At 50.2% G+C, this 57,671-nt stretch carries 48 protein-coding genes, 1 tRNA gene and 1 pseudogene (1 of these 50 running past the window's edge); 25 read left to right on the top strand and 25 right to left on the bottom strand.

Annotated elements, in window-relative coordinates; all coding sequences use genetic code 11:
* Nucleotides 1-835, top strand: the 3' portion of a protein-coding gene (locus AC1S52_RS15740) for a 3D domain-containing protein (RefSeq protein WP_482029973.1). It extends 125 nt beyond the left edge of the window; only the last 835 of its 960 coding nucleotides appear in the window; the start codon falls outside the window, past its left edge; its stop codon occupies nt 833-835.
* A 264-nt stretch (nt 836-1,099) separates the two neighbouring features.
* Here AC1S52_RS15740 and AC1S52_RS15735 read toward each other — a convergent pair whose 3' ends face one another.
* Entirely contained in the window at nt 1,100-1,465 is a 366-nt protein-coding gene (locus tag AC1S52_RS15735) for a single-stranded DNA-binding protein (protein WP_482029972.1), read from the bottom strand.
* 638 nt (nt 1,466-2,103) lie between these two features.
* Between AC1S52_RS15735 and AC1S52_RS15730 the strand changes: the two genes are divergently transcribed.
* From AC1S52_RS15730 to mreD, 3 genes are all read left to right on the top strand, one after another.
* Nucleotides 2,104-3,105: a rod shape-determining protein gene (locus AC1S52_RS15730; protein ID WP_482029971.1), complete on the top strand. Its 1,002-nt coding sequence runs from the start codon at nt 2,104-2,106 to the stop codon at nt 3,103-3,105.
* Nucleotides 3,106-3,225: 120 nt separating this feature from the next.
* Nucleotides 3,226-4,017, top strand: a complete 792-nt coding sequence (mreC, locus tag AC1S52_RS15725; RefSeq protein WP_482029970.1) for a rod shape-determining protein MreC — start codon at nt 3,226-3,228, stop codon at nt 4,015-4,017.
* Nucleotides 4,014-4,577, top strand: a complete 564-nt coding sequence (mreD, locus tag AC1S52_RS15720) for a rod shape-determining protein MreD (protein WP_482029969.1) — start codon at nt 4,014-4,016, stop codon at nt 4,575-4,577. Before mreC ends, mreD begins: the two co-directional genes overlap by 4 nt.
* 7 nt (nt 4,578-4,584) lie before the next feature.
* Here the strand turns inward: mreD and AC1S52_RS15715 are convergent, their stop codons facing one another.
* Complete coding sequence (locus AC1S52_RS15715; protein WP_482029968.1) at nt 4,585-5,364, bottom strand: HAD-IIB family hydrolase; 780 nt, start codon at nt 5,362-5,364, stop codon at nt 4,585-4,587.
* An 8-nt stretch (nt 5,365-5,372) separates the two neighbouring features.
* Nucleotides 5,373-5,855: a hypothetical protein gene (locus AC1S52_RS15710; RefSeq protein ID WP_482029967.1), complete on the bottom strand. Its 483-nt coding sequence runs from the start codon at nt 5,853-5,855 to the stop codon at nt 5,373-5,375.
* A gap of 240 nt (nt 5,856-6,095) precedes the next feature.
* On the opposite strand from AC1S52_RS15710, the gene AC1S52_RS15705 reads away from it, so the two are divergent.
* On the top strand, nt 6,096-7,403 hold the full coding sequence (locus tag AC1S52_RS15705; protein ID WP_482029966.1) for a toprim domain-containing protein: 1,308 nt from the start codon (nt 6,096-6,098) through the stop codon (nt 7,401-7,403).
* A 62-nt stretch (nt 7,404-7,465) separates the two neighbouring features.
* Here the strand turns inward: AC1S52_RS15705 and AC1S52_RS15700 are convergent, their stop codons facing one another.
* The gene (locus AC1S52_RS15700) at nt 7,466-8,110 is read right to left on the bottom strand and encodes an MBL fold metallo-hydrolase (protein WP_482029965.1); all 645 of its coding nucleotides are present in this window, start codon (nt 8,108-8,110) and stop codon (nt 7,466-7,468) included.
* Between the two features lie 525 nt (nt 8,111-8,635).
* Between AC1S52_RS15700 and AC1S52_RS15695 the strand changes: the two genes are divergently transcribed.
* From AC1S52_RS15695 to AC1S52_RS15675, 5 genes are all read left to right on the top strand, one after another.
* Nucleotides 8,636-10,147: a site-2 protease family protein gene (locus AC1S52_RS15695; RefSeq protein ID WP_482029964.1), complete on the top strand. Its 1,512-nt coding sequence runs from the start codon at nt 8,636-8,638 to the stop codon at nt 10,145-10,147.
* A 125-nt stretch (nt 10,148-10,272) separates the two neighbouring features.
* The gene (locus AC1S52_RS15690) at nt 10,273-10,710 is read left to right on the top strand and encodes a hypothetical protein (protein ID WP_482029963.1); all 438 of its coding nucleotides are present in this window, start codon (nt 10,273-10,275) and stop codon (nt 10,708-10,710) included.
* 157 nt (nt 10,711-10,867) lie between these two features.
* Nucleotides 10,868-10,984 (top strand): photosystem II reaction center protein I, encoded by a 117-nt coding sequence (locus tag AC1S52_RS15685; RefSeq protein ID WP_482029962.1) that lies wholly within the window; start codon nt 10,868-10,870, stop codon nt 10,982-10,984.
* A gap of 117 nt (nt 10,985-11,101) precedes the next feature.
* Complete coding sequence (locus AC1S52_RS15680; protein ID WP_482029961.1) at nt 11,102-13,708, top strand: DUF3769 domain-containing protein; 2,607 nt, start codon at nt 11,102-11,104, stop codon at nt 13,706-13,708.
* A gap of 168 nt (nt 13,709-13,876) precedes the next feature.
* Nucleotides 13,877-14,965: a hypothetical protein gene (locus AC1S52_RS15675; RefSeq protein WP_482029960.1), complete on the top strand. Its 1,089-nt coding sequence runs from the start codon at nt 13,877-13,879 to the stop codon at nt 14,963-14,965.
* Between the two features lie 56 nt (nt 14,966-15,021).
* Here the strand turns inward: AC1S52_RS15675 and AC1S52_RS15670 are convergent, their stop codons facing one another.
* The gene (locus tag AC1S52_RS15670; protein WP_482029959.1) at nt 15,022-15,579 is read right to left on the bottom strand and encodes a phycobiliprotein lyase; all 558 of its coding nucleotides are present in this window, start codon (nt 15,577-15,579) and stop codon (nt 15,022-15,024) included.
* Nucleotides 15,580-15,611: 32 nt separating this feature from the next.
* On the bottom strand, nt 15,612-18,914 hold the full coding sequence (locus tag AC1S52_RS15665; RefSeq protein ID WP_482029958.1) for a PAS domain-containing hybrid sensor histidine kinase/response regulator: 3,303 nt from the start codon (nt 18,912-18,914) through the stop codon (nt 15,612-15,614).
* A 280-nt stretch (nt 18,915-19,194) separates the two neighbouring features.
* Between AC1S52_RS15665 and fabG the strand changes: the two genes are divergently transcribed.
* Nucleotides 19,195-19,959 carry a 3-oxoacyl-[acyl-carrier-protein] reductase gene (gene fabG / locus AC1S52_RS15660; RefSeq protein WP_482029957.1) on the top strand — a complete coding sequence of 255 codons (765 nt, stop codon included), beginning with the start codon at nt 19,195-19,197 and terminating at the stop codon, nt 19,957-19,959.
* A gap of 218 nt (nt 19,960-20,177) precedes the next feature.
* On the opposite strand, the gene AC1S52_RS15655 is transcribed toward fabG, so the two are convergent.
* The gene (locus AC1S52_RS15655; protein WP_482029956.1) at nt 20,178-21,596 is read right to left on the bottom strand and encodes a DEAD/DEAH box helicase; all 1,419 of its coding nucleotides are present in this window, start codon (nt 21,594-21,596) and stop codon (nt 20,178-20,180) included.
* A gap of 93 nt (nt 21,597-21,689) precedes the next feature.
* Nucleotides 21,690-23,045, bottom strand: coding sequence for a 30S ribosomal protein S12 methylthiotransferase RimO (gene rimO / locus AC1S52_RS15650; RefSeq protein ID WP_482029955.1), 1,356 nt, complete (start codon nt 23,043-23,045; stop codon nt 21,690-21,692).
* A 531-nt stretch (nt 23,046-23,576) separates the two neighbouring features.
* Between rimO and AC1S52_RS15645 the strand changes: the two genes are divergently transcribed.
* Together AC1S52_RS15645 and AC1S52_RS15640 are read left to right on the top strand one after the other, a co-directional pair.
* Nucleotides 23,577-24,137, top strand: coding sequence for a KGK domain-containing protein (locus tag AC1S52_RS15645; protein WP_482029954.1), 561 nt, complete (start codon nt 23,577-23,579; stop codon nt 24,135-24,137).
* Nucleotides 24,117-24,188: transfer RNA gene (locus AC1S52_RS15640), tRNA-Lys, on the top strand. Before AC1S52_RS15645 ends, AC1S52_RS15640 begins: the two co-directional genes overlap by 21 nt.
* Before the next feature lie 190 nt (nt 24,189-24,378).
* On the opposite strand, the gene AC1S52_RS15635 is transcribed toward AC1S52_RS15640, so the two are convergent.
* Nucleotides 24,379-25,329: a type IV pilin-like G/H family protein gene (locus tag AC1S52_RS15635; protein ID WP_482029953.1), complete on the bottom strand. Its 951-nt coding sequence runs from the start codon at nt 25,327-25,329 to the stop codon at nt 24,379-24,381.
* An 82-nt stretch (nt 25,330-25,411) separates the two neighbouring features.
* Between AC1S52_RS15635 and AC1S52_RS15630 the strand changes: the two genes are divergently transcribed.
* Nucleotides 25,412-26,338 (top strand): carbohydrate ABC transporter permease, encoded by a 927-nt coding sequence (locus AC1S52_RS15630; RefSeq protein ID WP_482029952.1) that lies wholly within the window; start codon nt 25,412-25,414, stop codon nt 26,336-26,338.
* 435 nt (nt 26,339-26,773) lie between these two features.
* On the top strand, nt 26,774-27,010 hold the full coding sequence (locus tag AC1S52_RS15625; protein WP_482029951.1) for a hypothetical protein: 237 nt from the start codon (nt 26,774-26,776) through the stop codon (nt 27,008-27,010).
* A 160-nt stretch (nt 27,011-27,170) separates the two neighbouring features.
* Here AC1S52_RS15625 and AC1S52_RS15620 read toward each other — a convergent pair whose 3' ends face one another.
* A complete protein-coding gene (locus tag AC1S52_RS15620) occupies nt 27,171-27,275 on the bottom strand; it encodes an IS1/IS1595 family N-terminal zinc-binding domain-containing protein (protein WP_482029950.1) in 105 nt (34 codons plus the stop codon).
* Between the two features lie 52 nt (nt 27,276-27,327).
* Here AC1S52_RS15620 and AC1S52_RS15615 point away from each other — a divergent pair.
* Nucleotides 27,328-27,612, top strand: a pseudogene (locus tag AC1S52_RS15615) (ISAzo13-like element transposase-related protein); the annotation flags it as partial.
* Between the two features lie 159 nt (nt 27,613-27,771).
* Here AC1S52_RS15615 and AC1S52_RS15610 read toward each other — a convergent pair.
* Nucleotides 27,772-28,962 (bottom strand): glycosyltransferase family 4 protein, encoded by a 1,191-nt coding sequence (locus tag AC1S52_RS15610; RefSeq protein WP_482029949.1) that lies wholly within the window; start codon nt 28,960-28,962, stop codon nt 27,772-27,774.
* Between the two features lie 188 nt (nt 28,963-29,150).
* On the opposite strand from AC1S52_RS15610, the gene AC1S52_RS15605 reads away from it, so the two are divergent.
* The 3 genes from AC1S52_RS15605 (at nt 29,151) to AC1S52_RS15595 (ending at nt 33,893) form a co-directional block, all read left to right on the top strand.
* Nucleotides 29,151-30,254 carry a universal stress protein gene (locus AC1S52_RS15605; RefSeq protein ID WP_482029948.1) on the top strand — a complete coding sequence of 368 codons (1,104 nt, stop codon included), beginning with the start codon at nt 29,151-29,153 and terminating at the stop codon, nt 30,252-30,254.
* A gap of 105 nt (nt 30,255-30,359) precedes the next feature.
* Nucleotides 30,360-31,718 carry a histidine kinase gene (locus AC1S52_RS15600; protein ID WP_482029947.1) on the top strand — a complete coding sequence of 453 codons (1,359 nt, stop codon included), beginning with the start codon at nt 30,360-30,362 and terminating at the stop codon, nt 31,716-31,718.
* 282 nt (nt 31,719-32,000) lie between these two features.
* Nucleotides 32,001-33,893 carry an iron uptake porin gene (locus AC1S52_RS15595; protein ID WP_482029946.1) on the top strand — a complete coding sequence of 631 codons (1,893 nt, stop codon included), beginning with the start codon at nt 32,001-32,003 and terminating at the stop codon, nt 33,891-33,893.
* 51 nt (nt 33,894-33,944) lie between these two features.
* Here AC1S52_RS15595 and AC1S52_RS15590 read toward each other — a convergent pair whose 3' ends face one another.
* Nucleotides 33,945-35,129 (bottom strand): NAD(P)/FAD-dependent oxidoreductase, encoded by a 1,185-nt coding sequence (locus AC1S52_RS15590; protein ID WP_482029945.1) that lies wholly within the window; start codon nt 35,127-35,129, stop codon nt 33,945-33,947.
* Between the two features lie 20 nt (nt 35,130-35,149).
* Here AC1S52_RS15590 and AC1S52_RS15585 point away from each other — a divergent pair, with 20 nt between their 5' ends.
* From AC1S52_RS15585 to AC1S52_RS15575, 3 genes are all read left to right on the top strand, one after another.
* Nucleotides 35,150-35,329, top strand: a complete 180-nt coding sequence (locus AC1S52_RS15585; protein ID WP_482029944.1) for a hypothetical protein — start codon at nt 35,150-35,152, stop codon at nt 35,327-35,329.
* A 186-nt stretch (nt 35,330-35,515) separates the two neighbouring features.
* On the top strand, nt 35,516-36,037 hold the full coding sequence (locus AC1S52_RS15580; RefSeq protein ID WP_482029943.1) for a tetratricopeptide repeat protein: 522 nt from the start codon (nt 35,516-35,518) through the stop codon (nt 36,035-36,037).
* A 393-nt stretch (nt 36,038-36,430) separates the two neighbouring features.
* Nucleotides 36,431-36,991 carry a sugar O-acetyltransferase gene (locus tag AC1S52_RS15575; RefSeq protein ID WP_482029942.1) on the top strand — a complete coding sequence of 187 codons (561 nt, stop codon included), beginning with the start codon at nt 36,431-36,433 and terminating at the stop codon, nt 36,989-36,991.
* A gap of 104 nt (nt 36,992-37,095) precedes the next feature.
* Here AC1S52_RS15575 and AC1S52_RS15570 read toward each other — a convergent pair whose 3' ends face one another.
* Both AC1S52_RS15570 and AC1S52_RS15565 read right to left on the bottom strand, forming a co-directional pair.
* Nucleotides 37,096-37,812, bottom strand: coding sequence for an HAD family hydrolase (locus AC1S52_RS15570; protein ID WP_482029941.1), 717 nt, complete (start codon nt 37,810-37,812; stop codon nt 37,096-37,098).
* A gap of 113 nt (nt 37,813-37,925) precedes the next feature.
* Nucleotides 37,926-38,798, bottom strand: coding sequence for a class I SAM-dependent methyltransferase (locus AC1S52_RS15565; RefSeq protein ID WP_482029940.1), 873 nt, complete (start codon nt 38,796-38,798; stop codon nt 37,926-37,928).
* 116 nt (nt 38,799-38,914) lie between these two features.
* Here AC1S52_RS15565 and AC1S52_RS15560 point away from each other — a divergent pair, with 116 nt between their 5' ends.
* On the top strand, nt 38,915-39,319 hold the full coding sequence (locus tag AC1S52_RS15560; protein WP_482029939.1) for a hypothetical protein: 405 nt from the start codon (nt 38,915-38,917) through the stop codon (nt 39,317-39,319).
* Between the two features lie 188 nt (nt 39,320-39,507).
* Here AC1S52_RS15560 and AC1S52_RS15555 read toward each other — a convergent pair whose 3' ends face one another.
* The 6 genes from AC1S52_RS15555 to AC1S52_RS15530 all read right to left on the bottom strand — a co-directional run bounded on the left by AC1S52_RS15555 (nt 39,508) and on the right by AC1S52_RS15530 (nt 45,488).
* Entirely contained in the window at nt 39,508-39,957 is a 450-nt protein-coding gene (locus AC1S52_RS15555) for an SRPBCC family protein (RefSeq protein ID WP_482029938.1), read from the bottom strand.
* Nucleotides 39,958-40,251: 294 nt separating this feature from the next.
* Nucleotides 40,252-41,439, bottom strand: coding sequence for a glycine C-acetyltransferase (kbl, locus tag AC1S52_RS15550; RefSeq protein WP_482029937.1), 1,188 nt, complete (start codon nt 41,437-41,439; stop codon nt 40,252-40,254).
* 151 nt (nt 41,440-41,590) lie between these two features.
* On the bottom strand, nt 41,591-42,550 hold the full coding sequence (locus tag AC1S52_RS15545; protein WP_482029936.1) for an NAD-dependent epimerase/dehydratase family protein: 960 nt from the start codon (nt 42,548-42,550) through the stop codon (nt 41,591-41,593).
* 11 nt (nt 42,551-42,561) lie between these two features.
* On the bottom strand, nt 42,562-43,830 hold the full coding sequence (locus tag AC1S52_RS15540) for a cysteine desulfurase-like protein (protein ID WP_482029935.1): 1,269 nt from the start codon (nt 43,828-43,830) through the stop codon (nt 42,562-42,564).
* 41 nt (nt 43,831-43,871) lie between these two features.
* Complete coding sequence (locus AC1S52_RS15535) at nt 43,872-44,582, bottom strand: 2OG-Fe dioxygenase family protein (RefSeq protein ID WP_482029934.1); 711 nt, start codon at nt 44,580-44,582, stop codon at nt 43,872-43,874.
* Between the two features lie 753 nt (nt 44,583-45,335).
* On the bottom strand, nt 45,336-45,488 hold the full coding sequence (locus AC1S52_RS15530; protein ID WP_482029933.1) for a hypothetical protein: 153 nt from the start codon (nt 45,486-45,488) through the stop codon (nt 45,336-45,338).
* A 140-nt stretch (nt 45,489-45,628) separates the two neighbouring features.
* Between AC1S52_RS15530 and AC1S52_RS15525 the strand changes: the two genes are divergently transcribed.
* Nucleotides 45,629-48,367 (top strand): GAF domain-containing sensor histidine kinase, encoded by a 2,739-nt coding sequence (locus AC1S52_RS15525; protein WP_482029932.1) that lies wholly within the window; start codon nt 45,629-45,631, stop codon nt 48,365-48,367.
* A 2-nt stretch (nt 48,368-48,369) separates the two neighbouring features.
* On the opposite strand, the gene AC1S52_RS15520 is transcribed toward AC1S52_RS15525, so the two are convergent.
* A complete protein-coding gene (locus AC1S52_RS15520; RefSeq protein WP_482029931.1) occupies nt 48,370-51,225 on the bottom strand; it encodes a molybdopterin-dependent oxidoreductase in 2,856 nt (951 codons plus the stop codon).
* A 64-nt stretch (nt 51,226-51,289) separates the two neighbouring features.
* Complete coding sequence (locus tag AC1S52_RS15515) at nt 51,290-52,102, bottom strand: FAD binding domain-containing protein (RefSeq protein ID WP_482029930.1); 813 nt, start codon at nt 52,100-52,102, stop codon at nt 51,290-51,292.
* Between the two features lie 363 nt (nt 52,103-52,465).
* On the opposite strand from AC1S52_RS15515, the gene AC1S52_RS15510 reads away from it, so the two are divergent.
* Nucleotides 52,466-54,022 (top strand): AAA family ATPase, encoded by a 1,557-nt coding sequence (locus tag AC1S52_RS15510; protein ID WP_482029929.1) that lies wholly within the window; start codon nt 52,466-52,468, stop codon nt 54,020-54,022.
* On the opposite strand, the gene AC1S52_RS15505 is transcribed toward AC1S52_RS15510, so the two are convergent.
* The 3 genes from AC1S52_RS15505 to AC1S52_RS15495 form a co-directional block, all read right to left on the bottom strand.
* On the bottom strand, nt 54,019-54,678 hold the full coding sequence (locus AC1S52_RS15505; RefSeq protein WP_482029928.1) for an HAD-IA family hydrolase: 660 nt from the start codon (nt 54,676-54,678) through the stop codon (nt 54,019-54,021). The two genes, AC1S52_RS15510 and AC1S52_RS15505, sit on opposite strands and share 4 nt — an antisense overlap.
* Before the next feature lie 122 nt (nt 54,679-54,800).
* Nucleotides 54,801-55,646 (bottom strand): pentapeptide repeat-containing protein, encoded by an 846-nt coding sequence (locus tag AC1S52_RS15500; protein WP_482029927.1) that lies wholly within the window; start codon nt 55,644-55,646, stop codon nt 54,801-54,803.
* Nucleotides 55,647-56,161: 515 nt separating this feature from the next.
* A complete protein-coding gene (locus tag AC1S52_RS15495) occupies nt 56,162-57,367 on the bottom strand; it encodes an NAD(P)/FAD-dependent oxidoreductase (protein ID WP_482029926.1) in 1,206 nt (401 codons plus the stop codon).
* Between the last annotated feature and the right edge of the window lie 304 nt (nt 57,368-57,671).

The following is a 57,671-nucleotide window of genomic DNA, read 5'->3' as shown; positions in this document are numbered from 1 at the left end:
CCAGCAGCTATCCCCCCTACCCCTGACTCCTGACCCTATCCCCCCTACCCCACTCCCCTCCCTAACCACCAACCGCCAACCACTAACAACGCTTCCCCCTCCATTGATGTCCAAGACCGTCTGGCAGCAAGCCAAAAAGTCTGCTGTGCGGTGGCGAGGAAACTGGCTCCAAATTGATGCCACCCCTACCCAGGCAAGCCCCCTCACCCTATGGGCAACCTTTTATTATGTCCACCAGGCACAAAGCATTCCCAATGGGCAACCTCTTCTAGACCCAACCGGCAATTTCCTTGGTCCTAGCCTCTCCTACCGGGACTGGTGTTATGCCGCCTTGCAGGGCACTGTCATGGTCAGTGACCAGCGAGGGCAAGCCAGCACTTACAATTTTGCAGGGCGTGGTCCCAACCCCCAGGTGGACTGCTCAAGGTTCTTTTCCAGCCTGTCTGGAGATGTGATCGCCAAAGTTAATCGAGTCCGTTTTACCCTTGCGATCGCTCCCTACGGTTACGGCACCGATGGCTTTAATCTGGTTCCCTACCGCACAGTCGCCGTTGACCGCAGTCAAATCCCCCTTGGCTCAGTTCTTTACATCCCCCAGGCACGGGGAAAAACAGTCACCCTGCCCTCTGGTCAGCGGGTGGTTCATGATGGCTACTTTTTTGCTGCCGATGTGGGCAGCGCTATCAAGGGGAGCCATATCGATGTGTTTATTGGCATTGATAATCGCACTCCCTTTCCCTTCATCACCAGCCGTTCCAGCGGAACATTCCAGGCATTTCTGGTGCAGGATGCTGAAATTGCCCAGGCACTCTGGGCACTGCACAGAAGCCGCTGAACATTAAAGCCGTCCTCCTGCCCTCGTTCTCTATCCCCTAAGGAATGAGAATTAAATAAGTTCGGAATTGGGTAGGGGTGGGTTTTGTCGTCAAATCCATCACGCCAGACAAATTGGACTGCTAAACCCGCCCATACAGTTTACGGGGTTATTAAATCCAGGATTCTAAGGCGATTTCGAGGAAAGAACCTACCCATCCTACGTTGGCTATCCCCTGTTCCTATCCCCTACCACCTGTCCCCTAAGTTTCCACCACCGGCTTAACTAAAACTCATCATCATAACCCCCACTACTGCCCATCTCCGCCTCACTGTCCCGTTTGGATCCTAATAGATCCAAGCGCTCAACTCGAATCACAGGTTTGGAGCGATCGCTACCCGTGCTGCGATCTTTCCAGTATTCAAACTTTAGTGAACCGCTCACCCCGATCAGGCTTCCCTTCCGCACGTAGTTTGCGGCAACCTCAGCCTGTTTGCCCCACAACTCCAGATTGAACCAGTCTGGTTGGTCATTGCGAGATCTGCGGTTGACTGCCAAGGTTAAACTGCACTTCACACTCCCAGACTCAAAATACTTCACATCGGGTTCGCCACCAACCCGCCCTACCAGCGTTACAGAGTTGAGACTCATAATTTTTTCCAGTACAGCTAGATATCCTGAATAAAGTGAACCTAATTCTATAGCGGTTCTCAATTGTAAGGAATATGGATGTGGAGGGGAGAGAGGTTGCTCGGCTTCACAAAAGGATTTCTTCAATTATACAAAGGGTGCTTCTTCCCCCAGTCTGTTAACCCTGACCCTAAACCCCTTGTCTATAGGGATAATGGATGAGGAAATTTGGATCTTGCATCCTCATTTAGGTTAAAAATGCAACCTTTACGATCACTTTACCATAAGTTTTTTTAGGGGTATGAGGGCAAAAGTATGGCTGTATCTCTATAAAAAGGTTTAGATTGTGAGTTCTAATTGAATTTGCTGATCCTAAAACTGTCCGGATTTTGTGATACAGTCTGGCTTTAATGGTTAGAATTACCTATTAGACTTTTGCCAACGCTAAATAAACTTCCTCCTAGACTCAGTTCAACTAGCATGGACTGCCCATCAGGTAATCCTTTTTTAGGGGATTATGCCTCTGAGTAGACTCATGATCAAAAACGTAATAGAATCCAACTTTGATTGCATCAGCGTGTATTAGGTGGTTAGGTCATTCGTTCTTAGAGGCGTAGAGAATAGTGAATTTCTTCAAGCGGTTTTCCCTTTCACGGGACATGGGTATCGACCTTGGTACAGCAAATACCCTGGTTTATGTATCAGGGAAAGGAATTGTTCTCCAAGAACCTTCAGTTGTAGCGATTGACCAGGATACAAAAATTCCCCTGGCAGTTGGGGAAGATGCAAAAAGAATGCTGGGACGGACTCCTGGCAACGTGGTTGCTTTGCGCCCGCTCCGAGATGGGGTGATTGCCGATTTTGATACGGCAGAACTGATGCTCAAGCATTTTATTGCGCGAGTCCATGAGGGTAGAACCCTGGTTTCACCCCGAATTGTGATTGGTATCCCCAGCGGTGTCACTGGCGTAGAACGTCGTGCTGTAGAAGATGCGGCAAAAGAAGCAGGTGCCCGCGAAGTTTATCTGATTGATGAACCCGTAGCAGCCGCGATCGGGGCGGGGTTGCCAGTCGCTGAACCCACCGGCAACATGATTGTTGACATTGGTGGCGGCACTACTGAAGTTGCTGTTTTGAGTTTGCAGGGAACGGTGTTAAGTGAGTCGGTTCGGGTCGCAGGAGACGAGTTGAGCGAGTCTATCTCCCAGTACATGAAAAAGGTTCATAACCTGGTGATTGGCGATCGCACCGCTGAAGAAATTAAAATTACCATCGGCTCTGCCTATCCCGTTGGCGATGATGCCATTATGGAAGTCCGGGGTCTGCACATGCTCTCTGGCTTGCCCCGCACGGTGACCGCAAAAGCGCCAGAAATTAGAGAAAGCATGTCAGAGCCTCTAGCTGTGATTGTCGATGCAGTTAAGCGCACTCTGGAACGCACTCCCCCTGAACTGGCAGCCGACATTATTGATCGCGGCATTATGCTGGCTGGTGGTGGTGCTTTGTTGAAGGGAATTGATACGTTAATTAGCCACGAAACTGGAATTGTTGTCCATGTCGCTGCCGATCCACTTAGTTGCGTCGTGCTGGGTACAGGGCGGGTTCTGGAAAACTTCCAGCAATTACAGCGGGTTTTCAGCACCCGTTCACGCAACTATTAGACCCAAACTGGCATAGCCAACTAACTTCCTGATCATTGAAACATCCTTTTGGTTGAAAGCCGGTTTGCTTTCTAAACCCTTGATTGAACTGAGTCTGACTAATCTCACAAATTTCCTGTAATGTTTACAGTCCGTCGCTGGTGGGAACGGCATCAAGTCCAAATTATTCTGGCAAGCCTTGCCATTGGTGCTGCTGTGCTCGTGCGCCAAACCGAGGCAAGGTTGTTGTTTGAGGCGTATCAGTTTATGACTCGGCCCTTTCAGCAAGCTCCCGCTCAAAAGGTGGTGCTGGAAAATGCCCAGATCCAGGAGTTGCAACAGCGTCTAACCGAGCTTGAAAGCCAGAATCAGCGCTTACAGGAGCTTTTAGGCTATGTTTCCCAGAAGCAGCAATCTCCAGGGATTTCTTCTCCGGTGGTGGGGCGCAGTGCCAGCCATTGGTGGCAACAGGTCATTTTAGGGCGTGGCAGTGAAGATGGAATTAAAGATGGTTATGTTGTCATGGCTCCTGGGGGAGTGGTGGGACGGGTGACCAGTGTAACCTCCCATAGCAGTCGAGTTTTGTTACTGAGTGACCCTTCTAGTCGAGTGGGTGTGACTATTAGCCGTAGTCGATTTATGGGCTATATCCGGGGGCAGTATACAAACCGGGCGGTGATGGTCTTTTTTGATAAAGTTCCCGATGTACGGCGGGGCGATGTGGTAACCACCTCCGCTTTGAGTCAGCTCTTTCCAGCCGGGTTGCCTATCGGACGAGTAGAATCGGTAGATCTGAATAAAAGTCCTGCACCAGAAGCGATTATCGAGTTTTCTGCTCCCGTAAGTTTTTTAGAGTGGGCAGTGGTTTATCCCCATATTCCCCGACCCCAGACCACCGCCCCTTCTAAGCCGCAGCTAGATCCTGAGCTATGAAGAGTGAATCTCTCAGTCGAAGCTGGCAAGATCATCCTTTTTCCCGGCTTTTGGTTAACTGTGCAGTTACCGTTGGGTCGCTGCTTTTTTGTTTACTTATTTTGCCAACCCGCTTGCCAGGAATGGAACTGGCTGGGATTGGACCCAACTGGCTCCTGATCTGGGTGATTGCCTGGAGTATTAAACGCACGATGTTTCAGGGAGCAATGGCAGGGTTAGTGCTGGGACTAATTCAGGATGGGATGACAGCCCCTTCTCCTACCCATATCTTCAGTTTGATGCTGGTTGGGGTTTTGACTGCCCGTTTACAAAAGGAACGGTACCTCCAAGAGGACTTTATCTCAGTGGCACTGATTGCCTTTGGCATGGCAGTGCTGGCAGAAACGGTGATGGCACTTCAGTACACCTTTGAGGGCGATCGCTCCCTGGTGGAGATCTGGAGTTATCACCAACTGATTGCCCTGAGTTCAGCCATTCTCAGCAGTCTTTGGGCACCCGTCCTCTACTTTCCCCTCAAACGCTGGTGGGAGTATATGAGTGAATTAGATTCCCAATCTTAAGTTCGGGTCACACCGATCTTGCAAGCAGTGCTTGAGTCAGTTCCCAGAATCCCTCTGCTTCGGCATAGGTGGTGACATAGGCAGGTTGATGGATGAGCTGGGTTGCATAGTCCTTCACATTTGCCACGCCAACGGATAGGGGAAATTGACTGGCATTAAACAGGCTGACATCATTCGGGCTATCGCCAACGGTCAAAACCTGCTCTGGGGTGATGGATGGAAAATACTGACGCAACACTTGTAGCAGCCCGATCGCCTTTTCCTGGTGAATCAGCTTAATGTGGCACTGAACCGTGCTGTAGGTGAATCCCCATCCCCAGTCCTGACAGAGTTTGCCCATGTGTTGAATGTCTGACTGAGCAAGCCCTGCGATATCAAAGGTCCAGTCTGTCATGCGGAATGCGTTATCAGCCGTTTCCCGAATTTGGGGAAATTTACTTTGCAGACGCTGAAAAATATTTGCAAGCTCCTGGCGGTGCTGGGCTAAATCTGTAATTGGAGGCAGTAACGTTATCGATTCGGGATCGCCTGCAAAAAACACGCCGCCATTTTCAGCGATCGCCCCCCAAACCGGCAGATAGTTCACTACGGCGCTCACCCAACCCGCTGATCGCCCGGTCACAATCAGCACCGGAATGTTTGCTTGATTCAGCTTCTCTAAGGCTTGCAGCAAGATGGAAGTAAACTTCCCAGCCAGGGTTAAGGTTCCATCCAGATCCGTTGCAATCAGTTGGACGGACTGAAAATGATTGGCAGTCAATGCCTGCGAAAGAGGATTAAAAGGCATGGGTAGGCTCATCTTCTTCCTTGCCATTCATCAATTAGCTCGTCCACGGTCATTCCCAGGATGCGAGCTAGGGGAGCTAGTTGGGTGTTTTCAATCTCTACGCCGGAGTAAATATTTTTCAGATCTTCACGGGATAAGCGGAAGGTATCGCAGAACTTAGCAAATTCCTCATTGGTCAGATCGAGTTCTTTTTGGCGCTCCTTCAACAGGAGGGCGATCGCTCCCGTTCCACTTTTGGGACGGGCTGCTCGTGCAATGTACTGCTGCATCAGCTCGTTGATGCTAGACGTGCTGCCGCCTGATCGGGCAACCAGGTCATAACAAGCCAGGTGCAGTGCTTTACGAAGTTTCTCGTCTTCATTCAGGGTTTCAACTATCTGGCTGGCAAAGTCTGACTTACAAAACCCAACCACCTCACCTTCGTAAGAGATTGCGACAAAGCACTCGTTGGAATTAGATTTCCATGGCAGAAGCTGATCAATCCTTGCCATTCTGTATCTCCCAATAGTTGGCGTTGAACTGACATCTAGAAAGGCTGAAGTCTGAAAGGTTCAAGTATAAAGGTTTCACCGGGAAGGATAAAGTAGGAAGAATAAAGTATGAAGCTGAAGTATACAGCCTTTTTCAATCCTGACCACGCACGACTCTCCTTACCCCATCCGGCAGAAACGATAGAGGCAACCACCCCTGATTGCTCATCTATTTACCTAAACCCCTAATCCCTCTCCTTCATGAAATGCATCCAATGCGGAACAGACAACACTTTACAAGATCGAACCAGCAACACTGGTCGCTGTAAGAACTGTCAGCATCCCTTTGTGTTTGAGCCGACCAGCATGGGGACAACGAAAATTACAGACCCCATGTTTGCTAAGGCGATCGCCGATCTCTCTGCCAATGACACCCTCTTCTTTACTTACAAACAGCTCCTCTACTTCCTGGACAATCGCTTTAGAACCAGAGGAACCGCTCCCCTGGGTTTGCTGCTCTTTCTGTTTGTTTTTTTTAATATTTGGGCACCTGGTTTGATTGGGGGTCTTTTGTCTGTAGCGGTCGGGAGATCAATATGGCCCTTTCTGCTGGTATCGATTGTAGTGAATGTCATTTTTATCCTGGCTCTTTACCGTGCCAGCGAATCCCCTAAAGGCAACTATCGGAGCCGCAAACGGTCTGCTAGAAATTTACAGATTATAGGCGGAATCCTGTTTGTGGCTGGACTTATCAGCCTGGTAATTTTTGATTTATTCCTTCCCTTTGTCGCGGCGGTCACTTTGGGCATAGGCGCAATTTATTTAGGCATCCTGCAACGGTTAAACCAATCTGAGATTGGTCAAACACTTGTGATTCAGCAAGACTTTCCAGGTTGGGTAACTAAATGGCAGCAAGTGAATGGTGCAGTCGAAAAAATGCTTCCGCCGCCACGGGAAGAACAGGCTCCGGCTGTAATCAACTCCGATGTGACCGCCTACAGTTTCGATCGCCTGGTCGTCTGCGATAGGTCTACCGTTGCGCAACTGCTGATCGCCAACAATTTTCACTTTGAAAACAACTGCGCCATTCTCAGTATTACTGGCTATCCCCAAAGCATCTTCCATACAGCGATGGAAATGCTGCGGCGGAACCCCGATCTCAAGGTTTACGCCCTGCACGACTGTTCCCCCAGCGGAATGGGGCTGGTACATCGTCTGCGATCGAGTCCTCAATGGTTTCCAGATAGCAGCATCACCATTATTGATATTGGGCTGTCTCCCCGTCAGGTTTTGGCTGCTCCAGGAATGTTTATTCAAACCTCAACAGACTCCGCTACCGCCGCCCGACAGATGCCAACCGAAGCTCGCTATTCCTTATCTGGCAGTGAAATCATCTGGTTAGAAGCGGGAAATTTCGTGGAGTTGGAATCCTTTACCCCCAAACGACTGATCCATATTTTGAACCGGGGTATAGCTGGAAGCCGTGAGTTAGGCAGCGACACGGATATGGGGGGACTATTTCTGGTCGGGGAATCTGGAGGATATTACACAACTGAAAGCTTTGGCTAGAACCCTGTCTGCCTCTGCCCCCAACCGCCTCACCCTGGGGGAACGTCAAAGGCGAACACCCCTCACCCCTGGGTCAAACACTGGTAAGCGTCCTCCACCGCATACTTACCCCGCAAAAATCCGATATTCGCCCCCGGGCAGATCCAATTTAAAGTTTCCGGGGTGAATTGATTGACCAACCGCTGTACACCCAGGAGTTGCCTGCGCCAGTGAAACGTTTTTGGCGTTTTGATAGGACCCGTCTCCCCTTGAGGATTAGGCAGCAGATGCCGACCCGAAAATAACACCCCCCCAAAGCGATCGCAGTAGAGACAGGATGATCCAGGAGAGTGCCCCGGAGTCCAAAGGGTTCGCAAGTGAGGAGTTAGGTCAAACTCTTGCTCAAACCGGGTTACAGAAACGTCTGGCAACAGATATGCCTCTTGCTCCTGGATTAGCACTTCACAGCCAAAGGCTTGCTGAATCTCACGCACCTTGCCAATCCCACCCCGATGGCTCAAAAACAGCCAGCGAACCCCACCCTGCTCTTGCAAAAACGCCCGATTTGTTTCATCCCATGCCGGACAGTCAACCAGGACATTAACCTCGTCTAAAATAAGGTAAGCAGTTCCACCAAGAGTATCGCGGTTTGGCGGAAAAGCAAGGATTTTGTGGGGAGCGGTGCCTTCCTGGTGATGAAGGACGATGCGAGGGAGTTTATGGGACATTTGAGGTTGCCCCATAACCTGCTTGTTGTCAGTAGTCGAATGCGGATTAGAGGCTGAATCTGGATGCACTGGATGGTATGCGATTAGGTTAGGGCTTTCTAGGATACCTGGCTTAAAGCCGATCTGGAAAACATTACGGCGAAAGCACTGGCTCAAAGACTATGGGTTCAGATTGACTTACAGTGGAACGGTTTGAAAAGTCTTAATGAATCAACGCTCCCAATTTTGTCTTCTGGCTTATAAACTAGTGGTTCGTCAGGCTTGAATTTATGAGGCTGGAATAAGTAAGGGGTTATTCTTTGAGGTTTTCCAACCGATAAAATAATTCTTTACAGATCCCTGGGTGAGTTCTGGATCCTACTTAAATCAGAGGAGCGGCTTGAATATTAATGGGATAGCTGCTTGGATGGCGCAATCAGGAGAGCATTTCATGAGTTTTGGAGTAGCATACAACTTCTGCTCTGGATTAAGACCATACTAGCCTGACAGGCAGCCCCTCCTTGGAGATTAAATGAGAATAGGCGCATGAACTTGATTTTGCTGTTCCTGCTGGGAATCATTACCTACTTTATTGTGCAGCGCGTTTCGAGTGTGACTCGCACACCTACCTGGCTATTGTGGTTGGTGGTGATGATGCCTGCCTTTATCTGGAACGGCTGGGCATTGGTCAACCGTAATGAGAAGCCACCGCCAGAGTTGTTCATTATTCCGTTTATTGTCTGTCTCATGCTCTACTGGTTTCTGATCCAGTGGGGCAGGATTTCAACCCCTCCGGCAGTGAACTCATCGGCAGCTCAGGAAGAAGGGCAAGCACCAAGAACCCTGACAGAATCTGCCCCTGACATCTCTACTCCCCGTCCGATTAACAAAGCAGAAGAAAACAGCCTGCAAAATTGTTTTCCCTGGGCAGTTTATTATTTGCAAAATATTGAGCTACGTCCCCAGGCAGTCATTTGTCGCGGGCAATTGCGGAGTAAGCCAGAGGTTGCTTACCAGACTATTCGGGAAAATATTGAAGATAAATTTGGCGATCGCTTCCACGTCGTCTTTCAAGAAGGAACCAACGATAAGCCCTTTTTTGTGCTGGTGCCTAACCCCCAATCGCGCAGTGTTGCCACCGCTAATCCAACCCAGGCTAAACCGTTTGAACCCGTGACCCGTCCTGTGCTGGCGATCGGTCTGCTGGTTGCCACCTTCTTTACGACTGCTTTTGCCTGGGCAGAACTGGCAGATAAACCCGTTCGGTTCAACCTGGAAGCACTGACAATGGGATTGCCCTATGCCATGGCAATCATGGCAATTCTAGGGATCCACGAATTGGGGCATTATCTGACGGCACGACGCTACCGGATCCAGGCAACCCTCCCCTACTTCATCCCGGTCATTCCCATGTCGCTGTTCCCGTTTGGAACATTTGGCGCATTCATCCAGATCCGATCGCCCATCCCCAATCGCAAAGCATTATTTGATATCGGGATTGCAGGTCCTCTCTGTGGGTTCATCATTGCCCTGCCTTTACTGCTCTGGGGATTGGCTCATTCTGACCTGGTGCCCCTGCCTGCCAAACCCAATATGTTCAACTTCCAGGCGTTTGATCCCAGCTTCTCGATTTTGTTGGCGCTGTTAAGCAAGCTGGCAATGGGTAGCAACCTCACCGCAGAAACAGCCGTCAGGCTCCATCCCGTTGCAGTGGCGGGTTGCCTAGGCATGGTGGTCACAGCATTTAACCTGATGCCCGTGGGTCAACTGGATGGGGGGCATATTATCCACGCCATGTTTGGGCAGCGATCGGGGGCAGCGATCGGTCAAATTGCCCGCGTCTTGCTGCTCGTGCTTTCCTTTGCCCAACCGCAACTACCGTATTTGATGGTGTGGGCAATCATTCTCTTCCTGGTGCCAGCTACCGACGAACCCGCCCTGAACGATGTCACCGAACTGGATAACCGTCGAGACCTGTGGGGCATCTTAACAATGGCATTACTGCTATTGATCATCCTGCCTGTGCCCACGTTCCTCGGTCAGTGGCTCAATATTTAGGAATCAGAATTCAATTTAGAGTGGGCATCGGTAGAGGTAAATCAGGAGTCTGGATGTGATCAAAATCGCAGGGTAGACCCATTTCTCTGATTAGAATTTAGATACACTTTTCTATCAGAAATTCTATGAAGGGTTCCACACTGGTTCTAGCAGTCATTGGGTCGGGTATCGGCATTCTGCTTCTGCTGGTTGGCATGATGATGAATTCCAGATCTGCAACCAGTTCAACGGCTGCCAGGGTGGCAACTCAAACTGGCTTTGTTAAAGCCCCTTTGCCGGAAGGAGCCGTCGCCAATCAAGTGCTGATTGTGGGACCGAACTGTAACCGCCCCCAGGGAGTCCGTACCAGGGCACTGGCGAGTGGTCTAGCAAAGCTAAACATTCCCTATCAACAGACTAGTTCCGTGGCGATGTCTTCGGATGATGGGCTGGGAAATATTTTTCAACTTAATCAATTAATGGCGGGCGATGCCCCGATTGTTTTTGTGAATAGAAAAGGGAAGGCAAATCCATCATTGGATGAAGTCTTGACTGAATATCGGCTGGCAACTACATTTCAGTAATCCTGTGCGGAACAAACGGGTCAGCCCTAAAGTCGATTGTCTCAACGCCAGAGATCAAAAACGGAACAGCATTTCTGTATGATTAGGAGAGTCATAGGAGAGTACTTAGTCCTCCCGCTAGATGCCCTAACTTTTTGATACATCTGGAGATTTCAGTATGGTCACCCTCAAAATTGTCGTTTATCTTGTCATCACTTTCTTTGTGTCATTGTTTGTGTTTGGTTTTCTGTCAAACGATCCCTCCAGAAATCCTAAGCGGAGGGATCTGGAATAGACCGAAGCGGCTAAAATCTTGTGATGCTGAAACGGGAGGCAGCAGCAATCTGCTGCCTCTTATCTCGTTGGGCAGCATTTTCCGCAGGTTGTCTGTTTTGTCTTATTTCGCTGTGATATGCCCTATCTGGTTTCGCCACCTGAACCCCCTCCAACCGTTGTTACTCCTTCCGCTGAGGATATCAGCCCTACCAGATCCTCCCTATCGCTGCCTTCAGAATCGACGTCTGCTCAATCTCTAGCTTCCCCATCCCTGGAAACAGGCGCTCTGCCTTCCCTGACAACGTCTGCCCCGCTTGTTCAACCGCTATCTCCTCTGTTAAAGGATGATTTTGTGAAGCGGGGAGGGGTGTCGCGGGCAGATCTTCTGAAGACGGCCGCAGATACAGAGGATTGGGGAAGTGTTGCGCAACCCGTTGCGGCTGAGCAGTTTCCCAGTCCGATATCCTCCAATCTGAAATCTACTCTCAAGTTTGATCCCAAAACTAGAATTCCCCGGCTGGCGGGCACAAAATCAAATCCTCAGGCAGGATCCGGATCAGGGCAGGAATTTTATTCCCTATCGGGTCTGACAACCCAGGCAGCGGCTTCGGCTAATCGTGAGGCTGAACTGATGGACGGTTTGAGCCAGTCGATTAAGGTGGACAAACTAGCAAAAGACCTGAGTCCATCCGATCTCACAATTCGGACTAATCAGATGAGGTTGGATCTGCGATCGCAGCAGGTTGAACCCGCCGATCCATTCGTCTTACCAGTCCCCAGTCGCGATCGCCGTCCTGTTTCTGAAGATACGGGTCCAGTCTTTTCCTTTCCCCAAACCGTTCCCGGTATTCGCAGAACAGAACCAACTCCGACGGAAGCTCCACCGGCTGGGGCTGGAAAACCGAGGGTCGTTGAACTGACGGCAGACCGTCAGGAATACGATGAGCAGCGTCAGATTTTTACCGCTGAAGGCAACGTGACCATGCGGTATGAGGGTGGTTTATTGGACGCGGATCGAGTCCAGGTAAACTTGAACAACCGAATTGCAGTGGCGGAAGGGAACGTTGCCCTGAACCAGGGAGGACAGGTTTTGCGCGGGCAGCGGATGGAATATAACTTTGTCCAGGGAGTGGGCAACATCCGCAACGCCAGGGGTGAAATTAGCCTTGCCACCCTAGATACCAATTTTGCGGCTACACCCAGTGATGTAGGTGCATCGGAACTCCTGCGTCCGGTGAGCGATCGCGTTACCCAGGCACAACCTCTGCAAGCCAGAGGTGCCGGAGGGGTATCGATTGGGGTTGGCGTTGGGCGAGACGTTGGGCGGGTACCAGGTGCCCTGGCGCGGGGTGGAGAGGTTAGACGGCTGCGGTTTGAAGCAGAACAAATTGACTTCACTCCAGAAGGTTGGGTTGCCCAGAATATCCAGATCACCAACGACCCCTTTTCACCCCCCCAGCTAATCTTGAAGGCAGAGCGGGCAACCCTGACCCGACTCTCACCCCTACAGGATGAGGTGCGGGCAAGCCGTCCCCGGCTGGTGTTTGACCAGCGAGTTTCAATTCCCCTTCCCTTCACACGCACAATTCTTGACCGCAGCGAACGGCAGCCACCTCTGGCAGAGTTTGGGTTTGATCAGGAAGACCGGGGGGGGTTGTTTATCCAGCGACCGTTTGAAATAATTGCGACTCCTAGTTTTCGGTTTTCGGTCACGCCCCAAATTTACCTCCAGCGGATGGTGTTTGAGACTGATGGTCCGCTGGATCTGGATAATTTTGGGGTGACGACCCGCTTCAGCTACCAGGTAACTCCCACCACATCGCTGCGGGGGATTGCTTCCGTCACCAGTCTGGATCCCGATAAATTTAGCGACGAACTGCGAGCTAGCATTCGGGCACGGCAACTGATTGGGACTCATACCCTGGCACTGGAATACAGCTATCGCGATCGCCTATTTAATGGTTCCCTTGGCTTCCAAACGGTTCAAAGTAGTCTGGGGATTTTGTTACTCTCTCCCCGCATTGTTCTGGGGAATACAGGAATTATCATGTCCTACCAGGCAGGATTCCAGTACATCAATGCGGATACAGATCGCCTCGAACTGCTTGAACCCGTGCGGACAAATAACCGGGTGAATCTGGGTCGGTTTCAGGGAAGTGTTTCCCTCAGTCGTGGCTTTACGCTCTGGCAGGGAAGCCCCCTACCTGCCACCCCCGAAGAAGGGTTAAAAAACTCGCCAACACCCATTGTTCCTTACATCAGCGTAGGAGTTGGGGTTACAGGTGTTTCTGGAGTTTACACGAATGGAGACAGCCAAAATAATTTGATTGGCAGTGTCGGGCTATATGGACAGTTTGGTCACTTTTCAAGACCGTTTTTTGACTACACAGCCTTTAACGTCACTTATTATCAGGTGGTTGGGCAGGGACAGTCACCCTTCTTGTTTGACCGCATTGTGGATAATCAAATTTTGAGTGTGGGTATCACTCAACAAATTTATGGTCCGATTCGGTTCACGGTTCAAACCTCAATTAACCTCGATACGAGAACCGAAATCAGTACTGATTTCATCCTGGAGTACAGCCGTCGCGCCTACGGGGTTATTCTTCGCTATAACCCAATCCTGGAGATTGGCTCTCTAAGTCTCCGAATTAGCGACTTTAACTGGTCTGGAGGCACTGAACCCTTTGCCGGGACTGATATTACCCCGGTAGAAGGCGGGATCCGGCGCACTCGCGATTAAGGCTGGGAGATGGGAGTGGGGAATGGATGGAAGATCGTAGATGTTTGCGTCCGCCTCACTATAAACAGATGCAACATCGTCAATCGCTGGAGAGGGATTGGACTAAACTTGGGGTTAGATCGGTACCAGTGACCGATTGCATATGGTTGAGTGCAGGAAGCTTGCTTAATGGCAGAACTGGTGAAGGGTTCTACTGAGCTATCGGATCAGGCGGCGGCGGTTTACGCGGCTAATTTACTGCGTCACTATAGCTTTGAGTTAGAGAATCATACCGTCGATCAGTTGCTGGCTTACTGGTTAGAAACCTATTCCATTAATTGGGTGCGGTTGGCAATGGTGGAAGCCCTTTATCAGGGTCGTTATAAAGCCATTTCGGTGGAGCAAATTCTGGCACTCTGGCTGCGAAGAGGGGAACCGATTTACCACTTCAACCATGAATTTGAGCGTCTGGTATGTGACAAGTTTCCTCGTAACTTGTTGATTGCAGAGGATGAGCCGTTATCTTCTCCCCTGGATCCGGGGCTACTCTACCGGCGGGTTCCCTTCCAGCCAGAATTGCAGGAACCTTCTCCGCTGCCTCAGCCGCTGGCAGATCCTCAACCTGGTTTGTCCTCTGATGGAGGAGAGCATTTCCCTGCGGTACAGTCAGTGCAGCCGAAGCCAGTTTCCAAATTGGAGCAGGTGTCTCTGCCTCAGTTTGGTTCCAGCGATCGCCCTCCACCGGCATCCTCGACACCTCAGCCAGAGCCTATAAAGCCACCTGGAGTGATGCCCGCGTCCCAGTCTGTCCAATCAAGCAACGGGGAAACCATTGGGGAAAGCAATCAAATTTCGCTAGAGGACTCCTCCTTAGAGGAGAGTCCGGCAACCAATGGCGCGATCGCGTTCCCCCTTGAGCCGCCTGATCAAGCGGAGCAACCCAATGTTGCCAGTTCTGCTGCCACGGCTATTCAAGCGGATCAGCTAACTGCTTCAACGCCTCCAGCACCTATTGCAGACACCATCGTAGAAACCCAGAGGGGCACTGAACCAGCATCAAAACCTAACTGTTTAACCGAGACTGATTTTTTGCTTCCCTGTCCAGGGCTATCTGACCAAGCTATTAAGCCCAAGCTGAAGTTAGAGTTAGCGGCATTTTATCAGCCCAACTGGTCTGTGAGTTCTGCCAAACCCCCGATTCATCAGTTCATCCCTATTTCAGAGACTTCTGACTTCCATAGCAAGCTCAAGTCAGTGGCTAAACCTCATCCAAGTTGAGAACTGGAGATTTTTCCAGAAAAACCTACGGGTTTCTAAGTGGGTGAGGTTTAATTCTAAGCACCATCCTTTGCAGGGGCGGGTGAAGTAGCAGGTTTGGTGACACCCATGCGAATTTCTGAGCAAAACGAAGCCGTACTAAAGCCATCGGCTTGTTTTAAGAGACTGGTGCGTAAGCGTAAGTTAGGTCCAGCAAACCACAGGCGCTCTTCCAGTAACCGATGTTCATTTTCAGTGATGAGGGTGAGGGCATCGTCTTCACCGATAATGTAGCGTCCCGGAACAGGTGGCTGGTTAGTTCCATCTACCTGATGTAAAAGTTTGCCTTCGTTGTGAGTATTGGGGTTGGCGATCGCCACCAGGATCGTAGAACCCGATTGTTTGTCCTTCCCGTTGAGTTCACCATTCCAACGAATGCGGATACTACACAACACCTGAGTCGGCTCAACATTGTGTTGTTCGCAGAGTTTAGCTACTCCGGGGTCAACGGTAGGTAAGGTTTCGACCTGGAGGTCGGACTTGCCGCTCTCTGACTGGTGCGTTGACAGCAGGTGGCTGGTGCGATGGGAAAACCATTTACCACAACTGAGTTCAAAAAACTCCACAATATCCATCGTTTGAAGCGATCCTCTTGATCAATGCCTTATCAATTGTAAGTTGATAGGTTAGCGATCGCGTTCACCAATTCTTTTGGCTCTACTGGTTTTGAAATATGCAATTGAAATCCGGCAGCGACTGCTTGCTGCTGATTCAGCTCACCTGCATAGGCGGTGAGGGCAATAGCGGGTATGGTTTTTCCTGGACTCTCTGGCAGCGATCGTACCTGGCGCATAAAGGCATAGCCATCCATCACCGGCATCCCAATATCGCTCAACAACACGTCTGGTGGTGTCTGGGAGAGGATAGTCAACGCTTCATCTGCCGAACTAGCGGATTTCACCACTGCTCCAGCCTGCTCCAGTACAAAAGCAACCAAATCGCGGGAATCCGTTTCGTCATCCACGACTAAAATGCTCAGTCCAGCCAGGGGCAGGGAATGGGTGAGCAAGGATGAGGTTTCCCGATCGGCATCCTGCCTCTGCTCATTGGCTACCAAAAGGGGCAGTTTGACGATGAATCGAGCGCCCTGTCCCTCTCCGGGGCTTTCGACTTTGACCGTTCCCCCATGTAACTCCACGACTTGACGAACGATTGACAGTCCCAACCCCAGTCCACCAAATTTCCGCGTGATGCTGCCATCCGCTTGCCGAAAGGAGTCAAATACGTAGGGGAGAAAATCGGGGTTGATGCCCTCTCCGGTATCGCTTACTGTCATTTGGGCATAGCTGCTAATTTGGGCATAGCTAATTTGGGCATGAGAGGGAAGCGCTGCCAGGAAAGCAGGGGTTTCAGCAACGGCTTTACTCCGCCCTACCAGATCTCCGTGTCCCACTTCTAACCTGACTTCTACCCGTCCGCCCACAGGCGTAAACTTGACGGCATTGGAAAGTAAATTCCACACCACTTGTTGTAAACGGTTGGCATCGCCAAGCACGGGAGGCAGCTCAGGTGCAAAGTGGGTTTCAACCCGGATTGACTTTGCCTCAGCCGCTAATCGCACCGTTTCAATCGCAGCTTGAATAGTAGGTTCCAGTTTTACAGGGGCAATGTTGAGCGTGAGTTTACCCTGTAAAATTCGAGACACATCGAGCAAATCCTCAACCAACTGTGCCTGTAATTTGGCATTGCGTTCAATCGTTTCGAGTGCCTGAACAGTCATCGCTGGCTCAATCAAACGTTGGTGGTGCTTTGATTCAGAACCATAGGCTTCCCTAAGTAACCTTGCCCAACCCAGGATAGGGTTGAGGGGAGAACGGAGTTCATGGGAGAGGACTGCCAAAAACTCATCTTTGACCCGATTTGCCCGCTCAGCTTCTGCTCTTGCTATCTGTTCTGCTTCGTAGAGTTGGGCACGGGCGATCGCCTGAGCGCACTGCTGAGTTAGTGCCAGAATGAAGTCGCGATCGTCCTGATGCAACTGTTTGAATTGTTTGAACGATAGAGATAGTCCGCCTACTGCCCTGCCTTCAGTCATCAAAGGCAGAGAAATCCATGCCTCAAACTCAAGGTTCTGGTAAGTCTCGCTTAAATGGGGATAACTGGCAATGCGATCCGCCAACGGGGCTGCCCAGATCGGTACTCCGGTTCGTATTGCGTCTGCTAAGGGTAAAGGGGCATGAATCGAAAATTGCTTAGGAGATTCATTAAAAGCAGATCCGTAACCCACAACCCTAACAATTTCTAGTTCTGTTTGATCTCGGTTGACCAGTGCCACCAATGCGGCATCAGCCTCTAAAGCGGCTAGGCTCTGCTCCACAATGACCTCCGCCACCTGAGGTGGGGTGAGGGACTCGGAGAGGGCAGCGGTGACTGCCTGAAGCCGCGTGGTGCGATCGGCTGCTCGTTCCGCTGCCTGTCTTGCTATACGTTCGCAGGCTAAAAGATGTTCTCGCTCTGCTTCAATTCGCTTTTTGTCGGTGATGTTGAGTACGGTGCCAATAAACCGGATGGCTTTTCCCTCGGCGTTGAAGAATGCCTTGCCTCTAGCCGCAACCCAGCGCTCCACGCCATCTTCCAGCCCAATGGTACGGTACTCAATGTCGTACTCGCCGCCTTTAGCACGATTTAGCGCCTGTTGTATGATCTGATGGGTGCGATCGCGATCTTCCGGGTGCAGTCCTGCCAGAAAGACGTTGTAATTTACCTCTGCCGCAGACGATAGCCCAAACATCGCCTTACAACACTCATCCCACTTGAGTACCCCGGTGATTGGGTTAAAGTCCCAGGTTCCCAGGTCGGCTGATTCCAGGGCAATCCGCAATCGATCCTCGCTCTGACGTAATGCAGCTTCTGTTTGCTGCCGTTCAGTGACATCCAGAAATGCTCCAATGACACCCCGCACTGCCCCAGCATCATCCCGCAGTGGCACAGCCTTGCCATAGATTGAACGCACGTCATCGGCGCTAAAAACAAATTCAAACTCTGCCTCCACTGCCTCTCCCGTACTACCTGCCCGCTGCATCGGCAACTGATCGACAGGGATGGGTTGCCCATTTTTTTGGATATTAAACGGGAAGGGATAGATCTGATTCGCTGGAGTCGCCGTGATGGGTGCATTCTGAGGTAACCGTGTCATTTCATAAGCCGCTCGATTAGCCGTCACGATCTGGCAGTGGGGGTCGTGGGCGATCCAGACAGCCGCTGGCACCGTTTCCATAAAGGTTTCCAGTTCTTCCGCCCGCGCTTTGGCGATCGCTTCACTCTGGCGCAGTGCAACTTCTGCTGCCTTGCGCTCTGTAATATCCGCATTAAAACCAACCATCCGTAGGGGATTGCCGTTGTCGTCGTAAAAAACCTCTGCCCTGGCATGAAGCCAGTGGATGCTGCCATCCCGCCAAACTGCCCGCCAGTCTGTAAAAAATGCCCCTGTTGTCAGGGCATTCAAGACATCGGCTTCCGCCTGGGCACGATCATCTGGATGTACCCATTTCACCCAATCTTCGTAGGTACCGCCAAATTCACCCGGTTCCAGCCCATACAAAGCTTCTAACTCTTTTGACCAGATATTGACATTCGTTTGAATGTTCCACTCAAAGCTGCCAATCTTAGCTGCGGTCTGGGCAACATCCAACCAGTCTTGTTTCTGGCGGAGTGCCTCCTCTGCCTGTTTGCGCTGGGCAATACTATCTTGCAATGCAGCTTCTGCTTGCTTCAGATCCCTAATCAGCCCAGGCACCGCCTTTGCGACAACCTGCAACTCCTCCTCTTTCTGACGCAGACTTTCCAGCCGCGTATCTGCCTGAACCGGCGGCTGTACCTGGCGCTTGAATTTTTCTAACTCCTGAACTCGCTGTTGCAGTGAGGTCAACTCAGCAAGCAGTTCCTCTTTGGTTTTGTCCACGATTTCCATGAATGAATCGGCTGGAGTCAATAAAAACCCGACCCAAAACAATTCGCTTTAAACAGCTAAGTTCTTTGACAAAAGCTGGCTGAAGGGGGCTGTAGCACCTCAAAAAAAACTGGGACAGCTCTTTAAAGGGAATAGGGTATCCGTCTAATTGTAGGATATCTAATTGATTATCCGGGGAGCGGAACAGAGCAGGAGATACCCATCTCCCTACCTTCCCATTTCCCCTTCTGATTTATGATGATTGAGCGATATGTGCTGTAAATGTTGAGGAGTATAGGTTATGGAAGCGTTGCCGGAAAGTCTCCAGCGGTTGCGGGGAAAGGTGGCGATCGTCACCGGGGCTTCACGGGGAATCGGTCGCGCGACTGCCCTGGCATTGGCAGCAGAAGGAGCCAATCTGGTGATTAACTACGCTAGTTCTCAGGCATCGGCTGAGAAGGTGGTGGCAGAGGTGCAGTCAATGGGAGGGGAAGCGATCGCCCTGTCTGCGGACGTTTCCAAAGCCGACCAGGTAGATGCTCTGATCAGCGGCACGATGGAGAAGTGGGGACGAATTGATGTCCTGGTCAATAATGCAGGCATTACCCGTGACACCCTGCTGCTACGGATGAAGCCGGAGGATTGGCAGGCAGTGATTGACCTGAATCTGACGGGGGTTTTTCTCTGTACCCGCGCTGTCAGCAAGATTATGCTGAAGCAACGAGCCGGACGGATTATAAATATTACATCGGTAGCTGGGCAGATAGGCAACCCCGGACAGGCAAATTACAGTGCTGCCAAAGCAGGTGTGATTGGCTTTACCAAAACCGTTGCTAAAGAGCTGGCAAGTCGCAGCATCACAGTCAATGCCGTTGCTCCCGGTTTTATTGCAACGGATATGACGGATAGCCTCAAAGCTGAGGAAATTTTGAAATTTATCCCACTAAGTCGCTACGGACAGCCGGAAGAGGTTGCAGGGATGATCCGCTTTCTTGTGGCTGATCCAGCGGCTGGCTACATTACCGGACAGACGTTTAATGTGGATGGCGGAATGGTCATGGCTTAATGGTTTCCAAGTTGGCAGGCAAAATTACACATAGGATGGATTGGGTGTAGATGTAAGGGATCAAACCTTTGCTGGAGCTGGGTTTCATACTTCAACCCAACCTACGCCATCTTTAAATGGCACCTTCCTATCTAATTACATACACAAAACTGCTATTGCAAAACAATAGGGTGGGCATTGCCCACCCTACCTTATCTAACCGAATCTCTAGCAGATTCCTAGCGATCGCGGGTTGGAGAAACTCGCCCTTTAGATTCGGCTGGTTTTACCCGCTTGATCGGCTTGGGCTTGGGTGCGTCCATAGGAGGTGCATCCTCGGAATGGTCATGGTTAGAGCGCATCCAGGCAGGACGGGTCTGGTCATATGCCATTTGCAGAGCCGCTGCCGCGATCGCGTGAGGCTCATACTCCTCTGCCAACTGAGCCACAATTGGCAGGAAGGATGCCATCCGTTCGCCGGTCAGCGCTTCCCGCACCTGTGTTTGAAGCTTCTCTAGCTGACGGGCTTCGATTTGAGCGCGAGTTGGAATTGAGGCAATCTCTAACCGTTGCCGGACGTGATACTCAATATCCCGCAGTTTTCGCCGATCCAGCGAATGAACGATTGAGATCGCCGTTCCTTCTTTACCAGCACGACCTGTCCGCCCAATCCGGTGAACATAGTTTTCTACACTATCGGGTAGGTCATAGTTAATCACATGGGTCAGGTCATCGACGTGAATCCCACGCGCTGCAATATCCGTCGCAACTACCCAACGCACCTGACGTTGACGGAAACGAAGTAACAACCGCTCCCGTTGGGTCTGGCTCAGATCCCCGTGGTACTCATCCACACTATGTCCGGCAGCTTGAAGCTGGCTCGTTAACTCCGCCGCTGCCTTACGGGTACGGACGAAGATCAACGCAGACTCAGGATCTTCCAATTCCAGGATGGGTAGCAGGGCGCGGGATTTCGTCCAACCGCGAGGCACCATATAGGCAACCTGATTGATCCGGGTAGGAGCTGCTTTTGGCTGTTCAATGGTGATGGTAATGGGCGATCGCAAAAACTTGGTTACTAGCTTGCGAATGGACGGATCCATCGTGGCTGAGAAGAAAGCAGTTTGACGCTCAATCGGCACCTGATTCAGGATCTTCTCCACATCCTGAATAAAACCCATATTGAGCATTTCATCAGCTTCGTCCAGCACCAACCAGTTGAGATTGTTCAACTTCAGGTCACCGCGACCGAGTAGGTCTAGGACTCGACCAGGTGTGCCGACAACAATCTGGGCACCGCGCTGGAGGCGGGATACCTGGGTTTCAATTGCCTGTCCTCCATAAATCGTGACGACTCGCAGCCGTCGGTCATCGACAAAGGTGCGAATCGCCTGACAGACCTGAAGCGCCAGTTCACGGGTAGGGGTCAAAATAAGAGCCTGGACAACCGGCGTTTTGGCATCAATCCGCTCCAGGATTGGTAAAGAGAATGCGGCTGTTTTGCCAGTGCCTGTCTGTGCCTGACCCACCACATCCCGTCCAGAAAGTAAGTGAGGGATTGCCTGCGACTGGATCTCAGTCGGGTTGGTGAAGCCAATGGACTCCAGATGACGAGCACAATGTTCGGAAAGTCCGAGGCTATGAAACGAAAGGGTCATTGAATCTCCTGTTTTAGGTCGATTTGTACAAAAAAAGCCAGGGGCTTTTGAAAAGCTTGGGCAGCAATCGTCGAAAAGCAATTGCTTAAACCATTACGGAACACTAAGTAGCTGGGTGTGGAGCAAATCGGAAGCCGAGGCGACACGACCATACAGGTCGTACACATCAGCGTGATCAATCGCCACCGGAACCATCGATCCCAGACGGGCATCCCCCTGAACATAGACCAGTCCATCTACATCGGGTGAGAAGCGGGCAGAACGACCAACCAGTTCTCCCGTTTCCGGGTTTTCTTGCTCAATCAAAACGTTCACAACTTTGCCAATCTCTGCCTGATTTTTCTTGAGGGAGATGGGTTGTTGTATCGTCATCAGGGCATCACGCCGCTCATCCATAAGGGATTGGGGCAGTTGAGCAGGCAGGTCGTAAGCAGGAGTTCCTTCCTCCGGCGAAAAGGTGAAAACGCCTACGTGGTCAAATTTATGACGCTCAACAAATTGCAGCAGGTGTTCAAAGTGTTCATCAGTTTCACCGGGAAAGCCCACGATGAAGGTTGTCCGCATCACTGCATTGGGAATGGATGCCTTAATCCGTTCAATGATGCCATCATTGACACGCCCTTGCCAGGGACGGTTCATTGCCCGCAACACTTCTGGGTGAGAGTGCTGCAAAGGCAAATCGAGATAGGGAACCACATTGGGCGTTTCCCGGATTGCCTCGATCACCTTGGGGGTCAGCCCCGTGGGATAGGCATAGTGCATCCGAATCCAGGAAACAGGAACGCTTCCCAGAGCCAGCAGCAGTTCAGCTAACTTTGGTTCTCCATAGAGATCTAAACCATAGTTGGTGGTGATCTGGGAAATCAAAATGATCTCTTGGACTCCCTCAGATGCTAACCGCTCTGCCTCTGCCACAATGGACTCAATCGATCGCGATCGCTGATTTCCTCGCAGGTGAGGAATAATGCAAAACGCGCACCGATAGTCACAACCCTCTGCAATTCGCAGATAGGCAACCCCTTCTGTCGTGGTTCGATAGCGGGGGGTCGTCTCATCGGCAATGTAGGTCGGCTCCTGGGAAACTTCTTTCACCCGTTCGCCCGCCTCTGCCCGCTGAATTACATCCACAATCTTGTGATAATCACCAGTACCCACCAACGCCACAGCCTCCGGAAGCTCCTCTAAAAGTTGCTCCTGAAAGTGCTGCGCCATGCAGCCAGTAATCACAATTTTTTTGCTTGCTTCTGCAAGTTCAACCAGCGTGCGAACCGATTCTTCACGAGCCGCTTGAATAAAGCTGCACGTATTAACAATCACATAATCGGCAAACTCTTCGTCAGAATCAACCGGGAAGCCTGCTTGAACCAAAAGACCAAGCATGTGCTCAGTATCAACCCGGTTCTTTTCGCAGCCTAAATGCGTAACAGCAATCGTCGGCTTATTGCCCATGAAGTTCAGTCTACAGTAAGAAAAAAGTAACCAATCGTTAAGCTGTAGCGATCGCTCATGCGATGGATTGACTCCTCGCTGTAAACCCTCATAGCTGAATGCTCAGTGGCTACCGCTGATTGCAATCGCTCAAACAACATTTCTAACCCATAGTAGCGTAAAAATTGAAATATTACGATATTTTACAAAAGCGATTTCCCCTGAGTGGATTCAGGCTTACGCATAATCTGTCGTCAAAAATTGTAACTAGTAATACATTGCCTTATAAAACTCGTTAACCTGGGATCAGTAAGGGGCTTGAAGAATTTAAGATCGGCGTGTCCGATCAGACCGAGTATCTACGCAAGCCTCTTCAGGTTTCTTGAACAAATGAATATAGAGCTAGATGCCGTTAAAGCCTATCCGAAAACTTTGTGAGTTTACGATTGAGCTTTGGTGAAAGGCATTTCAGATTGACTTTGAGTGTGAACCGCAATTCCTGTTGAGGCAGTCAGTTGGGTTTTGCAGAAGACACGCATTGGGAGAATTTAAATGAATTTTAATAACACGCTTGTAGATCTGGATGAACAAGTCACACTTGTGTTCGGGGATGTCACTTTGAGTTTGAGTGAATTACGCTATGCGATCGACCTCGCCACGTTAGGTTCGCTCTCCCATGCCCTGATGGCATCTTTGAAAACCCAGGACATTTCGATTCAGGTTGGAGCTTATAACCAGCAGGGTCAGTGGTGCCCTTTGAGCAATAGTGCCTGGTTTCAGAATGGCGTTGCCTGTGAAGTGTTGCAACCCGGTGCCGCTGAGCCACAAAGGGGCAACCTAAAATTACAAATTTCCCTGGAGTTTCATCCAGAGGCGATCGGGCAACCAGCAGCACTGGGAAACTCTTCCAGCACTGCATATCTGACTTCCCCATCAACAAGCCATCAGGACTTTAGGGAAGAGCCAACCGCAAGGCTGATGGAGTTTCAAACGAATTTCGACGAAGCGAACCAAACCAAATCAGGAAAAACTTCCATCTTTGATCCAAGTTGTGCTAATTTAGGAAATGGCGCTCAAGTAGAAGCTAAACAGGGGTCGCTAGCTCAGCGGTAGAGCATTCGGCTTTTAACCGACTGGTCTCGGGTTCGAATCCCGGGCGACCCATCAATGTAGACGAAGGTAGAGAAACCTAACATTTCTTTTGCCAAATATGGTTTTATCCCCCTAAGTTTCTCTGTAGAGAGCCTCAGGGGGATTTTTCACGATCTGTATCATTATCTAAGCCAGTTAATTTTTTGAAGCAGATGTAATGCAGATTGCCTAAATATAAGGACTGTCAAAACCGGCGATCGCCTTACCGAATGGGCTGTGTCTCTGCCCTACAGCGGATGCGCGGTTCGGCTCCTGAATCGGTTGTCACCAGATCGGGTAATCGAGGTGGGAGGCGGGTCGGCTCTTTGGTTTGGCAAATTGCTGCCATCAGTGTAAATGGTCCCGACTGTTCCGTTGCCGTAAAGACAATTCCCACAAAGCTCTTTAAACCAAGTCGCTTTGCTACACCTCGAACACCTACCCATTGCATGGCTTCGTCAGCCACAATTTCATAGCGGTAGTTTTCAGTTTCCGGTTGAAATTCGGTTCCCAATTGGTCAACGGAGATCGCGTACTTCCCATTTGCCAAAAAGTAGGCAAACTCTGCCTGAATTAGTGAATTGACATAAAGCTTGCCTTCAGATTCCCGATTGCGACCTGCCATTTGTTGGGCAACTGCTTTCACATCTGGCTGTAGGGAGGGGTCGTTAGAAATCTTGCGCAGCGGCGGATCGTTCGATGTGAAGTCAGAAGGTCTTGGAGTGGTTGGGTCCGTGCCAGAAATTTGCAGCCGCAGTAATCCCTCGTCTGTGAAACCGAAAATAGTTCTAACCAGTTCGTCTGGGCGGTTTGGCAGGATGAGGTTCAGATGCATGGGTTGAGGCTTTGGATCAATCTGATACTCCATTTGCACAACCGCACTCTCACCGGAAGCACCCGACATTAAAACAAACAACTTACCGTTTGGAGCAAACGCAAAGGTGGCAGTGTCCACTTCAGCAACCGGAGGTCTGACCGTTTCCCATTTTCCAATCAGCTTTTGGGCGATGGGATCAGTTTTACTTTCATCCGCAGCCTTAATATCCTGAGCAATGACGGGAAAAGCATGAAGTACAGGGATACTCCAGAGGTTTACACCTCCCGCCAAAAAAGCTGCTATGCCAACCGTGATACCTGCCTTCCAGCGGCACCAATTCCAAGCAGTAAAATTCATGTAGAGAATGACCCGATTCGTCAGCTTATCCTAACAACCGACGTAGACAGAACATCCAGCACTGTAACAAATTTGAAGCGCCATGTCTGCCGATCGCCCCTCCCATAAATTTCTCGTTCGCAATCTATTTGCCCGATCCCTCGACAACGAGGCGATCGCAGCCTGGATTTTCCTCACGCCTGCCCTGATTTTGCTCGGTATTTTCGTCCTTTACCCCATTGCTTACCTGCTCTACCTCAGCTTTACAACAGGCAGCTTCACCCGATCGGGCATCCACTGGTCAGGGTTGCGCAATTACTGGCGATTAATCCTTAGCCCTGACTTCTGGCAAGTCATCGGCAATACAACCTATTTCACCGTTGCCACTGTGATTCCCAGTCTGCTTCTTCCCCTGGGGCTGGCTGTGCTGCTAGACCGAACCCTTGCCCTGCGGGGACTGTTGCGAACAGCCTACTTCATCCCTTCCATTACGTCTCTGGTTGCTGTGGGACTAGGGTTTCGTTGGCTATTTCAGACTGATGGACCCATCAATCAAGGACTCAGTATTTTGGGCATTGTGCCCATTTCGTGGTTGAGCAGCACAACCTGGGCAATGCCGGTCTTAATTCTGTTGAGCACCTGGAAGCAGCTAGGTTTCAATATGGTTGTTTTCTTAGCAGGACTACAAACGATTCCGATCACCCGTTACGAAGCTGCCGAACTGGATGGAGCTGGTCCCTGGCAGAAGTTTTGGCACATTACCCTCCCCGGACTGCGCCCTACATTGGTATTTGTCGCTGTCACCACTGCCATTTTTACCCTCCGCAGCTTTGAACAGGTGTACGTGATTACTGGCGGCGGACCGTTAAACTCTACAAACCTGCTGGTCTACTACATTTATGACCAGGCATTTGCTCAGTTTGACTTTGGTTATGCCGCCGCTGCCGCCACCCTGCTTCTGGGGGTAACATTGGTGCTGGTTTACTTTCAATTGAAAGATTGGGGAGAGGGGAGGGGTGATGTACAGTGACGAATTAAATGTCATCGGTGACAAATTCTTGTCATCCAGGTCAGATTAATGTCGTTGAGACAAATTAATGTCGTTAAAGCACTGGTGACAAATTGCTGTCGCTGGAGGGGTGGTAACAAATTAGAATCGCCAATTCAAATCTAAAGTCTGGGTCTGAAATTTCAGCAGGATGAACTGCCGTTTACAAAGTGCCCATATTTGCTTGCCGAAGCTTAACCTACGAAAGCTCAAAATGTCAGGTGGCTTTCAGAAGCAGAAAAGCCCCTGTAATTAATCTCGTATGCGCCTAGCAAGGAAAAGCGATCGCCTCTGTCCTTAAAATGGGCAGGCTGTTATCCCGATTTAGGTAGAAAAACTGGGCAAAGGGCTTGAAAAAAGGCTTCAATTGATTGGTAGCCCAGTTAAATTGTTTAGCCGTCAGTAGGTTCTGCTGAGATGCTTCAGGTGCCTTTTGTTTTTAGTTCTAACGGCGACGGGTTTCTGTTTCATAGCAAAATTGCCACGGATGGCATTATCGAGCGTGAACTTGGGTTAGACGAGTTTCCATCGGCTGATACGCTTTGGCAATGGTGGTCTGCCCATCGGGGCTGTCTGAGCAGCAGGAAAATCTGGTCACGCAGGATTATTACAGCGATGGCAGTAATAAGACATCACGCTATTACCAATTGTTAGCGATCAATAAAACGATTGACGGCATACTAATCACTGAATCGCTCAAGGACTTAAGGGCACCTCGAATAAAAGATTCTTTTAACAAGATTTCGACCATTAGAAGTCTGCTGAGCATTGAGGTGAAATCTCGTGTTAGGCTTCAACCTCCAATGCCCTTCTTTTAGCTCCCAATTGTCCTCATGCACTTCTTGCAGATGTGATTTTCTTTACCTTTCTGTTTCCCGTTTTTACTGATATCAGTCGAGCCACATTCTGGACACTGCATCGTTTCTTCCCTAATTTCATAGCTCTATTATGCAACGCCCAACCGTTCTCATTACTACATCTTCAAGCAAGACTTGCAAGCATTGGTCAACGAGTTAGGCATTGAAATTCGCATTGCTCACTATCCGCCCTACACTTCCAAGTACAATCCAATTGAACACCGCTTGTTTCCTCACGTCTCAAGAATGTGTCAAGGAGTCATTTTTGATAGTGTCCAGACGGTAAAAGAATTGATGGAGAAGACAACAACTCGCACAGGTCTTAAGGTATTCACGACGATTCTCGATAAAACGTATCAAAGGGTCGGAAATTTGCCCAAGACTTCAAAGCCAACATGAAAATTGTTTTCGACGAGCTTCTACCGCAATGGAATTACACAGCTAAACCAGAATTGCAGGTTATTTAATCTACGATCCTTACCATAGCTTGACTTTACAATAACTAACATCCATTGACAGGTCTTCACTGTTTGACAATCCCCCCAGGTGAGATTGCACTTAATACCAAACCACCTGCGATCGCTCGTGGATCACCCGCCCATAGACGGCATCCGTTTGCTGTGCCAGTTTGTCCCAGCGGAAGCGGCGATCGAGATCTTCATAGGCATTGTTGACCAGCCACTGGGAAAAACTGGGATTCCTCAACACCTCCAGGATGCCCCAGGCGAGAGAATCGGGGTCATTGGTCCAGGTGACAATGCCACTTTTGCCGTGGCGGACGACCTCTGGAAACCCACCCGTATCGGAAACCACGACGGGCACACGAGCCGCAAAACTTTCCAGGGCGACTATGCCAAAAGGTTCATAGAGGCTGGGAAACACTGCACAGTCAGCAATAGTTTGAAACCTGTCCAGATCGGTTTCTGACATAAAGCCCGTAAAGTAACACTTCTGCCAAATGCCCAGATCCCATGCCTGCCGTTTGAGCTGATTGGCGTTCCCCCCCCCAATCAGAATAAATTTGACATGGTTTCCCATTTCCCTGATTACTTTGGGAATAGCACTCAGCAAAACCGAAATTCCTTTTTCATGGGTCATGCGTCCCACGTAGTAAACAATTTTTTCATCATCATGGGCAAACTGGCGACGGAAATTTGAGTAATCAAAATTGGGGTCGCGCTGCTTCTTCTCAGCCCGAATGCCGTTATAGACGACATCGATCTTATCCCACGGGGCTTGCAGTGCCCGTTCAACTTCCAGACGCATATAGTTGGTACACACGATGATGCGCCATGCGTTGTATGCCAACAGGATTTCCTTGCCATGAATGTAGTGCTGTTGGTCAGTGTAAATCCCATTATGGCGTCCGTATTCAGTCGCATGAATGGTTGCAACGAGAGGCGTTTTGAAGGTGTGTTTGAGGGCGATCGCCGCATCCCCCACCAGCCAATCATGGGCATGAATAATGTCAAACGGACCTTCTTCTGTTAAAAGCTTGCCCCCATGCCGCCCCATGCTCTCATTCATGTTGGCAACCCAGTGAAAGAAATCATGACTGGGAGCAACTGCTACCCGATGCACCTGGATGCCATCTACCACTTCGTAGCGGGGAGCCTGACCAAACTCGACCGTAATTAAATGGATTTCGTGCCCACGCTCAACCAGTTCTGGGTAGAGTTCTGCCACATGCCGAGCAATCCCGCCCACAATGCGAGGAGGAAACTCCCATGCCATTACCAGAATTTTCATCGGCGCTTATCTCGACACTTAACCTATTTTTACTCTATAAAGCTCCTCCCCATAGGGTATATGGAATTGTCTTAGCGTGTATTGTTTTCAGGGGGGTCTCCCAATCGGGATTGGCGATCGCGTAAGTTAGTAATTAGGAGGTTTAGCACGATGGGTTGGCTGCACGGTTGGAGTTGGAGATTAAAACAATGAATTCGGTCATAACTCCAGTCCTGTTTCCACCGCTGCTGATGGCAACGGATGGCTCTTCCAGTGCTCGCCTTGCCCAGAAATGGCTTTATTTGATTGCTCAAACCCTACACCCCTTAGGTCTAGAAGGAAATGGGCAACCACTGGTTACTGCCGTGACCATACAACCGCGCCGTTCCAGCCGTTCCAACCGATTACTGAGACGAATCCGGCGGGTACCAGAGGCATTGCCAGAAAACCAGGATCGTCCACACCCTAACGATGCCCCATCGGAAAATCTGCTGTCAGAAACTCACCTGGCTGAACTACTCCATGCAGACTTTCCAACCGATTTTCCGATCTCGATTCAAGTCCGCCGAGGTCGCCCTGCCACTGAAATTTTGAACTGTGCCAGCACTCTGGGGGCAGGACTGATTGCCATCGGATCGCGGGGTACCGGGGGAGTGCGGGAATTACTGCTAGGCAGCATCTCTACGGTGGTTGCTCGCTACTCTTCCTGTAGCGTTTTGGTTGCCAGGGGCCCCCTTGAACCCGCAGAACCCAGCCTGAACCATGTGCTGGTGGTTGTCAGTGCTTCCCTGGCAACCCAGGGGGCGATCGCCGCTACCCGTCAGTTAATTCCCGCTGGAATTCAACGGATTACGATCCTCTACATTCAGCCTTTCCTGAACGCCGGTTATCTGTTTGGTCCCTTTGTTGCCCCCACCCCAAGCTGGCAACTTAACCAATCGCTGCAAAAGGTGCAAAAAGAACAGGGTGAGCATATTCTAAACCTTGCCAAAGCAGCCCTGGAAGCCCCCAATCTCGAAATCCAAACCCTCCTACAAACCAGCGAACCAGGTCCTTTAATTTGCCAGGTTGCCCAACAGCAAGACGTGGATCTGGTGATTTTGGGGAGTGATCCAAAGCGGCGATCGCTGCTGCCGTCCCTGCCAACGCGACGTAAAGCGAAAACTCCAAATTCCACACCGGATGATCTGCGTCCAGTTTTACGCAATGCCCGCCTCAGCACCACTGAAGACTATGCCATCCACCATGCCCCCTGCCCAGTCCTGCTTTGCCGTCCAACTCAGCCCATGACAGGATCCAACGTAACAGAGTAGGCTAGAAGAGTGAGGGGATCAATTCAGTTTTTCACCCGGTGTTGACCAGGTATTTGAACCAAATTGCCCCTGGCTCATTCATACTCAGTTTTGGAAACTGGTGACATGCAGGCATTTCCTGAAAAGTCCGCTGATGCCGAAATGCCTTTACAACTTCTCCTGTTCGTCGATAAACGCCCCAGTTCGCGGGAGCAAATTCGCCATGTGCGCGAAACGCTCAAAGATCTGAGGGCAGAATACCCCTTTGAGCTTCAGGTAGTAGATGTTGGAGAGCAACCCTACCTGGCGGAGCATTTCAAACTGATCGCCACACCGACCCTGATCAAAATCCATCCAGAACCTCGACAAACTCTGGCAGGCAGCAACTTAATTGAGCAGTTGCAGCACTGGTGGACTTACTGGCAACGTTCCGTAGAAGACTATCTGGAAGATCTGGGTTATTCACTAGAGCCGTTAGAACCGCTAGCAGAAGACAACACGACTTCCACTTCAGAGCAACTGCCATTGGTTGCCCAACCTGATCTTGACCAGCCTGATACTGCCCAGCCTGATCCTTCTATACCTTTCAAAACTGCCACTTCAGAGGAAGAGCATGCCACAAGCCAGACTGAAACCCCATTGGGAGCTTCTGGAACTTCCACAATTCACAAAATGATCAGTTCAATCGCCCGATCGGCTGAACTAATTGAGCTTTCGGACGAAGTTTTTCGGCTTAAGCGGGAAAAAGAAGAACTGGAACACCAGCTTCAATTTAAAGATCAGATTTTAGGAATGCTGGCTCATGATTTACGAAACCCTCTTACTGCAACCTCGATCGCCCTGGAAACCTTAGAAATGGGGCATGACCCTGAAGAAGGTTGGTCATCTCGAATGACTCCTGCCTTAACGGCACAACTCTTAAAACATGCCCGGACTCAAGCCCGGGCGATCGATCGGATGATTACCGATATTCTCCAGGCAGCTCGAGGTGCCAGTTCTGAACTGCGGATTCAGCCCCAAAAACTGGATATTGGCAATCTTTGCCTGGAAGTCATCCAAGACTTACGAGACCGATTCAATGCAAAGTCTCAGCGAGTTGAACAAGATATCCCGTCCGACCTCCCCGATGTCCTTGCCGATGGGGAGCGGGTGCGGCAGGTGATTGTCAATTTGCTGGACAATGCGATTAAATATACTCCTGTCCAGGGAACGATTTCGGTATCGATTCTGCATCGCACAACTCAGAAAGTACAGATCAGTGTGTGTGATACCGGCCCTGGCATTCCAGAAGAAAACCGGGAACGAATTTTTGAAGACCACTATCGGCTGGAACGGGATGAAAAGAAGGAAGGCTACGGGATCGGGCTTTCCCTATGTCAACGAATTATCCGGGCACATTACGGTCAGATCTGGGTCGAATCCACTCCAAATCAGGGCAGTTGTTTCCACTTTACATTGCCCGTTTTCAGAGGTTGGGGTCTATAGCAATTCCCGTTTACAGCCGTTTTTGCTGGCATCAGCCCCAACCCCTCATCCCCTCAACCACACTCAACTGTGGTTGGCTCATCTAAAAATCGCTGGTACGTGATTTAAGACAGCATGGGGAGTGCCGGAGCGGACTCAGCAGACTACGAAACACTATATAACTTGGCTCGGCTGCTTCCAATATTACGAATGTGGCAAAAATTACATATCCCTATCGGCATGTCGAGTATCCTGTGAATCTGGTATTTACTCTCGAAGTCGGTGTGAGGATCGGTGTCTAAAATGTCTAATACTACTTTTAAGTGGAAGTCGTTGCTAACTGCTCCTGCTGGTGTTTGGGCAGCAATTTTTGTATCGGGTATGGCAGCGGGGCTGTTGCCCTCTGGATCGGCGGCGGCTGAAGTTCAGCAATCTGCACAATCTCTCGAAACGCCCAATTTACAGATCTCATCAGATCCAGTTTCAATAGATCAGATTTCAACCGCTGCCAGTTTCGATAGTGTTACTTTTGACAGTGCTATTACCCAGGATGAGACGGAAGTTGATCAGGTCACTTCAGTTTCTCAACTCACCGACGTTAGACCAACGGACTGGGCATTTCAAGCTTTACAATCCCTGGTAGAACGCTACGGTTGTATTGTCGGCTATCCCGACAGAACCTACCGGGGCAACCGTGCCCTGAGTCGTTATGAGTTTGCTGCCGGTGTCAATGCCTGTCTTGATCGGATTACTGAGCTAATAACTGCGGCAACCAGTGATCTGGTCCGAAAAGAAGACTTGTTGGCATTGCAAAGGCTCCAGGAAGAATTTGCCGCGGAACTGGCAGTTTTGCGAGGCAGGGTTGATCAACTGGAAGTCCGTACCACCACTCTGGAAAGACAACAGTTCTCTACCACAACGAAGCTCAGTGGACTGACATGGTTCAATGTCACAGGAGCCACTGCGAGCCGTAATGTTTTGTATGAAGGGGTTCCTGGTGCCCCTGCCCAGGCAAGGTTTGCGGGTGCCCGATCTGCGCTCACGGGTGCTCCCATCGTTTTGTCAACAGGCGATCCTGAAATCACCTTCAGCTTCCTGACTTGGCTAACGCTGAATACTTCCTTCTCGGGCAAAGACCAGTTGGTGACTCAACTAACGGCTGGAAACGGCATTTCTCCTGCAAACCAGTATGCCTCAGCCGGGTTCTTCAATTCTTACGGAGTGCCGTTTACCGACCAGACCGCAGGAACAGTCAATGGTCGCAGCGATTTTGTCATCCACGATTTGTTTTATAGCTTTCCGTTGAATGACTCCATGAAGGTCACGGTTGGTCCCCGTGTCAACTGGTATCGCCACTTTGACTTCAACCGCTACACGTTCTTCCTCACGGGTGCCAGCAGCTTCGACTCCATCGGCAGCACCCAGACCAACGCGATCGACCGGGGTTCGGGTCTGGTGTTTGAATGGAACATTAGTAAACAGTTCCGGTTTGCGGCTGCCTACCTGGGTGAAAACACGGAGTTCTTACCCAGCCAATTTGGTTTCAACACCTCCAGTAATCCAAACTTTGGACTGTTTGGCGGTACCAATACTTCGACCGCTGAACTAACCTTCTCGCCTACGGATACAATCAACCTCCGCTTCCTGTACAACCACTCCAGGATTCAGGCTTATGGGGGTCAGGTGGGAGGTGCGATCGGTGAACCGATTCCCTATGGCTATCTGGATGCCGGTCCTGGCTTCTCTGTGTTCGATCCATTGACTGGTTCAGTGTCTTCTGGTGGACTTAAGTACGCCTATGCCAACACGTTTTCAGTCAACTTCGATTGGGCAATCACCCCTGGATTTGGCATCTTTGGGCGCTATAACTATGCAACCACCCGACTCAAGCCGATTAATGGAACCGTCAGAAGCCAGTCCTTCCAGGTGGGGGTTGGCTTCCCAGATCTGTTGAAGAAGGGAGCTTTGGCGGTCGTCACCTACCTGGTGCCCATGGACATTTTGAGGGGGGACCAGTATTTTGCCTCTGGTTCAGGCAACGGCGGCACCATGTCTGAGTTGGAAGCCAGCTACTTTTTTCCCATTACCAACAACATCGCCCTCGTTCCGGCATTCTACGTGATCTTCAATGCCAACAACTTTGACAATAATCCCAACATTTATGTGGGGAATGTGCGGGCGCAGTTTAGTTTTTAGGGTTTAGTTGTTAGTTGTTGGTGATTAGAGGATCCTCATAATCACCAACAACTAACAACTTTTCCCAAACCGACCGGGCGAGAGTTGAGCAATCAGTTGATCCGGGGTTCCCGAAGCATTTTGGGCGAACCGTCTTGCCAGGGCAGGGACGATCGCCAGGGGGTTGCTGAAGCCAGAGAAGACATGCACACCTTGGGTTCCAGGAATGGCACCCACCAGGGGAAGGCGATCGCGGCTGAATGCAATTAAGCAGTGATGCCAGCGACCGGGTAAGTTTTCCAGAGCAGGCAGAATAGTGCCGACCCGGTCGCGGATTTCTGCTTCACTTTTTTGGGCAGAAACGGGAGCTTTGGGATCGGTCAGGACCCGGCTGACCTGTCCGATTCTAAGGGTGCCATCTTGAAGCTGAATGGCTCCGGCATCCAGAATATAGGGGGCGGGTTCATGACCGGGTTCGTCCCACAGGCTATCCAACTCTGACCGACTGGCATCGGCTTCGAGTTGAAAGCGTTGGGTATCTGCTGGCATCACCAATGTCCGCAGGGTAATCTCAACGGGTGGGGTTTCCACCAGTTCTGCATGGGTGAAATAAAGTTGCAGCGGAATGCCTGATTCCTTTAGCAGGGCACGACTGAGGGCACCCGCGCAGATCACGACATTGGCACAGGGGTAAGTTTCCTCCCTACAGATTACTCCAGTAACTTGAAAGGCTTGATTCCGCAGAAGCCCAGTTACCTGTGCTACTTGCACATTGCCCCCTAGTCGAACGAATGCCTGCGTATAAGCATGGGCGGTCACTTCTGGGGCAATATGTCCATGCTTCACGGTCAACGCTCCCGAGATCGCCTGGGGATTGAGTAGCGGCTCTAAGTCACAGGCTTCCTCCACGCTGACCAGACGAGGGGGATCTGCAAAATGAGCGTAGGATTGGGCAGTTACTTCAGGATCGGCATCGGGGGCGATCGTCAACACCAGATCCAGTTCTCGCAACTGGGTATCTGCTTCTAACTCCTCCGATAGCGTTTGGTGAATTGCCTTACCTTCTGCACAGATCTGACGGGTCAGCTCCGTTGTACCAGACCAGTAAGCCAAGCCACCATAGCCAAACCGGGTTGAACCCCGCAACCCATCGTTACGCTCCAGCAATAGCACTGAAAAGCCCTGTTTGGCTAATTCATAGCTCAGTGAAGCACCCGTAATTCCTGCTCCTACAACAATCCAGTCAAAGAGTTTCATTGGCGGACTAACAAATAGAAGTGACAAAATCTGATGATTTTTTCGTCGTTGCCTGTCTCAGACATGAGGCGATCGCCTCTGTAATTTACCTCACACAGCCCATCAACACAGTGATCCATTTATCTTTAATAAGCAAGAGCAAAGCCAACCACACCCCTGCCGCCCCTATCCATTTAAGCTTTTCCCCAAAAGCGATTTAAAACTTTACAGTTTTCAGCCCTGAATTTGCTTTGATCTCAGCGATTCCTCGATAGTTTTGCTTGAGTCACCTTTCTAAGATTAAGGAAGAAAATAATTTTTATGGGTCGCGCTACCAGAGTCATTTTTATTACCGTAAGTCGTCGTAGGCTGACAACAAAAATTGAATTGAACCGCCACAACCTGTTATGAAGAATACCCACATTGAGTTTGCGCGTCCGTTAAAGAATGAAATAAGGCTGAATCGACTCACCTTTGGATATGGTGAAACCCTGATGAGCGAACAGCGCTATGAAGCAGCCGTTCTCGTCTTCAGCCAAATCGTTGAAGCCCAGCCCACTAGCGCGATCGCTTGGTATAACCGGGGAGATGCTCTGGCACATCTGGAGCGTTATCAGGAAGCCCTATCCAGCTTTGAGCGGGCGATCGAGATTAACCCTGACTTCTATGCTGCCTGGACGATTCGAGGGGTGATGCTGATTTATTTGCAACAGCCAGAAGAAGCACTGCAAAGTTGTGAAAAAGCATTGGAGATTAATCCACGGCATAACGAAGCCTGGGTTTTTCGGGGTGCCGCCTTACAACGGTTGGAGCGGTATCAGGAAGCCTATGCCAGTTATGATGTTGCCCTTGGCAAAAAGCAGCAGTCAGTCTGGCAAACCATAGGGAACCTGCTGCGAAGCGTTAAGTGGCATCTCAACGCAACCTGAACATCAGCGATCGCATCTATTCTTATAGCAGGGGATAGGGTTTTGCCCTATCCCTTTTCACTGTTATAGTCGTAGCCATCAGAATTAGAACAGCGGAGACAACGCCAAACCTTATTCCCCTATTCTTTCCCCCTAACACCTACACCTGACATCTAACACCTGACACCTGCTATACATGTAGCCGTTTTCACTTGTATGAAGTACACTCCACACCCTATACCCTGGCTTAACAAGCTTTACCTCAGTTACAGCAATTTTCAATTGTGTATGCCACATTAATCTTCCGTTTCGTCCGAACGCACATGTATTTGCTGTGTGGCGCTCGTCTAAAAAATCGCTGTAAACGAGAATTGCTATAGCAGTTCAAATTTTTGAGATTCAGGCGAGGTAGAAATGGCTCAACAAACTGAAAAAGAAAAAATGCTGGCGAACGAACTCTATCTCGCGTCAGATCCAGAGTTGGCGGTTGAGAATAAACGGGCAGGGCGGCTCCTTCATACTTACAACCAGACTACTGTAGATCAACCGGAACAGCGACTAACAATTCTTCAGGAGCTACTGGGTGGCGTAGGAGTGGCTCCCCAAGTTGTGCCTCCCTTTCATTGTGATTACGGCAACAACATCTATGTCGGCGATCGCTTCTATATGAACTACGGTTGCGTGATTCTGGATTGCAACACAGTCCACATCGGCGATGATGTTCTCTGCGCTCCCTATGTCCAGATTTATACCGCCTATCATCCCGTGGATCCGGCTATACGCCTGACCGGGCGAGAACTGGCAGCACCGATCAAAATTGGCAACAATGTTTGGATAGGCGGTGGTGCCATCCTCTGTCCAGGCATCACGATTGGTGACAACACCACGATCGGAGCGGGCAGCGTCGTTGTCAACCATATTCCCGCTAATGTCGTTGCAGTAGGGAATCCCTGCCGGGTGATTCGGAATGTGTAGCAGGGGGCAGGGGCAGGGGAGAAGAGGGGCAGAGGGAGTACTGACCACTGACTAATGACCACTGACTAATGACCACTGACTAATGACCAAAATCTCCCCCTTATCTACCCAACCTTCCTAGAAACCCCTGCAAGCACCTGCTGGACTCGATCCAGTTCCAGGTCAGAAATGTAATCAACCGTCCAATTGGCGCGGCGTTGCAGCATGTGGTAAGGATAACTATTAGCAACCCCAACCACAGGAATACCTGCTCGTTTTGCCGCTTCAATCCCAGAAAAAGTGTCTTCAATTGCCAGACTCTCCTGAGGCTTCAGATTCAGCCCAGGAAATTTCTGGTTCAGGCGATCGATCGCCTTTAAATAGATGTCTGGTTCGGGTTTGCTAGGAATCCCCTCATCGCCAGAGACAATGACTGAAAAAAATTCACTCAGTCCTGCCCGTTGCAGCACCAGTTCAATTTCAGACCGGATGGCACCACTCACCACTGCCAGCTTGACCTTAGCTGCCCGCAGATTAAAAATAAAGTCATCTAACCCCGGATAGAGTGGAAACCTTTCCAGGGTTGCCAGTTCTTGCAGATAAAGTCTAGCTTTGCGAGCAATTAATTCCTCCAGCAAAGCATCATTAACAATTCGTCCCCGGTTGTTAAAAAGTTCCGTCAGGCAGGCGCGATCGTTTCTTCCCAGGCAAACCTGACGAAACTCTCCGGGCTTTGGACGCATATTTTCTTCAACCAAAAGCTGGTTCAGCAGTTTCTCATGAATTGGCTCGTCGTTGATGATGACACCATTGAAATCGAACAGGACAGCCTTGAGGGACATACAGCAAGGGAATGGATGGACAGTTACGAGTGGCTAATTGTTGGAAACCCTGGTCACCCATCACCAACCACTCACCACTCTCCTAACTCATAACCCATAACGGATAACCATTGCTACCCCATTGCCCACCGCCTGCTATCAATCGCTTCTACATCGGCAAACAGTTCGGTCTCCGTTAGCTGATGAGCTAGAGGTTTCACTCCGCGAGTGACCTGATGAACCAACCACACGTCTTGAGTCCGTACAGATCGAAAACCGGCTGCCCCCATCCAGGCATCCACACTTTCCGATGCATATCCCTGAATGTAGGGTTCTTCAAAAATCTGGGTTAACCATTCAGTTTGGCGCAGTACCTTCTGGTTGCCATCCAGGACAATGATTTCTCCTCCGACCGTTAACAGCCGGTAGCATTCCCGCAGAATTTTGCGGGCGATCGCCGGGGGGGTTTCATGAAAGACCAGCGAAACCGTGATCAGGTCAAAGGAGGCATCGGGAAACCCAGTCTTTTCGGCATTGCCATGCCGCCACTGAATGTTGAGCCGATCTTTTTTTGCTTTATAGTCTGCGACAACCAGCATATAAGGGGACAGGTCGAGTCCAATCACCTCAGAGTAGGGAAAGGCGCGTTTCAGCATCAAACTAGTTGAGCCTGTGCCGCAACCCAGATCCAGAATCCGACGCGGTTGGGTCTGAATCGCATCAAGCAACGCCTGACGAACCAGTGGCTCCCCAGGTGGCAGGGCATACTGCGTAATCGGGTCATAGGAGACCGCTGCTTCGACACTGAGATAGCCCCCCTCAATGCTGTGAAAATTCTGGCTGGAGTAATATTCGGGATAGGTGAGGGTGGGGTTGCGGAGGCGATCGCTGGCAGTATCCCAATCGATACTTTCATAAAAGCGCCGCAATCCATCCTTATCGATTAAAAAGGTTTTGACGAAAGGAGCGAGGAATTGCTCAAAGATAGTGTCTTTGCGAACTGCCATAGCGTCTTTCGAGAATGGGTCTGATTTTCTGTCTCCTGACTCTTAGTGTACTGTGGCTGCTCTTATCCTGGGTTGGGAAAGCTGGGTGAACATTTGGCTTTTTGGATAAAATAATTATGACAAACCGATGCACCCTGGTTTTAGCGATTAGTCTCGGCATTCTGGTAACATGCTCCTGGCAAATGGCTATTGCTCAACCATTCCGAGCCGACTGCCCGACTTTGAAAGAAGCGATGTTAAGCCCCCAGCGGTCCGAGAGGATTCGCGCTAGGATTCATCAGAAATACAAGCCCAAAGGGGAAGACGGAGCTTATAATCTGGTCATGATGGGTCGGTATGGCATGGCAGGCTGGTATAACAAAGCTGCGGGAACAATAACCCCAATGGCGATTTTAGTGGATGGCGATCGCGTGGAGAGCCATATGCTCAATCCCTACTCAATCAACCGTTTGCTGAAGTTGGGGTACCCCCGTCGGACCGCCGAATGTTTGCAACAGTTGTTTAATGAGGCAGGAATTTAACCCTAGTACTCCATGACTTACAGCAGTTTTTAGATGCGTAGACTACAGCAAAGATGGGGAGTGGGGAGTAGGGAATCGTGTGGCTTAACCAATTGAAAATCGCTGTAAATTCAGCAACTATTCCCAGGGTTTCAGGTGGCAGGAACGGTAGCCAGATTTACGCCAAGCTCCACTATCTATTCCTGGTATTAACCCTGCGCCTTGACTTGCAACGCATACTGACGAAACCGTTCCAGGTCAGCGTAGAGGGTAGATTCTACAATTCGCCCCAGAAACAGCTTATCCATCAATTGAAACAAAAATCCCGGCGCAGAATAAGCGATCGACATTTTGACAATGCTGCCTGCTTCACCGCGATCGTAAAACCGAATTGCCCCCCGGTTTGGTAAACCATCTACCGACTCCCACTGCAAGATCTGGTTTTGAATCAGTTTGATCTCGCGGGATACCCAGGTAAAGTTCAACCCACCCGAAGCCAGCTTCCAGCGTGACAGCTCTGGATCTTCTTCCAAAATTTTGACCGATTCAATCCACTTCATCCAGCGTGGCATTTGTTCCAGATCTGCCCACAAACTCCACACCAGATCGATGGGCGCATCAATTTCAATTTGAACTGTGTGTTCTAACCAGTCGGACATAAGAGGGGCAGGGCAGCAGGTTACAGAATATTATGGAATACAGATTACAGGAGATAGGGGCAGGGAGCGACCAAACCCTTCTCATGCTGGAATGTCCTCACCGGCTACAAAATAGCAGAAAGAGGCTGCTGGGAGTGGCGGAAGCGAAGGGCGCAACCTCATCCCCATCACCACAATAGTGACATTTTAAGGGTTTGCACTTTAATCGTGCAAGGCGTGGGGTAGGGGAGAGTGGGCGGCAATGCTCACTCCGCAACTAATGGCAATGACCGCTGCGTGTGTGCCAGGAAGTTTCTAAAGAATTCCGTATTGTTTCCCTATCTGACTGAATGCTTCGACACACCGATCAAGATGCTCACGGGTATGTGCCGCAGAAATTTGTACGCGAATCCGAGCAAGTCCCTGGGGCACCACAGGGTAACTGAATCCAATCACATAAATGCCTTCTTCTAACAAATCTCGTGCCATATCGGTTGCCAACTGAGCATCATAGAGCATGATTGGCACAATCGGATGAATACCTGGTTTGATTTCAAAGCCACGATCGCCGATTTGTTGACGAAAGTAGCGGGTGCTGCCCATTAAGCGACTACGCAAATTCTGAGTTTTACTCAGTATGTCCAGCACTTTAAGGCTGGTGTAGACGATCGCGGGTGCCAGAGTATTGGAAAACAGGTAAGGGCGCGATCGCTGCCGCAACAGATCCACAATTTCCTGGCGGGCAGCGGTAAAACCACCCGATGCCCCTCCCAGCGCTTTGCCTAAGGTGCTGGTCAGGATATCCACTCGTCCCATAACGCCCCAATGCTCAACGGAACCCCGTCCTGTTTGTCCTAAAACCCCTGTTGCATGGCTGTCATCCACCATCACAAGGGCGTTGTATTTTTCAGCCAGGTCACAGATATGCTTCAGGTTAGCGATCGAACCATCCATACTGAAAACGCCATCCGTCGCAATCAGCCGAATTCTTGCCGGTTGGGACTCCTGGAGCGCATGTTCCAACTCCTGCATGTCATTGTGGGCAAATCGATAACGTTTTGCCTTACATAAACGAATGCCATCAATGATGCTGGCATGATTCAGCGAGTCACTCATCACGGCACAGTCCGCATCCAGCAAGGTTTCAAATAAACCTGCATTCGCATCAAAACAGGAGGTGTATAGAATGGCATCTTCGGTACCCAAAAACTCGGCTATCTTTGCCTCCAATTCTTTATGGATCGTTTGGGTACCACAGATAAACCGGACAGAAGACAACCCAAACCCATAGCGGGCAATGCCTTCCTGGGCAGCCGCAAGCACCTCTGGGTGGTTGGCAAGCCCCAGGTAATTGTTGGCGCAGAAATTAATCACTTCCTGCCCGGTCTGAAGCCGAATCTCGGCATCCTGGGGAGATGCCAGAACCCGCTCGGTTTTGGCTAAACCCAATTGGCGAATCTCTTCCAGAATAGGTTTGAAAACAGAAGGTGTCTTGGTAAGCATGGTTGCCTCCGGGAGGAGTGAAGTGAAGCGGGGCAGGCAGGGGGCAAAGGGGAACTGTTAGTTGTTAGTGGAGCCTCCAGACCTCCGAGGTTTTCAAAACTTCGGAGGTCTAATCCCGACGAAATCATCTTTGACTTTCAACTTTCAACTCTCAACTTTCAACTTTCAACTTCTCCCCCTTCCCCTGCCTCAATTTCGTCAACATATCTGCAACCATGTCAGCCATCTCGTATTGATGGTTCCAACCCCAATCTGCCCGTGCTCTGGAGTCGTCAATGATGGAGGGCCACGAGTCTGCGATCGCCTGCCGAAAATCGGGCATGTAATTACAGGTGAACGCCGGTAAATGTTTCTGAATTTCCGTCGCGAGTTCTTCGGCTGAAAAGCTGACGGCTGCAACGTTATAGCTAGAGCGGATTTTGATCCTGGTGGGATCGGCTTGCATCAGCCCCAAAATTGCATGAATGGCATCTGGCATATACATCATGGGCAGCCGAGTATCGGGACGCACAAAACAGGTGTAGCTCTGATACTTGAGTGCATGGTGAAAGATCTCAACGGCAAAGTCGGTGGTACCGCCGCCCGGTGGAGTATGGTAGCTGATGATTCCGGGTAAGCGTAGGCTGCGAACATCGACTCCCCAACGATGAGCGTAATAATGACAGAGCAGTTCTCCAGTCACTTTTGTAATGCCATACATCGTACACGGATCTTCGATCGTGATCTGGGGGGTTTCCAGTTTGGGTGTGTGTGGTCCAAAAACCGCGATCGAACTGGGGAAGAATACTTTAATGGTAAAGGCTTTTGCGATTTCCAGGACATTTCTCAGTCCGTTGATATTAATGTCCCAGCACTGATCAGGATATTGCTCTCCCCTCGCTGACAGCAGACTTGCCAGATGATAAATCGTGTCAATTTGATAATCCTTAACCAGGGCTTGCAGGTGTGTCTGGTCTGTGACATCCAGAACTTCATAATGCGAACCGTTGGTTTTTGATGGCGGAGAACGTCCACTTTCAATCACCTGATCTGCTCCATAGCGCTGACGCAAAGCTAATACCAGGTCACTTCCCAGTTGACCTCTGGCTCCCGTCACCAAAATTTTGTTCATTTCTGTCAGTCCTAAAGAACATTCACCAGTTTCTTCATCCCGACCAATTCATCCAGCACGTTCAACAGACGGTGAATCTCTTCAACGGTGTTGTAGTGAACCAGACCGAGTCGCAGCAATCCACCGCTGGATTCAATGCCTAGAGCTTCGGTCAGATTCACTGCATAGAAGTTGCCGTTCCAGGCATAAATGCCGCGATCGCCCAGTTCCTTAGCTGCCTCGTGGGGAGTATAGCCCTCAATCCGAATGCCTACGGTAGGAGTACGCCAGTGGAGGCGATCGGGGTCAGTGATGCCATACACCTTCACACCGGGATTTTCCAGCAAACCCGCCATTAACACCCGGCTCAAGGTCTGCTCATAGGACTGAACGGCCGTTAAAGCCGCTAACAGGGCTTCTCGACGACCCTGGGCAGATGGAGAAACTCCCTGACCCAGTTGAGTCAGGTAATGGATCGTTGCAATTAAGCCTGCGATGCCTTCGTAATTCTGCGTGCCCAACTCCCAACGGAAAGGTACGTCGTCCGGGGCTGGACGCGGTTTGTAGGGACGGAACCGCGCTAAATGCTCGCGCTTGCCGTAGAGAATGCCCACATGGGGACCGAAGAATTTGTAAGCAGAGCAGGCGAGAAAGTCACAGTCCAGCGATCGCACATCCATCACCCCATGAGGGGCGTAGTGAACGGCATCGACAAACACCATCGCCCCTACCTGGTGTGCCATTTGAGTAATGGTTGCCAGGTCATTAATGGTGCCAACCGCATTAGAGGCATAGCCCACCGCGACTAACCGGGTTCGTGCATTCAACAACTGCTCCAGATGAACCAGATCCAGGGTGCAGTCTTCCCAATGGAGGTCGATCGCCCGAACAATCACACCCTGAGCTTCTAACGCCTTCCAGGAAGCAACATTGGCATCGTGGTCGAGTTTCGTGACGATGATTTCATCGCCGGGATGCAGTTCCCGCCCAATGGCACGACTGATGGCAAAGGTGAGGGTCGTCATGTTCGCCCCAAACACCACCTCATCCGGTTCACAGCCTAACAAGTCAGCGACCGACTGTCGGGCTGAGGTTACCAGAGCATCAGTTTGCTGACTGGTTGAAAAGGCTCCATGCGCATTTGCATTGGAGTAAAGCAGGTAATGGCTCATAGCCTCCACCACCGTTCCTGGCACCTGGGTTCCACCCGGTCCATCCAGAAAAGTAACCGGCTGACCGTCCACAGACTGAGCCAATGCCGGAAACTGGCTGCGAATCCAGCCAAGGTCAAGCGCATGCATAGCAATCTCCTCTCAGTGGGCAGAGTGAACTCTCCTGTCTTCTAACCTTCCTCTGGCGGGAACAACCCAGGGCAGGTAAACACAAACACATCCCGAACTCCCAGATCAGATGTACTTGCGCCCACGGGAGATGTGTAGTGGAAATACTGATCGTCCTTAAACACTAAGAACTCACCGGGATGGAGCACTTTGCTAATCGCGGGCTTGCCCTGCTTATCTTTATAAAGATGGGTTTCACCTCCTTCAATGCCTTCCCGGTAGACAGAAAAAATACCTACCAGATCGACTCCATCCCGGTGAACGCCTTCCGGTGCAGGATTACCAATCTGTTGAGAGGTTGCGGTTGTCCTGATCTGGTGAACAGCGACTTCGTTGCGATCGGTACATAGCTGGCAGAACTGGAAAAATTCCCAAACTACTTTTTGAAAGTCTTCCAATTCAATCAAACCGTCCTCTAATTCTTCGTATTCTCTAGCAACATCGCCTAACAGCGGATTGTAATCTCTTGACTGAAATAAACGCCGATGGGGAAGGGTGATTAAGCGATCGCCCTCAATCCGGAAATGAGAGAGCCGCCGGAAGCGGTAATTACCTGCCAAATAGGGATCTGCTGGAAGATGATCAAAAAATTGCTTGAACGGTTCAAGTTGAATCTCAGTCAACATTTCCAAAACATAACTAGCCAGACAGTTCAACTCTTTTGGCTTAAATAAATTCAGCATATTTTTAATTTCCTCAGTTTGAATCGACATCAGCAAAAAATAGTAATTGCTGATCTCAAATCAGCTAGGTGTTCACTCAAATCATGGGAAGCAGCATGAAACGCTGTATCGTTGCAACAGCAAAACCTGGAAATACCACCTCATCCATATTGTTCTGGAATTTGGATCGTTCTGGAATTTAGGTTTTGAGGACGATATAGATGAGAATCATTTCCCCAAAGCCTTTCCACCAAAAGGATTACAACAAACAACACAGTCACAACAATGCCCTAACACGATTTACTTTGCACTCATTGACTGCCAGGAATAAGCAATGCCTGAGTTCAATAGAATCGCTAAAAACTAAGCTTTTATTTAATCGGGTTCACTGACTTAATTGTAATTATATTTTTTAGGATTGTCGATCCCAAGCCAGTCAAAGGTAGTTCTTTAAGGACTCTTCATAACTTTACGTTTTAACCCACTGACTGCCACTGCTTTTCTTACGAAAAAAGTAACCGCTATAACTAATACAATTTATTGATTTTTAACAATCAATCTTCTATTAGAAATACTTTTAAGAAAAGCAATCTATAGCGTTTTTGAAGCCAGTGAGGTACATGGATAGCCGTAAAGCCATTGAGTCAAATAGATGAGATGTATCTCACCCAGAAAGGAAACGCTATAGCTGATTAATGTATCTAAAACTACGCACAGCAACCAACCTAAGCTAGATCCCTAGCTTTTTCCAAATAAATCGGCATCTGAGTTGACTGTGCCGGACTGATCTGAACACTGCTGTAATTAGTCCCACCGATTTACACCGTCAGTGACGAAGTGTTGAATTGGAATCGTCAGATCAATGCTCGGTTGTCCATAGTAGGCAGTTCTGAGGTTGGAAGCTTGCCGATGAAATATCAGATACAGCAACCGGGTGGCTAAAACGCCTGAAGCCATCAGTCTTTTTGCCGAATAGCTTTAGGAATCTTTAGAAAATGCAACAAAACCTGCGATAGATTTACGGATGTCAACTAGAAACCCAATCAATCACGATAAGGGTATTTCGTGATGTTGATAGTCTGGAAGACACGTAGCCAATGGTACTTTCCACAGAAAAGCCAGAAATTAGTCAAACCCTGGGACAAGGAGATCTACTGCAACGTATCGTCAATCGGATTCGTCAATCCCTGGAATTGCAAGAAATATTGGATGAAACGGTTGTTGAAGTACGATCGCACCTTCACACGGATCGGGTCAAGATCTATCAATTTCACGAAAATGGCAGTGGCGAAGTCATCGCAGAGTCAATCAATAGCAATCGCCTGCCTTCTCTGTTGGGGCTAAACTTTCCGGCAGATGATATCCCATCCCATGCCCGTGAAATGTTTGTCAGTGCCCGTCAACGTTCAATTGTTGATGTTAAGTCCCGGCAAATTGGTCTCAGTCCGCTCAACCAAACGGTCAATCAAGGATCTGGTGAGTTTGAAGAAATTGCCTACCGTCCGGTTGATCCTTGTCATATTGAATATCTGACGGCAATGGGTTTAAGTTCCTCCGTGGTTGTACCGATCATGCATCACGAGAAGCTGTGGGGACTGCTGGTATCGCACAATGTGAAACCTCGCGTCGTTGAGGAGCAAGAATTACAGTTTCTTCAGATGGTCGCAGACCAGGTTTCGGTTGCGATCGCCCAGTCAGCGATGCTATCCCAAACACGTCAGCAGGCACAGCGCGAGAAAACGATTAACCAGATCTCAGCATTGCTCCACTCCCAGCCCGATGTGCCCTTGCAGGCGGCTCTGGAAAAAATGGTTGAGGCATTTCACGGAAGTGGAGGCAGACTTTACATCCTTTCTAAGGATGAAACGCAGCCAGTAAAAAGCCTGACCGTTGGCACCCAGCCAGCTTCCCTTGATACTATTACCCCAGCCATCGAACAACTTGCCTGCTGGCAAACCTTTTTTACCCCCGAAGCCAATCCCTCAGCCCGATCTCACATTTGGGCGATCGCAGATTTTTATCAGCAGCCAGAACTGCGGACTTTAACCGCCCTGTTTCGTTCAACTCCAATTCGGGGAGTGTTGGTGATTGCCCTACAATATCATCGGCAATTTTTGGGCTATCTCAGTATATTCCGCAATGAACTTGATACAGAAAAGCTATGGGCGGGAGAGTTCAACCCTGACCAGCGTCAGATCCAACCTCGCAATTCCTTTGAAGCCTGGAGAGAATCGAAAAAAGGGCAGGCACCAGCCTGGCTGAGTGATGACCTGGAACTGGCGCAGGCATTGGCAGAACATTTCTCAATGGCAATTCAGCAGCATCAGCTCTACCTGCAAATTTCTGCCCTGAATATTGGACTTGAGCAGCAAGTTGAAGATCGCACGATTGAACTGCAACGAGCCGCAGAACAGCAACAAGCTCTGCTCGATGTCGTAATCAAAATTCGAGAATCCCTGGATGTCAAAACGATTTTCCAAATCACCTGCCAGGAAGTTTGCCAACTGCTAAGCGTAGACCGGGTTGCGGTATACCGTTTTAATCCTGATTGGAGCGGAGAATTTGTAGGAGACTTTGAGTCGTTAAGCCCCGGTTGGAGCAGTAGCTTGCCCTTAGGGATCAATACCGTATGGGCTGACACCCACTTGCAGGAAACCCAGGGCGGACGCTATCGCCACAATGAAACCTTTGCCGTTAATGACATCTACAAAATAGGACATTCTGACTGCCACGTTGAGATCCTGGAGCAGTTTGGGATTATGGCGTATGCGATCGCCCCAATTTTTGTTGGGCAGAACTTGTGGGGGCTGCTGGCGGTCTATCAAAACGCAGGTCCGCGCCAGTGGGAACCTTCTGAACTAAAGTTCCTCACCCAAATCGGAGTGCAGCTTGGAGTTGCGCTGCATCAGGTAGAGTTGTTGACTCAAACCCGGCAGCAGGCTGAACAATTAACCAACACCCTGAGTGAACTCCAGCAGGCACAGACTCATCTAATTCAAACCGAGAAAATGTCTAGCCTGGGTCAACTGGTGGCTGGAGTTGCCCACGAAATTAACAATCCAGTCAATTTCATCTATGGCAACCTGAACCATGCCACGGACTACACCAGTGAACTGCTGGACTTGTTGCAACTTTACCAGCAGCACTATCCCAACCCAGTGGATGAGGTGCGCGATCGCACCCGAGAAGTCGATGTCGATTTTCTGACCGATGATCTACCCAAAATTCTGTCGTCCATGAAAACCGGCGCAGACCGAATTCGCCAGATTGTTTTATCGCTTCGTAATTTCTCCCGGTTTGACCAGGCAGCGATTAAAGCGGTAGACATCCATGAAGGCATTGACAGTACGTTAATGATCTTGCAGCACCGGCTTAAAGCAAGACCCGATCACCCTGGCATTGAAGTGATTAAAGAATATGGCGATTTGCCCCCGGTCGAATGTTGCGCAGGGCAGCTCAATCAGGTGTTCATGAATCTTGTTAGCAATGCCATTGATGCCCTGGAAGAGAGTTCCAAATTCAAAGAGTTGAGTTCTGAGTTGAATCCCCCTCCCCTACGCCCTCTTCCCACCATCACCATCCGCACTCAAGTTGCCCACCGGGCAACCGGCTCGTTTGCTGTAATTCAAATTGCTGATAACGGAACTGGCATTCCCCCAGAAGCGAAGGAGCGTATCTTTGACCCATTCTTCACCACTAAACCTGTAGGGCAGGGAACTGGCTTAGGACTATCCATCAGTTACCAGATTGTGGCTGAAAGACACAGAGGTAAACTGCGATGCGAATCCGAGTCAGGTGAGGGGACACAATTTACGATTGAAATTCCGATCAAATAGCTTTACCTTGCCATTGCCTGCCATACTCGTTCTGGTGTCATAGGTAGTTGGGTTAAGCGAGCACCTGTTGCATGGGCGATCGCGTTGGCGATCGCGGGAGCCATGCAATTTGTGGTAATTTCGCCAACACCCTTTGCGCCAAAAGGACCGTGGGGATCCTGGGATTCCACTAGAAACACTTCCATGGGTGGCACATCGGCGGCTGTGGGAATGCGGTAGGAACGGAAGGCAGGATTGAGGATTTTACCCTGCTGATCGAACAACAGTTCTTCCATCAGGGCGTAGCCAATGCCCATTGCGCTACCCCCTGTAGCTTGCCCCAGACAGATGCGGGGATTGATTGCTTTTCCCAGGTCGATCGCCTGCACTGATCGCAAAACTGTGACCTTGCCTGTTTCTGTATCCACTTCCACTTCCACCCCCTGAACAGCAAAGGTCAGTGTTGATTCATCAGCAAAATATTCGGATTCGGCAGAGAGGAGGGGATGGGGAATAGCAGCTAGCTCCTTGAACGTAAGAGTTTTGCTGTTTGCCTGAAAGGTGCTATTGGCAACAACAACCTTTTCTGGCTCGGTCTGCAAATGGCTGGCTGCAAGTTCTAAAAGTTGGGAACGCAGCTTTTCGGCTGCCAATTTAGATGCCTGACCAGAGATGTAAAGGGTGGCTGAGGCGTAGGAACCAGCATCAAAGGGGGTTGTGTGGGTATCTGCCGTGATCATATCAATGTCAGTTACCGTAACTCCCAGAACCTGAGCCGCAATTTGGCGCAGGGTGGTGTCGGAGCCAGTGCCCACATCGACTGATCCTGTTCGCATACAGAAGCGACCATCTGGCTGGAGGGAAAGATTGACGCAGGCAGTATGAACCTTTGCCAGTCCGCTGCCCTGCATGGATACGGCAAATCCAATCCCACGCCGCAGATTGCCATCTATAACAGGCGGTTTACTGGGTGTGTACTCCATTGCTTGAAGCACTTTAGCAAAACACTCATCCAGGGCATAGCCGCCAATCAGATTAAAGTGGTCTTCTCCATGCCCGATCGCAATCACATCACCGGGACGAATTACATTCTGCTTCTGCACCGCAATTGGGTCAATTCCTAGCTGGGTAGCCATTTCGTCCAGCAGCGTTTCCATCGCAAAAATTCCTTGAGTCGCACCATACCCCCGAAACGCACCAGCGGGCATGGTGTTAGTGTAAACGGCGTAGCCCAAAAAGCGTTTATTAGGACAACGGTACATTCCAATCGACTCGTTGCCGGTTAAGAAAACGACGACACAGCCGTGGTTGCCATAGGCTCCCGTGTTGGCGATCGCCTCCATATCCATCGCAGTCAAAGTCCCATCTGCTTTGACTCCAAGCTTCAAACGAACCGTCATCCCATGGCGACTGTTGGTGCAGGTAAACTCCTCTTGGCGAGTAAATTCCCACTGCACGGGTCGTCCCGTTCGCAACGTCGCCAGGGCACACAGGTCTTCACAGAGAATCTCTTGCTTATTACCAAAACCACCGCCAATTTTGGCTTTATAAACCCGCACTTTCTCCTTCGGCAAATCATACAGTTCTGACAGCACCCGCTGACAGTGGAAGGGTACCTGTGTACTGGAGCGCACCACCAGCGTTCCGTCCTCATCCATCCAACTGGTGCATATATGAGGCTCCAGATGAGTATGTTGCACCGCAGGCAGGCAATAGGTTTTCTCCAGCACCCGATCAGCATCGGCAAACCCCTGCTCCAGATCGCCGGACTCCATGGCGACATACCCGGCAATATTGCGACTGGCATCGGGAATCTGGGTGGATTCAGGTTCGTCGTGCAGGATGGGAGGTTGTGCAAGAGGGGGGAGAGGAGTGTTCGCCTTTGGCGTTCCCGCAGGGTGGGGAGAGGCGTGAGGGGTGATTTGCTTTTTTCCCATAGCCTCCACCGGATCAACCACATGGGGCAGGATTTCGTAGTCTACTTCGATCAACTGACAGGCTTTTTCCGCGATCGCGACTGAGTCGGCAACGACAGCAGCGACGCGATCGCCGATGAAGCGCACTTTGTAGTCCAGAATGTAGTGATCCAGGGGGTCGGGCACTGGGGCGGTATGGCCGGCGGTGGTATAGGCACGACGGGGCACATCTTCGTAAGTCAGGATTAGATGGACACCGGGGAGGGCTTTTGCTTGTTCTGTATTGATCCGGCGAATGATGGCGTGGGGGTGGGGCGATCGCAGCACTTTCATATGCAACAGTCCTGCGGGTGCCCAGTCTGAGGTATATACAGGTTTCCCTGTGACAATCTCAGGACCATCCTGCTTCGGAACGCTTTGCCCAATTTGAGCAGGGGGATGAGTACTCAGTTCCAAGTTTTGAATTACCTGCTCCTCTGCGTCACTGCTCCTTTGCCCGCCTGCGCCACTGCTCCCATCTTTTGCCTCCTTCCCCAACAGAATACTTTCAACCACAGCCTGATAACCTGTACATCGGCATAGGTTTCCTCGCATTGCCAGCCGCAGTTCGCTTTCACATTCAAACTTCACTTTTTCAGCACTCATTACCATGCCAGGTGTGCAGAACCCGCACTGAAAGCCCTGTTTCTCCAGGAAAGCCTGCTGCATCAAAGAAAGTTGCTCATCCTGTGCCAATCCTTCAATGGTGGTAATGAGATGCCCTTCAGCCCGCACCGCTGGATAAAGGCAGCTATGAACCGGATCGCCATCTAGCCAGACGGTACAGGCTCCACAGTCCCCAGACTGACAAACCCGGTGAACCCCTACCCAGCCCAGGTCGCGTAACAGGCTGAGCAGGCTAGTTCCAGGAGAACACCGCTCGGTCAAAGGCTGATTGTTGATTTTGAGGTTAATGGGGCGCATTGGGGGAGTGGGGAGTGAAAGTAGAAGTGGTTTTGAGTTTTGGATTTTGTTGATGTAGCGTTTTCTATGAAATTTGAGCGAGTTCTTGGATTGCCCGTGTAATTAATACTTCTGTAATGTGTTGACGATAAGTGGCGCTTGCCTTTGCGTCCTGGAGCCAGGGGAGCGATCGCCCCGCTTCAGCCACTTGCTCAGGTGTAGGAATCTCTGCAAACTCCAGCAGTTGCGGTGCTGGCACACAGGCTCCCAGACTAATCCGAATGGTATTCCTTTGGGGCTGACGGGCTACCATCACCAGGGAAAGCGCCGGATCGGTTGCCGCAATTCCAAACCGCTGCACATTGGTATGCCAGACCAGGGAAGCTTTCGGAATCAAAACTCGACGCAGCACTTCACCCGGTTGTAGGGCTGTTCTCTGAACTCCCAGTTGAAAATCTTTTGCCGCCATCAATCGGGCAACCCCATTGGGACTCCAAACTTCATAAGTTGCACCTAGCAGCACCATCAAGGGAGCCATCACACCCACTGCCAGGGCAAGGCAAAGGTTGCCCCCAATCGTTGCCAGATGGGTCACCTTAAACGAAGCTGCCAGAGCAGAAACCGCTCCCCCAAACGCCGCTGTCGCCCGCCACTCCGCTAACCACGGGTAGTTCAGCAGTTGAGCGAACGTGCAGGTCGCCCCGATCGCCACATAATCCGGCTCGATCTCAATCTCTGACCAGTTCAACGGCTCCAGATCAACCAGCGTATTCAGCGCAGGCTGAGGTTCAGAAAATAGCCACGTTCCTCCAGCTAACCATGCCCATCCCGGTTCCCAAGTGGGAACAGACTCCAGATTAGATGGGCGCAGATACGTTTCAACCGTGTGCAGATCCATGTTTGAAGTAAAAGAGGGGAAGTGGTGAAGAGTAGGGAGTGAAGTGAAGCATTGAGAGCTAAAAGTGAAGAGGTAAAAGTTGAGAGGCTTAAGTTGCAAAGATTACAAGCTACTGACTCTTGAATTCCGACTCCTGAATTCTGACTCCTGAATTCTCCTACAACCTGACATCTGGCACCTAACACCTAACACTTAACACCTCAGCTAGATTACAGAGAAACCATCGCAAAATTTGTAGTCAAAGCAACGCAAGGTTCAAGGGGTCGGGAATGGTTGAATTCTTCATCCTTCGTTCGGAATTGAGGTAATTGATGGGGAATTTAGGGAATAGGGAATCCTACAAGAGAATAAAACAACCTTTCCATGAAACCGAGAACCATGCCCCTTTCTGCCCATATCCATTCGCTGCAAACGCTGGTTATGTCTTTTCACCCGTTAATTGTGGTGGAAACTGTGGAAGAAGAGCGAGTGCAAAACCTTTTGCAGACAGCAGTTCAGGACATGAACATGCAGCTCTTTGAATGGAGTATTACTCAAGGGTTGGTGAGGTCACCCGGTTCTGCCGAAAATCGCTGGGTGGATGAATGTGCCCCGCCTGGTTCTCAGAAACCGGCTGCGTTTGAAGATACGGCGGATCCCCTTAAGGTTTTGAAATATATTCAGACAGCTACAGCCAAAGGAGTTTTTTGGCTCAAAGATTTTGCCCGTCATCTGGATGATGCTGAAATTGCCCGTCAGTTCCGGGAGGTGGTGCAGTTTTTTTCCCTGAACCGCTCGGCGATCGTCCTCACAGGAGACACCGTCAAGCTACCGCCTGAAATTGCCCACGATGCCGTTGACTTTGACCTGAAACTACCGGGACGGGATGAGTTGCAACAGGTTGTCTCAGATGTCATACGCTCCTTGCGGGTGAAGCACCGAGTCCAAATCGAACTTCAGGAACAGGATATACCGGCTCTGGTGCAGGCACTGACTGGAATGACCCTGAAACAGGCGCGGCAGGTGATTGCCTATGCCGCTTTAGAAGATGGCAAACTGACCCTTCAAGATGTAGGGCGGATCTTAAAGCGCAAAGCCCAGGTGATTCAGGAAGAGGGCGTATTGGAGTATTTTCCAGTCGAAGAAATGGCAGTAGATTTGGGTGGTTTTGCAGGGCTGAAGCAGTGGCTTAACCAGTCCCGGTTGGGGTTTAGTCCCCAGGCGCAGGCGCTCAACCTGAAGCCCCCGAAAGGCATTTTGATTGTAGGCATTCAGGGTTGTGGCAAGTCATTGGCAGCTAAGGCGATCGCCCGTGCCTGGAAAATGCCGCTCCTGAAACTAGATACGGGCAGACTCTACAACATGTATATTGGTGAGTCTGAGAAGAACCTGCGGCAGGCGATCGCCCTGGCAGAATCGATGGCACCGGCTGTATTATGGATTGACGAGATTGAGAAGGCATTAGGTAGCGGCACCAGCAGCGATGCGGATGGAGGGTTGAGTCGTCGCATGTTTGGCTCTTTTCTGACCTGGATGCAGGAAAAGTCCCAAGAGGTATTTGTGGTTGCCACCGCAAATGACATTACTGGGCTTCCTCCAGAACTACTTCGGAAAGGCCGTTTTGACGAAATCTTCTTTGTAGATTTGCCCGATGAGCGAGAGCGGACAACCATCTTGCAACTGCACCTGACCCGCCGCAAACAGGCTCCCCAACAGTTTGACCTGGCAGCCCTGGTTCAAGCAACCGATGGCTTTAGTGGGGCAGAGATCGAACAGGCAGTGATTGCAGCCCTTTACCGATCGCTCTACTTACAAAAGCCACTGGATACTACGATTTTGGTGGAAACCATTAAGACCACGATTCCCCTTTCCGTATCACGGCGAGAGGATTTGCAAAAGATGCGAATCATGGCTCAAGAGCGGTTTGTCAATGTTCGTTAGCGATCTCTCCGTAACCAGATTCCCCGCATTCCAGCGGTACAGGCAGCTTGATAGTCTTCTTCAAAACTGTCGCCAATGTGCCAGGCAGATTCAGGTCGGCAGTGGTGTTTCTGGCGGGCGATCGCAAATATCCTCGAATCCGGTTTTGCAGCACCCACCTCAGTCGAAATCGTGATTGAGGAAAAAAACTTTGCCAGGTCAAGTGCCTGCAATACCGAGTAGAGACGCGAATCAAAGTTTGACAACACGCCTAGTTGAACTCCCATTCCTTTCCACCGTTCCAAAGCCGGGTAGACATCGGGATAAAGAAACCAGGGGTCAGCCGTTGAAAAGTGGTGATAAAGGTGGAGAAAAAATTCGCCAAAGTTGGGAAAGGAATCAAAAGCCCCGGCTTGTTTAAAGGTATCAGTGGCGATCTCCAGCCACCAGGTAAACTCCTGTGCCTGCACCTCTGCCGGAACGGTTTCTGCAAAAGCAGGAGGTCCAGCCGCTTTGAATGCCTTAAAGAAAGCCTGGTTTAGCTCTGAAGCAGACACCTCCACTCCAAACCGACGCGCCATTTCTCCATAGATTCCTCCGACACTTCCCTGAATGCCAAATAGCGTTCCGACTGCATCCAAAAAAATTACTTCAGGCAATCGAGCATTTCTGTTCACACCGAATCCGTTCAACAAGCTACACCCTATACCCTACACTGATTAAGCCTTTATATTTAAGTCCAGATGCCAGGTGCCACGGGTCAAGGGTCAGAGGTGGAAGAAGAAAGGGCAGGGTGATTTTAGCTGTAATCTTTGGGCAAAATAGCACCCCTGAGGTTTGCGCCCAAAAGATTGACTCCTTTTAAGTTCGTTTCACTCAAATTGGCACCCCGCAGATCGGCTCCACTGAGAATTGCACCAGTGAAAACCGTCCCTGCCAATTTTGCCATTGCCAGATTAGCCTCACTTAGGTTAGCCCGACTCAAATCAGCATCGGTCAGGTCAGATCCCCGCAAATCGGCTCCCCGCAGCTTTGCGTTACAAAGAACTGTCCCAGCAAGATTGGCACTATTTAGCTCTGCCTCGGTCAGAATGGCTTCCTTCAAGTTCGCACCCGACAGAACAGTCCAACTCAAATTTGCACCGCTTAAGTTCGCTTCTCCCAACTCTCCACTTAAGACTGCCTGACAAAGGTAAGCACCCCGTAAATTAGCACTCCTCAAATTAATTTCCAGTAGTCTTGCATTACAAAGGTTTGCCCCCCACAGATGGGCATTGTTGAGATCTGCGTAGCTCAGATTAGCTCCGTTCAGATTAGCCTTGTTCAAGATTGCTTGGGCTAAGAGTGCTTTGCGGAGATCTGCATTAGCCAGGTTCGCCTCAGTCAGATTGGCTCCTTCTAAGTTAGCGTTATAAAGATTTGCCCCTGCTAACTGTGCATTCGTTAAGTCAGCTTCGGCTAAATTGGCACCGTCTAAACAGGCTTCTCTCAAAGCGGTGCCGCGCAAATTAGCTCCCCGCAGATCTGCCTGACTTAGATTAATTCCTTTCAGGTTTGCTCTGCTCAGGTTCACTCCCCACAGACTTACCTCAGTAAAGTCCCGTTCTCCTGCGGCATAGCGCTTCAGGAGTTCACTCGCACGCATGATCTAATCCTCGAACATGGTAGTTACCCCCTTGGCACAGTTGAATAGATTTCCTACAGAAGGGAGACGCCTCAAAATAAAAGGTCAACTTTTCCAACCCAATTACCCTCTGTAAGAAGTCAATTGCTTCATGTGCTTCGATTAAGTGTTCCCAAACGTGAGGGGTCATTCCCCTTACATCTAGATTCGTACTGCTGATAGTTGGCTGTTGGTTGCTGGTTGCTCCAGATACGACTCTTTTTCTTAGCAGATCCATAAGCGCTTGTTAAAAAGCGACTTCACAGCTCTGACGGGCTGTTAGTGATTAACTAGGCGCTAATAGCCGATCGCAGCTATTTCTTTATAGCCCCATCGGCTTTTAGGATCCGCTCTGGTTGGGCAATCACAGCTATGACGATTCTCAGACGAGTGCAGCCCAAACTAATACGAAAAAGCCTGACTGAATAAGCAGTTTGACCGTACACACAAATGGGAATTGCTGTAGTGCGATCGCAGCTAATTGAGGAGCAGAAGCTTTACAAATTCTCAATCCCGGCAACGGCATCCAGAATAGGACGAGTCATCCAGCCCACTCCTACCCGAAGCTGGTGCTCCAGAGTTGGCATCCGGTAGAGATATGCCAGACGACGGAAAGCATGGGCAAAAGGTCCATCCAGCTTCAGACCTAAAGCGGTTAGCGTGGCATTATCTGTTCCCAAGGTCATCATTTCGCCCACATGCTGATAGCGGAAGGGTAACAAGGGGCGATCGGTCAGCGATGCCCACAGGTTCCAGCCCAAATATTCAGCCTGCTGAAGGGCTGCTTGAGCCGTAATGGGCACTTGCTGCCCCTCTGCATCTTTGCAGTCTGCCAGATCGCCCAGAGCAAAGACATCCAGTTGATCAACAGCTTGTAGGGTAGGGGTTACTGTAACCCGCCCTGTCAGACTCTTTTTCAAAGGCAGAGCACTAATTACATCCGTCACGCGCGTCCCCACAGTCCACACGACAATTTCAACCGGAATGGTATCGGTGGTGCCCTTGTAGGTAAAGGAAAGGGTATCCGTAGTAATTGACTCAACGGTTGTTTCTAAATCAACCCAGATTCCCTTCTCTTCCAAAGCTTTTGTGGCGGCTTCCCGGTTAAAGTCCGTCGAAGTCCTGAGAATCTGATCGGTCATTTCAACCAGGCGAATACGCCCCCGTTCCTGGAGTCGGTCTGCAAGTTTGCAGGCAAGTTCTACTCCAGAGTAACCCCCGCCGACGATCGCCACCCGAATGCGATCGGCATCTGACTCTTCTAAAATCCGCAGACGTTCTTCCAATCGGTAAGCGTCAGCAATGGTGCGAAACGGCAGGGCATAGTCTAAAGCACCCGATACCCGATCTAAGGGAGTTTCTCCGCCCAAGCCCAGCACTAATCGGTCATAGGAGAGTTCAGGTCCATCCTGTAACTGAACCTGTTGTGCTTGCAGATCAATTCCCGTGACTTCGCTTTGATAGAACCGCACTCCGGTTCCTGCCAGTAATTCCTCAAACGGAGGTGCAATTTCCCAGGCTTGCAGTTCACCCGTCATCAATTCATACAGTAAGGGAGAAAAGAGGAAGCGATCGCTGCGATCGACCAGAACGATCTCTGGCTTTTCCTGTTTACTCCAGGGCAACTGACTTAACCGCAAAGCGGTGTAGAGACCTCCAAAGCCTCCACCCAAAATACAAATACGAGCAGATTGTTGAGTCATGGGTTTAATCAGAAGAGCAAACGCTGGAAGCAACTTCCTTTCAGGATAACAACTGGGCTTACCAACGGATGGATTGCAGAAAATTTTTAGGTTAAGGTAGGCTCTCACCCACTCACAAACCGATCCAACCGACCATTCCAACTTCAGCGTCCGTACCCACATATGAGACTGTAAATTAGTTTGTGTCAAAGGTCAAAAAACAAGATCTAATGAACTAATGAACAAAGGCACTAAACTATGACCTTTCGACCGGAACTCATTGACGAGTTGCTCAAAGAATATCGTACTCCCGAAGACCTAATGG

Source organism: Kovacikia sp. CALU 1929, assembly GCF_056784235.1.
This window is presented reverse-complemented; position numbering and strand designations above follow the sequence as displayed.

Excerpts from the sequence above, each read along its gene's own strand:
- AC1S52_RS15690 (WP_482029963.1), top strand. The coding sequence starts at position 10,273 with ATGAAGGGTTCCACACTGGTTCTAGCAGTCATTGGGTCGGGTATCGGC.
- AC1S52_RS15595 (WP_482029946.1), top strand. The coding sequence starts at position 32,001 with ATGTCTAATACTACTTTTAAGTGGAAGTCGTTGCTAACTGCTCCTGCT.
- AC1S52_RS15715 (WP_482029968.1), bottom strand. The coding sequence starts at position 5,364 with ATGCCTTTTAATCCTCTTTCGCAGGCATTGACTGCCAATCATTTTCAG.
- AC1S52_RS15520 (WP_482029931.1), bottom strand. The coding sequence starts at position 51,225 with ATGCGCCCCATTAACCTCAAAATCAACAATCAGCCTTTGACCGAGCGG.
- AC1S52_RS15655 (WP_482029956.1), bottom strand. The coding sequence starts at position 21,596 with ATGACCCTTTCGTTTCATAGCCTCGGACTTTCCGAACATTGTGCTCGT.
- AC1S52_RS15675 (WP_482029960.1), top strand. The coding sequence starts at position 13,877 with ATGGCAGAACTGGTGAAGGGTTCTACTGAGCTATCGGATCAGGCGGCG.
- mreC (WP_482029970.1), top strand. The coding sequence starts at position 3,226 with ATGTTTACAGTCCGTCGCTGGTGGGAACGGCATCAAGTCCAAATTATT.
- AC1S52_RS15500 (WP_482029927.1), bottom strand. The coding sequence starts at position 55,646 with ATGCGTGCGAGTGAACTCCTGAAGCGCTATGCCGCAGGAGAACGGGAC.
- AC1S52_RS15635 (WP_482029953.1), bottom strand. The coding sequence starts at position 25,329 with ATGAATTTTACTGCTTGGAATTGGTGCCGCTGGAAGGCAGGTATCACG.
- AC1S52_RS15515 (WP_482029930.1), bottom strand. The coding sequence starts at position 52,102 with ATGGATCTGCACACGGTTGAAACGTATCTGCGCCCATCTAATCTGGAG.
- AC1S52_RS15730 (WP_482029971.1), top strand. The coding sequence starts at position 2,104 with ATGGGTATCGACCTTGGTACAGCAAATACCCTGGTTTATGTATCAGGG.
- AC1S52_RS15700 (WP_482029965.1), bottom strand. The coding sequence starts at position 8,110 with ATGTCCCATAAACTCCCTCGCATCGTCCTTCATCACCAGGAAGGCACC.
- AC1S52_RS15645 (WP_482029954.1), top strand. The coding sequence starts at position 23,577 with ATGAATTTTAATAACACGCTTGTAGATCTGGATGAACAAGTCACACTT.
- AC1S52_RS15540 (WP_482029935.1), bottom strand. The coding sequence starts at position 43,830 with ATGCATGCGCTTGACCTTGGCTGGATTCGCAGCCAGTTTCCGGCATTG.
- AC1S52_RS15525 (WP_482029932.1), top strand. The coding sequence starts at position 45,629 with ATGGTACTTTCCACAGAAAAGCCAGAAATTAGTCAAACCCTGGGACAA.
- AC1S52_RS15735 (WP_482029972.1), bottom strand. The coding sequence starts at position 1,465 with ATGAGTCTCAACTCTGTAACGCTGGTAGGGCGGGTTGGTGGCGAACCC.
- AC1S52_RS15670 (WP_482029959.1), bottom strand. The coding sequence starts at position 15,579 with ATGGATATTGTGGAGTTTTTTGAACTCAGTTGTGGTAAATGGTTTTCC.
- AC1S52_RS15605 (WP_482029948.1), top strand. The coding sequence starts at position 29,151 with ATGAATTCGGTCATAACTCCAGTCCTGTTTCCACCGCTGCTGATGGCA.
- AC1S52_RS15665 (WP_482029958.1), bottom strand. The coding sequence starts at position 18,914 with ATGGAAATCGTGGACAAAACCAAAGAGGAACTGCTTGCTGAGTTGACC.
- AC1S52_RS15625 (WP_482029951.1), top strand. The coding sequence starts at position 26,774 with ATGCTTCAGGTGCCTTTTGTTTTTAGTTCTAACGGCGACGGGTTTCTG.
- fabG (WP_482029957.1), top strand. The coding sequence starts at position 19,195 with ATGGAAGCGTTGCCGGAAAGTCTCCAGCGGTTGCGGGGAAAGGTGGCG.
- AC1S52_RS15560 (WP_482029939.1), top strand. The coding sequence starts at position 38,915 with ATGACAAACCGATGCACCCTGGTTTTAGCGATTAGTCTCGGCATTCTG.
- AC1S52_RS15530 (WP_482029933.1), bottom strand. The coding sequence starts at position 45,488 with ATGGCTTCAGGCGTTTTAGCCACCCGGTTGCTGTATCTGATATTTCAT.
- AC1S52_RS15570 (WP_482029941.1), bottom strand. The coding sequence starts at position 37,812 with ATGTCCCTCAAGGCTGTCCTGTTCGATTTCAATGGTGTCATCATCAAC.
- AC1S52_RS15565 (WP_482029940.1), bottom strand. The coding sequence starts at position 38,798 with ATGGCAGTTCGCAAAGACACTATCTTTGAGCAATTCCTCGCTCCTTTC.
- AC1S52_RS15575 (WP_482029942.1), top strand. The coding sequence starts at position 36,431 with ATGGCTCAACAAACTGAAAAAGAAAAAATGCTGGCGAACGAACTCTAT.
- AC1S52_RS15495 (WP_482029926.1), bottom strand. The coding sequence starts at position 57,367 with ATGACTCAACAATCTGCTCGTATTTGTATTTTGGGTGGAGGCTTTGGA.
- mreD (WP_482029969.1), top strand. The coding sequence starts at position 4,014 with ATGAAGAGTGAATCTCTCAGTCGAAGCTGGCAAGATCATCCTTTTTCC.
- kbl (WP_482029937.1), bottom strand. The coding sequence starts at position 41,439 with ATGCTTACCAAGACACCTTCTGTTTTCAAACCTATTCTGGAAGAGATT.
- AC1S52_RS15535 (WP_482029934.1), bottom strand. The coding sequence starts at position 44,582 with ATGTCGATTCAAACTGAGGAAATTAAAAATATGCTGAATTTATTTAAG.
- AC1S52_RS15555 (WP_482029938.1), bottom strand. The coding sequence starts at position 39,957 with ATGTCCGACTGGTTAGAACACACAGTTCAAATTGAAATTGATGCGCCC.
- AC1S52_RS15685 (WP_482029962.1), top strand. The coding sequence starts at position 10,868 with ATGGTCACCCTCAAAATTGTCGTTTATCTTGTCATCACTTTCTTTGTG.
- AC1S52_RS15510 (WP_482029929.1), top strand. The coding sequence starts at position 52,466 with ATGAAACCGAGAACCATGCCCCTTTCTGCCCATATCCATTCGCTGCAA.
- AC1S52_RS15545 (WP_482029936.1), bottom strand. The coding sequence starts at position 42,550 with ATGAACAAAATTTTGGTGACGGGAGCCAGAGGTCAACTGGGAAGTGAC.
- AC1S52_RS15580 (WP_482029943.1), top strand. The coding sequence starts at position 35,516 with ATGAAGAATACCCACATTGAGTTTGCGCGTCCGTTAAAGAATGAAATA.
- AC1S52_RS15680 (WP_482029961.1), top strand. The coding sequence starts at position 11,102 with ATGCCCTATCTGGTTTCGCCACCTGAACCCCCTCCAACCGTTGTTACT.
- AC1S52_RS15610 (WP_482029949.1), bottom strand. The coding sequence starts at position 28,962 with ATGAAAATTCTGGTAATGGCATGGGAGTTTCCTCCTCGCATTGTGGGC.
- AC1S52_RS15710 (WP_482029967.1), bottom strand. The coding sequence starts at position 5,855 with ATGGCAAGGATTGATCAGCTTCTGCCATGGAAATCTAATTCCAACGAG.
- AC1S52_RS15590 (WP_482029945.1), bottom strand. The coding sequence starts at position 35,129 with ATGAAACTCTTTGACTGGATTGTTGTAGGAGCAGGAATTACGGGTGCT.
- rimO (WP_482029955.1), bottom strand. The coding sequence starts at position 23,045 with ATGGGCAATAAGCCGACGATTGCTGTTACGCATTTAGGCTGCGAAAAG.
- AC1S52_RS15600 (WP_482029947.1), top strand. The coding sequence starts at position 30,360 with ATGCAGGCATTTCCTGAAAAGTCCGCTGATGCCGAAATGCCTTTACAA.
- AC1S52_RS15705 (WP_482029966.1), top strand. The coding sequence starts at position 6,096 with ATGAAATGCATCCAATGCGGAACAGACAACACTTTACAAGATCGAACC.
- AC1S52_RS15620 (WP_482029950.1), bottom strand. The coding sequence starts at position 27,275 with ATGCAGTGTCCAGAATGTGGCTCGACTGATATCAGTAAAAACGGGAAA.
- AC1S52_RS15630 (WP_482029952.1), top strand. The coding sequence starts at position 25,412 with ATGTCTGCCGATCGCCCCTCCCATAAATTTCTCGTTCGCAATCTATTT.
- AC1S52_RS15695 (WP_482029964.1), top strand. The coding sequence starts at position 8,636 with ATGAACTTGATTTTGCTGTTCCTGCTGGGAATCATTACCTACTTTATT.